The 44,300-nt window shown below is 62.0% G+C and carries 33 protein-coding genes and 1 pseudogene; 28 read left to right on the plus strand and 6 right to left on the minus strand.

The features are described from left to right. From BTE28158_RS30250 to BTE28158_RS30275, 6 genes are all read left to right on the plus strand, one after another. Positions 1–105 (plus strand): 4Fe-4S dicluster domain-containing protein (locus tag BTE28158_RS30250; RefSeq protein WP_141667388.1); only part of this gene is annotated, 105 nt, incomplete at its 5' end. Positions 106–154: 49 nt separating this feature from the next. After that, positions 155–1,348 carry a beta-ketothiolase BktB gene (bktB, locus tag BTE28158_RS30255; RefSeq protein WP_124629830.1) on the plus strand — a complete coding sequence of 398 codons (1,194 nt, stop codon included), beginning with the start codon at positions 155–157 and terminating at the stop codon, positions 1,346–1,348. Between the two features lie 38 nt (positions 1,349–1,386). Further along, positions 1,387–2,241 carry a 3-hydroxybutyryl-CoA dehydrogenase gene (locus BTE28158_RS30260; protein WP_124613136.1) on the plus strand — a complete coding sequence of 285 codons (855 nt, stop codon included), beginning with the start codon at positions 1,387–1,389 and terminating at the stop codon, positions 2,239–2,241. Positions 2,242–2,569: 328 nt separating this feature from the next. Beyond that, positions 2,570–3,586, plus strand: coding sequence for a GlxA family transcriptional regulator (locus BTE28158_RS30265; RefSeq protein ID WP_151048638.1), 1,017 nt, complete (start codon positions 2,570–2,572; stop codon positions 3,584–3,586). A gap of 227 nt (positions 3,587–3,813) precedes the next feature. Then, complete coding sequence (locus BTE28158_RS30270; RefSeq protein WP_151048639.1) at positions 3,814–5,025, plus strand: M24 family metallopeptidase; 1,212 nt, start codon at positions 3,814–3,816, stop codon at positions 5,023–5,025. Between the two features lie 691 nt (positions 5,026–5,716). Next, positions 5,717–7,099, plus strand: coding sequence for an MFS transporter (locus BTE28158_RS30275; RefSeq protein ID WP_082728985.1), 1,383 nt, complete (start codon positions 5,717–5,719; stop codon positions 7,097–7,099). 482 nt (positions 7,100–7,581) lie between these two features. Here BTE28158_RS30275 and BTE28158_RS30280 read toward each other — a convergent pair whose 3' ends face one another. The 6 genes from BTE28158_RS30280 to tssH form a co-directional block, all read right to left on the minus strand. Continuing rightward, on the minus strand, positions 7,582–8,100 hold the full coding sequence (locus tag BTE28158_RS30280; RefSeq protein ID WP_059604068.1) for an Hcp family type VI secretion system effector: 519 nt from the start codon (positions 8,098–8,100) through the stop codon (positions 7,582–7,584). Between the two features lie 432 nt (positions 8,101–8,532). Then, positions 8,533–12,162: a type VI secretion system membrane subunit TssM gene (tssM, locus tag BTE28158_RS30285; RefSeq protein ID WP_151048640.1), complete on the minus strand. Its 3,630-nt coding sequence runs from the start codon at positions 12,160–12,162 to the stop codon at positions 8,533–8,535. Further along, positions 12,159–13,613 (minus strand): type VI secretion system protein TssA, encoded by a 1,455-nt coding sequence (gene tssA, locus BTE28158_RS30290; protein WP_203249537.1) that lies wholly within the window; start codon positions 13,611–13,613, stop codon positions 12,159–12,161. The genes tssM and tssA overlap by 4 nt, the downstream gene beginning before the upstream one ends. 5 nt (positions 13,614–13,618) lie before the next feature. After that, positions 13,619–14,242, minus strand: a complete 624-nt coding sequence (gene vasI, locus BTE28158_RS30295; protein WP_151048642.1) for a type VI secretion system-associated protein VasI — start codon at positions 14,240–14,242, stop codon at positions 13,619–13,621. Between the two features lie 101 nt (positions 14,243–14,343). Continuing rightward, complete coding sequence (locus BTE28158_RS30300) at positions 14,344–15,930, minus strand: sigma 54-interacting transcriptional regulator (protein WP_151048643.1); 1,587 nt, start codon at positions 15,928–15,930, stop codon at positions 14,344–14,346. Next, positions 15,927–18,509 carry a type VI secretion system ATPase TssH gene (tssH, locus tag BTE28158_RS30305; RefSeq protein WP_151048644.1) on the minus strand — a complete coding sequence of 861 codons (2,583 nt, stop codon included), beginning with the start codon at positions 18,507–18,509 and terminating at the stop codon, positions 15,927–15,929. The genes BTE28158_RS30300 and tssH overlap by 4 nt, the downstream gene beginning before the upstream one ends. Before the next feature lie 456 nt (positions 18,510–18,965). Between tssH and tssB the strand changes: the two genes are divergently transcribed. From tssB to BTE28158_RS30415, 22 genes and pseudogenes are all read left to right on the plus strand, one after another. After that, on the plus strand, positions 18,966–19,472 hold the full coding sequence (gene tssB / locus BTE28158_RS30310) for a type VI secretion system contractile sheath small subunit (RefSeq protein WP_059604056.1): 507 nt from the start codon (positions 18,966–18,968) through the stop codon (positions 19,470–19,472). 58 nt (positions 19,473–19,530) lie between these two features. Then, positions 19,531–21,006 (plus strand): type VI secretion system contractile sheath large subunit, encoded by a 1,476-nt coding sequence (tssC, locus tag BTE28158_RS30315; protein ID WP_124906174.1) that lies wholly within the window; start codon positions 19,531–19,533, stop codon positions 21,004–21,006. Positions 21,007–21,020: 14 nt separating this feature from the next. Continuing rightward, positions 21,021–21,449 (plus strand): type VI secretion system baseplate subunit TssE, encoded by a 429-nt coding sequence (gene tssE / locus BTE28158_RS30320; protein WP_059604050.1) that lies wholly within the window; start codon positions 21,021–21,023, stop codon positions 21,447–21,449. 34 nt (positions 21,450–21,483) lie between these two features. Beyond that, positions 21,484–23,250 carry a type VI secretion system baseplate subunit TssF gene (tssF, locus tag BTE28158_RS30325; protein ID WP_151048645.1) on the plus strand — a complete coding sequence of 589 codons (1,767 nt, stop codon included), beginning with the start codon at positions 21,484–21,486 and terminating at the stop codon, positions 23,248–23,250. Next, positions 23,214–24,236, plus strand: a complete 1,023-nt coding sequence (gene tssG, locus BTE28158_RS30330; RefSeq protein WP_151048646.1) for a type VI secretion system baseplate subunit TssG — start codon at positions 23,214–23,216, stop codon at positions 24,234–24,236. Before tssF ends, tssG begins: the two co-directional genes overlap by 37 nt. Then, complete coding sequence (tagH, locus tag BTE28158_RS30335) at positions 24,233–25,579, plus strand: type VI secretion system-associated FHA domain protein TagH (RefSeq protein ID WP_151048647.1); 1,347 nt, start codon at positions 24,233–24,235, stop codon at positions 25,577–25,579. Before tssG ends, tagH begins: the two co-directional genes overlap by 4 nt. Next, a complete protein-coding gene (gene tssJ / locus BTE28158_RS30340) occupies positions 25,576–26,640 on the plus strand; it encodes a type VI secretion system lipoprotein TssJ (protein WP_151048648.1) in 1,065 nt (354 codons plus the stop codon). Before tagH ends, tssJ begins: the two co-directional genes overlap by 4 nt. After that, positions 26,637–27,980: a type VI secretion system baseplate subunit TssK gene (gene tssK, locus BTE28158_RS30345; RefSeq protein ID WP_059682933.1), complete on the plus strand. Its 1,344-nt coding sequence runs from the start codon at positions 26,637–26,639 to the stop codon at positions 27,978–27,980. The genes tssJ and tssK overlap by 4 nt, the downstream gene beginning before the upstream one ends. Before the next feature lies 1 nt (position 27,981). After that, on the plus strand, positions 27,982–28,818 hold the full coding sequence (gene icmH / locus BTE28158_RS30350; RefSeq protein WP_151048649.1) for a type IVB secretion system protein IcmH/DotU: 837 nt from the start codon (positions 27,982–27,984) through the stop codon (positions 28,816–28,818). Between the two features lie 26 nt (positions 28,819–28,844). Further along, positions 28,845–29,069: a hypothetical protein gene (locus BTE28158_RS30355; RefSeq protein ID WP_151048650.1), complete on the plus strand. Its 225-nt coding sequence runs from the start codon at positions 28,845–28,847 to the stop codon at positions 29,067–29,069. An 11-nt stretch (positions 29,070–29,080) separates the two neighbouring features. Next, positions 29,081–32,032 (plus strand): type VI secretion system Vgr family protein, encoded by a 2,952-nt coding sequence (locus tag BTE28158_RS30360; protein WP_170296410.1) that lies wholly within the window; start codon positions 29,081–29,083, stop codon positions 32,030–32,032. Positions 32,033–32,049: 17 nt separating this feature from the next. After that, positions 32,050–32,466: a hypothetical protein gene (locus tag BTE28158_RS30365; RefSeq protein ID WP_151048651.1), complete on the plus strand. Its 417-nt coding sequence runs from the start codon at positions 32,050–32,052 to the stop codon at positions 32,464–32,466. 95 nt (positions 32,467–32,561) lie between these two features. Then, positions 32,562–37,328, plus strand: a complete 4,767-nt coding sequence (locus BTE28158_RS30370; RefSeq protein ID WP_170296411.1) for an RHS repeat-associated core domain-containing protein — start codon at positions 32,562–32,564, stop codon at positions 37,326–37,328. A 71-nt stretch (positions 37,329–37,399) separates the two neighbouring features. Beyond that, positions 37,400–37,918: a hypothetical protein gene (locus BTE28158_RS30375; protein ID WP_151048653.1), complete on the plus strand. Its 519-nt coding sequence runs from the start codon at positions 37,400–37,402 to the stop codon at positions 37,916–37,918. A gap of 60 nt (positions 37,919–37,978) precedes the next feature. Then, on the plus strand, positions 37,979–38,824 hold the full coding sequence (locus tag BTE28158_RS30380) for an OB-fold protein (protein WP_151048654.1): 846 nt from the start codon (positions 37,979–37,981) through the stop codon (positions 38,822–38,824). Between the two features lie 144 nt (positions 38,825–38,968). Continuing rightward, the gene (locus BTE28158_RS30385) at positions 38,969–40,189 is read left to right on the plus strand and encodes an RHS repeat protein (RefSeq protein WP_151048655.1); all 1,221 of its coding nucleotides are present in this window, start codon (positions 38,969–38,971) and stop codon (positions 40,187–40,189) included. Between the two features lie 9 nt (positions 40,190–40,198). After that, positions 40,199–40,498 (plus strand): hypothetical protein, encoded by a 300-nt coding sequence (locus BTE28158_RS30390; protein WP_151048656.1) that lies wholly within the window; start codon positions 40,199–40,201, stop codon positions 40,496–40,498. Then, the gene (locus BTE28158_RS30395) at positions 40,491–40,859 is read left to right on the plus strand and encodes a hypothetical protein (protein ID WP_151048657.1); all 369 of its coding nucleotides are present in this window, start codon (positions 40,491–40,493) and stop codon (positions 40,857–40,859) included. The genes BTE28158_RS30390 and BTE28158_RS30395 overlap by 8 nt, the downstream gene beginning before the upstream one ends. 92 nt (positions 40,860–40,951) lie before the next feature. Continuing rightward, on the plus strand, positions 40,952–41,281 hold the full coding sequence (locus BTE28158_RS30400; RefSeq protein ID WP_151048658.1) for a hypothetical protein: 330 nt from the start codon (positions 40,952–40,954) through the stop codon (positions 41,279–41,281). A gap of 413 nt (positions 41,282–41,694) precedes the next feature. Next, positions 41,695–41,826: pseudogene (locus BTE28158_RS30405) on the plus strand (IS5/IS1182 family transposase); the annotation flags it as partial. Between the two features lie 429 nt (positions 41,827–42,255). Then, positions 42,256–43,137 carry an OB-fold protein gene (locus BTE28158_RS30410; protein ID WP_151048659.1) on the plus strand — a complete coding sequence of 294 codons (882 nt, stop codon included), beginning with the start codon at positions 42,256–42,258 and terminating at the stop codon, positions 43,135–43,137. A 62-nt stretch (positions 43,138–43,199) separates the two neighbouring features. Beyond that, entirely contained in the window at positions 43,200–44,051 is an 852-nt protein-coding gene (locus BTE28158_RS30415) for an OB-fold protein (RefSeq protein ID WP_174920255.1), read from the plus strand. The last annotated feature ends 249 nt before the right edge of the window (positions 44,052–44,300 follow it).

Here is a 44,300-nt window from a genome sequence, read left to right on the forward strand (position 1 = left end):
CAGAACTGCGTGCACTGCAAGACGTGCGACATCAAGGACCCGACGCAGAACATCGTGTGGGTCACGCCGGAAGGCGGTGGCGGGCCGAATTACCCGAACATGTAACGCAAACGCATCCCCGCGCCCGCGGGCGCGAACGAACCGGAGTGAGACGATGAGCAATGCAGCGAAGGAAGTCGTGGTGGTGAGCGGTGTCCGTACCGCGATCGGCGCTTTCGGCGGGAGCCTGAAGGATTTCTCGCCGACCGATCTCGGCGCGAAGGTCGTGAGTGAAGTGCTGTCGCGCGCGAACGTTTCGGGTGACGCGGTCGGGCATGTCGTGTTCGGCCACGTCGTGAACACCGAGCCGAAGGACATGTATCTCGCGCGCGTCGCGGCGATCAACGGTGGCGTCGCGCAGCACACGCCGGCGCTGACTGTAAACCGCCTGTGCGGCTCGGGCCTGCAGGCGATCGTGTCGGCCGCACAGACGATCATGCTCGGCGACGCCGACATCGCCATCGGCGGCGGCTCGGAGAACATGAGCCGCGCGCCGTACAGCGTGCCGTCCGCGCGCTTCGGCCAGCGCATGGGCGATGCGAAGCTCGTCGACATGATGCTCGGCGCGCTGCACGACCCGTTCCAGACGATCCACATGGGCGTGACGGCCGAGAACGTCGCACGCAAGTACGGCATTTCGCGTGACGCACAGGATGCGCTCGCGCTCGAATCGCATCGCCGTGCGGCGCGCGCGATCGCGGAAGGCCGCTTCAAGGACCAGATCCTGCCGATCTCGATCCGCACGAAGAAGGGCGAGGTCGCGTTCGACACCGACGAGCACGTGCGTCACGACGCCGGCCCGGACGATTTCACGAAGCTGAAGCCGGTGTTCGTGAAGGAAGACGGCACGGTGACGGCCGGTAACGCGTCGGGGATCAACGATGCCGCTGCCGCGGTGCTGATGATGAGCGCGGATGCCGCACGTGCGCAGGGCGTGAAGCCGCTCGCGCGTCTGGTCGCGTATGCGCATGCGGGCGTCGATCCGGCGTACATGGGCATCGGCCCCGTGCCGGCCACGCAGAAGGCGCTCGAGCGCGCCGGCCTGAAGATCACCGATCTCGACGTGATCGAGGCGAACGAAGCGTTCGCGGCACAGGCATGCGCGGTCACGCAGGAGCTCGGCCTCGATCCGGCCAAGGTCAACCCGAACGGCTCTGGCATTTCGCTCGGTCACCCGATCGGTGCGACGGGCGCATTGATCACGGTCAAGGCGCTGTACGAGCTGAAGCGCATCGGCGGGCGTTACGCGCTCGTGACGATGTGTATCGGCGGCGGCCAGGGGATTGCGGCGATCTTCGAGAACATCTGATAATCGACCGTTCAGCACCCGAATACACAGGAATCGTCATGGCCATCGAAACCGTCGGCGTCGTGGGCGCCGGAACCATGGGCAACGGCATTGCGCAGACCGCCGCCGTTGCAGGACTCAACGTCGTGATGATCGACGTCAGCGATGCGGCACTCGACAAGGGTGTCGCCGCACTGAAGGGCAGCCTCGAGCGGCTCGTGTCGAAGGACAAGCTCGACGCCGCCGCACGCGACGCCGCGCTCGCACGCATCACGACGTCGACCGACTACGCGAAGCTCGCCGCGGTCGACATCGTGATCGAAGCCGCAACCGAAAATGTCGAGCTGAAGAGCCGCATCCTGAAGCAGATCGAGTCGGTCGCGCGGCCCGACGCAATCATCGCGACCAACACGTCGTCGATCTCGATCACGTCGCTCGCGGCGCTGCTCGCCGATCCGTCGCGCTTCGTCGGCATGCACTTCTTCAACCCGGTGCCGCTGATGCCGCTCGTCGAGATCATCCGCGGGCTGCAGACGAGCGACGCGACCGCATCGGCGGTGCGCGCGCTGACCGAGCGATTCGACAAGTCGCCGATCGGCGTGCGCAATGCGCCGGGCTTCGTCGTGAACCGGATCCTCGTGCCGATGATCAACGAAGCGTTCTTCGTGCTGGCCGAAGGCATTGCGTCGGCCGAGGAGATCGACGCGGGGATGAAACTCGGCGCGAACCATCCGATCGGGCCGCTTGCACTGGCCGATCTCGTCGGGCTCGACGTGTGCCTCGCGGTGATGGACGTGTTCCTGAAGGACTTCGGCGACACGAAGTATCGTGCGTGCCCGCTGCTGCGCGAGATGGTGTCGGCAGGGCGGCTGGGGCGCAAGACGGGGCGCGGGGTGTACGACTACAGCAAGTAAGCGGTGCGTCGATGCCTCTTCGCGCGGCCGCCTTCGGGCGGCCGTTTGCTTTGGGCGGCATGCGTACGCGTCGAGCATCGCCAGGTTCCGCGGCAACGTGATCGCATGGCGCACGGCCGCCGCGACCTGGATCATCATCAGCGCCGCGAACGCGTTCCGCAGCGCGCCGGATGTCGCGCATCGGCGGCGCGTCGGGGAGTGCGCTGCCCTGCCGCGACGGCAGCGATTCAGCGGATGAATATCGGGTATCCCGCCGGAGCAGGCCAATTGCAGCCACCGGATGCCCGGCGCTATGATGCCGCATCCGTCCGATGGCAGTGACCCCTCGATGTCGAAAACCCCGCCCGTGCCGCCGCTGCCGTCCCGATCGCGCGAAGGCATTCATGACCTTCGCATCGTCCGGTACGGCTTTTTGCTGGTCGACGACTTCTCGCTGATCGCGTTGAGTGCCGCGATCGATCCATTGCGGATCGCGAACATGGTCGTCGGGCGGCGCGTCTACGACTATCGACTGATCGGGCCAGTCGACGCGGTCGTCCGGTCGAGCGACGGCATCCGTGTCGTGCCGGACGTGTCGCTGTCGGACAGCGGCACATTCGACGTGGTGTTCGTCGTCGGCCCCAATCCCATCCCGCGCCGACGGACCGGCGCGATCGTCGACTGGTTGCGTCGGCAGGCACGCAACGGGACCGCGCTCGGCGGCCTCGATACCGGCAGCTATTTCCTCGCGCGCGCCGGGTTGTTGAACGGCTATCGCTGCACGATCCATTGGGAGGACCAGGACGTGCTGATGGAGCAGTTTCCGAAACTGACGGTGTCTACCCGCCTCTACGAAATCGATCGCGATCGCTATACCTGCAGCGGCGGCGTCGCGCCGCTCGACCTGATGGTGCATCTGCTGGCGGCCGCGCCCGGCAGCCCGGCCCTGGCCGCGCGCGTGCTCGAATTGCTGGTCGCTGAGCCGCGCAGCCGCGAATATCGGCAGCAGACGTCGCTGCGCCAGTACATTGGCGCGGAGCACGAGAAACTGGACGAGGCCTTGCAACTGATGGAAAGCAACGTCGAGGAAACGCTTTCCGTGCCCGAGATTGCCGTCCATTTGCAGGTGTCGCAGCGACAGCTGCAGCGGTGGTTCCAGGATCGCCTCGGCAAGTCGCCCGCGCAGGCGTATCTGGAGATTCGCCTGCTGCGTGCGCGGCAACTGCTTTACCGCACCGCAACCTCGCTCGAGGAGGTGTGTGCGCGCACCGGATTCACGTCGACGACCCATTTCGCGACGCGCTACAAGGAACAGTTCCAGATCTCCCCGATCGCCGATCGGCGCCGCTACCAGAACGCGCTGTAGTCCGGCGGCGATCGCTTGCCGGGTTCGACCGGCATTCATTCCCGTACCGAAGATCGTCCTGCCGATGGACAGGCCCGCGCTCGCGCGCACGGCCGGCGGTGCTGGATTGGTGGTTAACCCGGAATGGCCAAATCGTGGACTGTGATGTCCATTCCAGAAATCTTCGAATTTGTCGAACTTCTACCATTTGCTCACACCCACCACGCTTTTTACCGAGGAGCGAGCTCATGAAGATGGAGAACCTGATTCGAATCGAGAATGGCGAGAAGGTGAAGCACACCTTCTCCGATGCCGAATATGCGAGCCGTCAGCGCAGGCTGCGCGAACTGATGGCGCGCGAGAACATCGACGCGGCGCTGTTTACGTCATATCACAACATCAACTACTACTCGGACTTCCTGTATTGTTCGTTCGGCCGGAAGTACGGACTCGTCGTCACGCCGAACAAGGTCGTGTCGATCTCGGCGAACATCGATGGCGGCCAGCCGTGGCGGCGCACGGTCGGCGACTACAACGTCGTCTATACCGACTGGCAGCGCGACAATTTCTTCCGCGCGCTGCAGGTCGAGATCGACAATCGGGGCCGCGTCGGCATCGAGTTCGACCATGTGCCGCTCGAGATGCTGTCGAAGCTGAAGGCGGCGCTGCCGTCGGTCGAGTTCGTCGACATCGGCGCACAGACGATGCGCATGCGCATGATCAAGTCCGACGAGGAGATCGCGCTGATCAAGCATGGCGCGAACGTCTGCGATGTCGGCGGCGCGGCGCTGGCTGCCGCCGTGCACGAAGGCGTGCCCGAACACGAGGTCGCGCTGGCGTCCACGCAGGCGATGGTTCGCGAGATCGCGCGACGCTTTCCCGAGTCGGAGCTGATGGATACGTGGACGTGGTTCCAGTCCGGCATCAACACGGACGGCGCGCACAATCCCGTCACCACGCGCAAGGTGCAGAAGGGCGACATCCTGAGTCTGAACTGCTTCTCGATGATTGCCGGCTACTACACCGCACTGGAGCGCACGATGTTCTTCGACCATTGTCCGGATGAACATTTGCGGTTGTGGAAGATCAACGTTGAAGTGCACGAAGCGGGGTTGAAGCTGATCAAGCCGGGTGTCCGCTGCAGCGACATCGCGCTCGAGCTCAACAAGATCTATGCGGAATACGGGCTGCTGCAATACCGCACGTTCGGGTACGGCCACTCGTTCGGCGTGTTGTCGCACTATTACGGACGCGAGGCGGGGCTCGAACTGCGCGAGGACATCGATACCGTGCTGGAGCCGAACATGGTCGTGTCGATGGAACCGATGATCATGCTGCCGCAGGGCCATCCGGGCGCGGGCGGCTATCGCGAGCACGATATCCTCGTCGTCGGCGAGCGCGGCGCAACCAACATCACTGGCTTCCCGTACGGCCCGGAACGCAACATCATCAAGTCGTGAACGACATGTCGATGCGCGACGTCCGCCGTTGCGGCGGCGGACGTCGCATTGCCGGATGACGGTATACGCGGCATCGAAGGAACCATGCAGCCGACGGAGGGTGATCCGCCAGGATCGTCCACGTCGGCTGTTTCGTTGCACGAAGCATGTCGAGCCGATCGCGGAACCCGTCCCGATCGATGCGCGAATCGGCAGGCATGCGCTCATCTGTCTTTGCGAGCTACGGCGATCCGCCGTTCCGTTTGCTCGATCCTGCATCACCCTTCCCGTTCCGGGATTTCCCGGCTTCGCATCACCGACGGCCAGGCAGCCGGTCGACGCGCGTTCCCTGTCTCATTTCATCGACGGCCCTCGACGGGCATCCTGTCCTGCCCGGCAATCACGTGCTTCCGCGTTCATGCACCGCGATGCGTCGCCGTTTGTGCGATGCCGGCTTCCGGCATAACTTCGGATTTTCGACGCACGATCGCTGTCGACGCGGGCGCGCTGCCCGACGGCCGGCGGTGTTAACCCTCGATGTCGAATTCAGAGAGTCTATTGTCGAAAAGGAAAATCTTCCTGGGGCTCCAACTCCTACCATGCGCTTGAATGGTCGCGATTCGGCACTGCGCAGTGCACTCACCGCACGATCGATCGAATCACGGATGGCGGCCATGACACCGCAACGTACTATTCAGTTTGGAGACTGAGCATGGGTACCAGAAAGGTAATGTCGGGTCGGTCGGCGGAGGCCGGCACATGGTTGCCGAGCCAAGGTGGCGCCGTCCGTTCGAGTGACGGCGCGTCCGCGCGCGGGGAGGCCGATACGCGGCTGCTCAGGCGGGCCGCATGTGCGAGCTTCATCGGCAACTTCGTCGAATGGTTCGATTACGCATCGTACGGGTATCTCGCGACCGTCATCGCGGTCGTGTTCTTCCCGAAGAGCGACGCGATGACGGGGCTGCTGGCCGCGTATGGCGTGTTCGCGATCTCGTTTGTGATCCGGCCGCTGGGCGGCGTGGTGTGGGGGCACTTCGGCGACAGGGTCGGACGCCGGACCGCACTGTCGCTGTCGATCCTGATCATGTCGTGTTCGACTTTCCTCATCGCATTCCTGCCGACTTATGCGCAGGTCGGCATGGTCGCTCCGGTGTTGCTGCTGCTGGTGCGGGTCGTGCAGGGCTTTTCGGCGTCGGGCGAGTATGCGGGGGCGTCGGCGTTCCTTGCCGAGTATGCGCCGGAAGGCAAGCGCGGGTTCTACACCAGCATCGTGCCGGCCAGCACCGCGGCCGGCCTGTTGTTCGGGTCGGTGTTCGTCGCGGTGATGCACGCAGCGCTGACGTCGCAGCAGTTGCACGACTTCGGCTGGCGTCTGCCGTTCCTGCTGGCTGCGCCGTTCGGCGTAGTCGGACGCTATATCCGTATTCGTCTCGAGGACACGCCGAAGTTCAAGGCGCTCGAAGGCGCGCACCATGTCGCGCAGGCGCCGGCCACCGAGCTGCTGACGCGGCATCGCGGCAGGATGCTGATCGCGTTCGGCGTGACGTGTCTGAACGCCGTCGCGTTCTATCTCGTGCTGAGCTACATGCCGACCTACCTGTCTACCGAGATGGGTGTCGGCGAGACCGAGTCGTTCATCGCGGCGACGGTTTCGCTGGCGGCGTATATCGGGCTGATCTTCCTGATGGGTGCGCTTTCGGATCGGGTCGGGCGCAAGACGATGCTGATCGGCGCGTCGGTGTTGTTCGCGGTGCTGACGGTGCCGCTGTTCAAGGGGCTGGCCGGCGCGAGCTTCGTGACGATCGTGATGATCCAGATCGCGTTCGGCGCGCTGCTGACGATGAACGACGGGACTTTGCCTTGCTTCCTGTCGGAAATTTTCCCGACACGCGTGCGTTACACCGGCTTTGCGTTCTGCTTCAATACGGCGAATGCACTGTTCGGCGGGACGGCGCCGTTGGTCGCGACGTGGCTGATCGGGGCGACTGGAAACAAGCTCGCGCCGGCATGGTATCTGGTTGGGGCGGCGGGTATCGCGCTGATCGCGATGCTCGCGAGCAGTGAGACGTCGAAGCGGCCGCTTGCGGACGATTGACGATGCGATGAATCGTTTGGCCGGTTTTCGCTCCGCTTGAACCGAAGCGCCGTGTGGCAGTGTCGAATGTCTGTCGCGCGGCCTTCGCGTTCTCGGCGTTCGTGATGACGTCGCTCGCGCGGAGCGCGCCACGGGCCTGCGTGACCGCGATGAATTGCGGTGAGGTAACGATCGCCATTGAGCGCCGATCCTGCATAACCGAACCGGTTCGACGACCGTTTTCTCCGTAGTTTCCCTTGAGTCCCTTCGTCGGGATTTTCCGCCAGGGAAACGCTGATTTATCCATCTCGATGGTCATCGCTGACGCAGCCGAGAACGTTGTAGAGGATAGCTCGCGGAACGAGCCCATCACGATGGAACGGCAAATGAGCTTTGCGGAAGCAGAAGGCGCGGGCAAGAAGCGAGTGACCGTTCTTCGGGTGGGCAGCCGGTCTGTGCGTCAAACAAGGCTGGCAATGCGCCAGCCTTGCGATTAGACAGATTTAGCCTTCTTGCGGTTTGCGCCAGTCGTCGGAGGCTTCCGTGCCGGCGATGGCGTGGGTCCAGGTGATCTTGCGGTACGCCATCGCGACCTTGATCAACTGGGTGTACTCGGCCTTGCTCGGGTCCTGCGCGTGCGGCAGCGCGGCATTGATGTTGACGATGGTGGCGTCTTCGAGCTTGGTGGTGAAGAAGTGCTCCTGCTTGCCTTCGGTCGAGGTGCGGTACCACTTCACTTCCACTTCGGGGAGCATCTCGCCGGAGGCCAGCGCTTGGTACAGCAGCGGCGTGGCTTTGTTCAGCGGCGCGGTGAAGGTGAACGGCTTATGCACGCGCTGGCCGGACGGCTGGCCGCTCTGCGGATCGGTCGGCGTCGCGATCAGGTGTTCGATTTCCTGGACCAGGATCTGGTCTTCGTGGCCTTCCTGGTAGACGTTGCCGACGGAATCGGCGGTGAAGGCGCCTTTGGTGATGTTGCCTTGGGTCTTGCCCTGGATGCTGATATAGGCGGGTGTAGGCATAGCTTTTATTACTCCGTTTTGTGATGAAAGGCCCGTGGCCCGATGCGCCATCAGTGATAGCAACAACCACAACGCAATCGCTGTGCCAGGTTGCCGTATTTCACAAAATAAGTATGTAAATCAATGGTTTATGTTTCGATTCGGCTTGCGCGGGCGCGCATCGGGTCGACTAAGCCAGCCAGCGGCGCCTTGCGGACGGGTCAAAGTTGACTCGTTAGGCGTCAAGCTATTGAAATCAAAGAGAAACCCCCCGGGTCATTGTTGACCTGGCCGGGTCAGCAATGACCCGGCCGCTGGAGAGCGTCCGGTCCGTCAACGGAACTCCCTCGGTGATCCGCCTGCCAGCACGACGTCGCATTGGAGGCAGAGGGATACCTGCACACACGGGATAGGCGCGATACGCGCGCCACCGGACAACTGTTGGTACGGTCATCACTGCAGCAACGTACCTGGCAGTGCGAAACCATGAAACAAGCGCTGGGTGAACGGATTGTTGCTCTTGTCGGCAGTGATTCGGTAACGCATGCCGCCATCGCTCGCCGTAAAGCTGAGGTCGACGGTGGTAGCCGTTGCGCCATTGAGTCGTGCCTGACTCAGCAGGCGGAATAGCGACCATGAGCCCTTGTAGACCAGGCTGCTGCTGTTGCCATCACCATTGACCAGCGTCATGCGGCTTTCTGGGCTGCCGCCGAGCGTGTTGGGCCAGATGACACCGACGGTCTCGCTGGGCCCATGGTTATAGGTGATAAGTTGTCCTTGAAGATTCAATGTGCTGCTCCGCCGAGTGGGTGCCAGGCCAAGCGGCTCGAGCGTGAAATGCACGGCCATCGCACCGCGGCTGTTGAAGAACGCATCGCGGATCCGGTCGGCTGCCTCCAACTGCTTGGGCACATCGGTGCGCATCAGGTAGCCCCCGCGACGCTCCGAATAGAGCGCTTCCAGGTTGTCATCCAGGAACAGCTTCAGATACTTGTCCTTGAAGTCCTGCAACTTGCCTTGCGGCCCGAAGAAGGCTGTGAAATCCTCGACGGAGGCATCGGTGCGACTGTTCGGGTTGAACGGGTAGTAGTTCGCCAGGCGCTGGCTGTAGAAGCTGAAGACCTCGGCATTCCAGCGCTTTTCGAGTTCGCGCAGCGCCTCGATCAGCAGCACGTCGGAGGATTCGTCAGCCAGCTTCTTCACCTGGCGATTGAGGGGCTCAGGCAGGCCCGTAGCCACCCGATGCAGATTGCCGAACGGATCGGTGCCCCGCAGCGCAAAGCGGTCCAGCATCACCGCCAGCGCCGCCTTTCCCCGGTCCGGACTGTCCTGTACCTTCACCAACACATCCTGGACGCTGCCGATAGCCTGCATCGTTTCGTCCAGATAGGAAGGCTTCTCGCCCTTGGCTTCAAGCAACGCCGTCAGCGGCGTGAATGCCTGAGCAATCTTGGCGATATCCTGGGCCTCGCTGTCGGGACCACTCTTTGCCGCGGTGGCAGTGCCTTCGGTCCGCGTCGCGTCAGACGTCGCTTTAGACGTCAGATTGGTGTTGTCGCGCACGGTTTCCAGAAGCCTGCGCAGGGGGGCCGCCGGGCTGTTGACTGCACCGAGTACGTTGGCTGCGGTGCCGATATCGTCGAAATTGGCGACCTCAAGTTGGTTGAGTCCGCGGCGCCAGTTCTCGATGAAGTCACGGCTGTACAGCGCACGAACACGCGCGACAAGCGCCTGCTTGTCGGCTTCCGAATAGTCGACATTCCGCCGTTCTCCCAGCACCCATTGGTCAATGACGGCCAGCGCGGCGACATCCTGATTGCGCGGCTCGAAGTAGTTCCGATAGCCCTTGGCGGTCAGCAGCGCGTCGATGCGCGTGCCCGGGTTTTCGCCACCCTCGGCTGCCGCGGTTGTGGATTGGTAGACGATGTCATAAGCCGGACCGATCTCATTGCGTAGATCCAGCGGTGTCCGCAGGACGTCGCCTGCCTGGCTGCGCATCGCCATGTAGATGCGCTGCGGCAAAGGAATCTGCCGCAATTGCTGCTGCACATCGGAAATCCGGGCGGCGTACTGCGGGAGCGACACATCGGCATACTTCAGCGCGTAATCGAGATGGCTCGACAAGGCGCGTTGCACCGGCGCCTCGCCAGGAAATGCTGCCTGCCACGCCTTTCTCATCCAGTCTTCCACGAAGGGGGCGCGGCGGTTGGCCCGATCCTCGATCATGCGATACACCCGAAGGGCGCTGAGTTGGGTATCCGAACCGTCCGCTACGGCGTTCAGTTGCGTCATGACCCCGCCGGCCAATTGCGGCAGGAAGCGTGTCGATAGCAAGCGCAGATAGGCTTCGTCCACCTTCGGGCCGATTTTGCGTCCTTGGTACAAACCCATGCCGGACACCAGCGGCCACGCTTCCCGGTAGTCGCCGTAGACGGCCACCGCATCGCGAAGCTGGTCCAGCGGCAGCAGCAGATTTCGTCCGGTCGGGTCCTGACCGCAGTCGATCGCATTGCTGGCGAACGTTCGGCTCTTCTCCAGCACACTCGCCACCTTTGCGCGGTTCACGTTGTAGTAGTGAGTCCAGCCGCCGATCACGACCGCGCTACCCAGCGCCGCGACGCCGAAGCCCACGGCCAGATTCCGTTTCTTGTCGGCCAGCACCTTCAGGTTGTCGCCGGCCAGGCCGGCTTCCGGGTAGATGACCCGCTGGAATACCTGCTGGGCAAAGTACACCATGGAGCGTCCCGCCGGCTGTGCCATGGGTACCAGCGTTCGCACACCGTAGGTCTGCGAGGCATTGTCGACGAAAGCGTTGTGCAGCAACCCCTGTTGGTGAACCGAAGAGAAATACACGCCTCGCGGCAAGGCGGGGGTGCCGTAGCGATCGCTGCCCAGTACGTCGTCGAGGAAATTGAAAAGCACGGTGCGCATGCCGGCTATCTGTCCCACAAAGGAGAACAGCGCTTCGCGTATCGGCAGCGACTTCGCATCGTTCAACACATCGAAGACCTGATTGTTCAGGCCATCGATGAAGTCGCAGTAGCGCTGGCTGAGTTCTGTCTGCCAGGCGTCGTACTGCCGCGCGGAATCCAGCGTGAAGGTGAACCCGAAGATGTCCTCCCGCTCCGCCTTCGGCAGTCTGGCGAAGAATTGCTCGAAACCCTCCAGCAAGTCGAATTTACTGAGGACAACATACAGTGGAGGACGCGTTCCGAGATGTCGGCTCAGTTCCGCCAGACGCGTACGCAACAGGACGGCCAGTGCCTTGCGCTCGCTGGCGCTCTGGCTCAACAGCGAGGGCAGATCGACGATCAACACCACACCGTTGAGTGGCCGCCGCGAGCGGTTCTTGCCCAGCCAGTCGATCAGATGCTGCCAGAGGCGGGCCCGAGTCTCGGGCGGCTCCCCGAGCTGCTCGGGCACCGGCGCTTCTTCAGCGTCGGTCGTCGATGCTGTCGCGGGAGCACTGTCCGAGTGTTCCCCTGCAGGAAACTGGCTGATCAACTCTCCGGGCGGGTCAATCAATACGGCCTGGTCGCCCATCCACCAATCGGTCCGGTAGATCAGGTCGGGGTCGACGAACGTGCCATGACCTCCAGCCTTGATCTCGCCCGAGAGCGAGAAGTTCTGGCCGCTACGGTTGATGAAGCTGGTCTTGCCGGCGTCCTCCTGCCCGAGCACGAGATACCACGGCAACTGATACAGGCCCTGGCGGCCTCGCAGGTGGGCGCGCAGCACCGCCAGGTTGGCGTCCAGGGACTTCTCCTGGGCGCGGATATGGACAAGTACCGGGTCTTCCTTCACGGCGCGGGCTTGCTGGCGCTCGGCCTCCAGCCGGCGGTTCCTGGCACGCAGTACCAGGGCCCAGGTCACCACGGGAACCATCAGCAGGGCAAGGGTCAGCCCGACCCGGGCGCCCAGGCTTGCCAGGGGATGCCGATCGCGCCAGGCCCACTGCGGCCCCAGCCACCAGATGGCTATCAACAGGAATATCAGCCCCAGTACCAGCAGCAGTGGCATGCCGCCCTTGACCCAACGGAGTAGGGGGACGGCATATCGTTTGAGCAACGACCAGTATTTCATTTTTTCTCTCCTTGCGACTGGCTTCGTCTAGGTTCGTTTTCCTGATGCGCCGGGACATGTTTGGCGAGGTGTTGGAACAGTTCAGGCTCCCATTGATCCACCGTGACGCCCTTCATCAACCGGCTGGCATTGGCATAGAGTTCTTCAGCCAGCCAATCCAAACCTCGCGACTTCAGCAGGTCAGCCGCAATCACGGTTGCGTGGCAACGATGACGCGGGCCGTTAGACGAGGCCTGGTGCGCCTGCAACCGGCGGAGCACCGGCTCAACACCCTCGGTGTCCAACCGGCTGGCCAGCTCCTCGCGTAAATCCACGAACTCTTGCGGTGCACCGGCATCGGCAGACCGTGCTTCGGCGCTGCCGATCCAACCCAAGGTGTCGCTGTCGACGAAGGGCCGGCCATCGGCGAAGTGCAGGTCGCTCAAGCCCGGAATGCGCAGCAGGAAGCGTTCGGCTGCGTGACGGATGGCCTCCGCCACGGCCGGCATTTCCAGACGGGCCGCCATGGCCGCCGCAAAGAAGCTGCCTCGCAGCCAATAGGGCGAGCTGGTCACGCTCTTTTCCACGCGCCGCAACAACACCGGGCTGACCGAATTGGTCGAGATCGCCTCGCGATAGCCCTCTTCGGTATCGACCGGCACGCACATCAGTTCCGTGAGCTGGTCGCGCTTCGCGGGCGGTGCCGCCCGCAGGTGCGCCCATAGCGCGAAGCGCCGCAATTGATAGCTGGTCGGGTCGTATATGTCCTGCTCGTTGATGAAATCCGCCATTGCCAACAGCGTTCGGCGCCCCTCGCGCTCATCGCTGGACTTCGGCATTTCGCTCGGCTGGAAGAAGGCGTCGCTCAGCGCGTGCCCACCTTGCTGACCGTCACTCGGCTTGAGAACCACTGGCTCCGGGAACAAGGTGCTCTCGACATGCCGGTGCATCTGCGCTTCCAGCCCGGACAGCATCGATACATCCAACTGCGCCGCCACCGCTTTGGCCTGCAATCGGTCGAATGCCTGTTGTGCCTGATCCTGCAGCCCGGGGGTGTAGGTCTTCTGATCCAGCGTTTCCAGTGCCTGGCTCAGTCGCTCCGCCAGCAAGGTGACCAGCTTGCGTTTGGCCAGCAGGCCACGCGGCCCGGGCTTCGGCTGGCCGCTTTCCCAGTAGCGCTCGACCATGCCGGCCAGCACCGACGTTGCTTCGGTCCAGTGGGGCCAGGTGCGGGGGCGAAGGCGGGCCGTGACCAGATGCCCCGCCACGCGGAAGTGCTTGCACCGGGTGCTCAGGTATTGACGCGAGGCTTCATCGACATAGGACCAGTCGATACTGGCTTCCTGCAGACTGCCGAGCTTGATCATTTCATGCTCGATGCCTTGATACGTTTCGTCTTCCTCATCGAATACACCGGCCGGCTGTTTGGCATCCAGCGGGCCTAGCAATGCGTCCAGATCCAGGTGAGGCAAGTTGATCACCAGTGACAGGCCTCACGCTGTTGTTTCATCAAGCTATGCAGGTTGGTTGCATCGAATAGCAGCCCGGAGAACGGCGCATAGTCGCTCTCGACCTGCAAGCGGCCGCCGGCCTTGACCAGGTATCGCAGTTGTTCGATGGCGACCAGGCCACGCCCGGCGTCCACGACCGTGCCGTCTTCCAGTACCTGCCACGGCACCGAGGCCGAGATGGGTTGCCCGTCCAACAGCAGTCGGATGTTCATCCGGTTGGGCGTGATCGGCTGGCTCTCCAGCAACTGCAGACGCGAGATGTTCGACAGGCAACTGATCGCCAGGATCGGCGGCGCGGTAGCGCCGCCCAACGCCGGGGCGGACATCACCACGCTCCACCGTCCCGGTACAGCCTCCTCTGTGCGCGACAGCCGGAATCCCGTCTCGCCCGCGGCACGTTTCGCCTCGTTGAGGCGGACCAGTTCGACGATCGTTGGCGGTTTCGCGGGTTTCTGGCTGTCGGCCGCTGCTGGAGCCTCGTTCTGTTGCGTGGCCGGAGTCGCTGCGACCGGTGCTGGCGGCGTTCCCGCAAGCGCATCGAAGCAGGCCAGCCGCTCTATCGCGGACACAATGGAGGTACAGGTTTTCATGACTGCTGGGGTCGCTGAGGACGGACCGGCGGCGGTCCCCTGTTTGCCGGCGTCACATCCGGCCACGAGCGCTGCACAAACCAGTGCGATGCTCAGTGATCTCATGGTGCAGAGTCCTCCTGAAAAATGTTCCAGCGCTGGCATCTACGCGCCAGCGTTCGTTTGGGAATGCCCAAACTCTGTGCGGCGAGCGCGCGCGAACCGTTTGCTTGTCGCAGGCGTTCGCTTATCAGGTGGCATTCGAAAGCCGCCAGCGCGCCGGGCAGGTCGTTGGTGTCCCAGAGATCGTGCAGCGGCATCGTCGATGTGGCGGGGAGCGGGGGAGTTCGTGGGGCAGGGGGGCGCAGCTCGCGCAATGCCTGTGGCGCGATGGCCTTGCCGCGTTCGGTGCGCTCGGCTGCCACCAGTACGAGGTTGCGCAGTTCTCGGACATTGCCTGGCAGCGGGTGCATCTGCAGCATGCGCAACGCCTCGGGGCTGATGCCGGGGATGTGCCTCTGTCTCTCGCGGTTGTACTGCAGCAGCACGTGCTCGGCGAGAACGGGAATATCCTCCGGACGCTCGCGCAGCGCAGGCACGTGCAGGCATTGCTGGCGGATGCGAAAGTACAGGTCCTCCCGAAAGCTCCCTTCGGCGATGCGTTGAAGCAATGGCTGGTGGGTCGCGCATATCAAGCGGAAATCGGAATAGCGCTCCTGTGTCGCGCCCACAGGGCGGTACCTCTTCTCGTTCAGCACGCGCAGCAGCCGGCCCTGCAGTTCCAGGGGCATGTCGCCAATCTCATCGAGGAACAGTGTGCCGCCGTCGGCCTCCGCCACGAGCCCTGCGCGCGCCTGGCTGGCGCCGGTGAAGGCGCCTCGCTCGCTGCCGAACAGCTCCGCCTCGATCAGATCCTTGGGGATGGCCGCGCAGTTCACCGGCACGAACTTGCCTTGGCGGCTTCCTGCCTGGTGGATGAGCCATGCCGCATGATCTTTGCCTGCGCCAGTTTCGCCGGTGACCAGAATGGCCAGGTTCGAATCCGTCATTCCCAGCATGTCGCTGCGCAGTTCGCGGACCGCCGGGCTCACGCCGACGAACTCCGCCGCCAATAGCCTGGCTGCTCGCTCGCGTGTGCGGGTATGCGCCTGCGCAAGCACTGCGTCGGCTGAGCGGGCCCGCACCGCATCCCCCTGGTTCTGCTGAAGTCCGGAGAACAGGCGCTCATGGATTTGCAGCAGTGCCTGCCAAAGCGCTGACTGGCGCAATGCGTGCAGTGTCAAGGGAGCGCCGAGCAGCGCCAAGACCGCGAAGGCATGCTGATTGGTGTCGCGCAACGGCAGGATCCAGGCGCCGTCTCCAGGCATGAAGTGCTCGCGCAACCGCTCGAAAGCGCTGCCCATGCCGACCATATCGGTGATGCGCTCGACCTCGCAGGGGTGGCCACTTACCAGGCTATAGACCAGGGGGTTGTCTAACTCGTCCATATCCAGCTCCGGCAGAGCAGACGCGTTTTCCGGCACGCAGGTCAGTGGCCGCAAGCAGTCACTCGTCTGATCCAGGCGATAGCACATCCCCAGGCGCAACAAGCCGCTATCCACAGCCGCTTGCAGGATCACTGTTGCCAGCTCGTCGGGGTGTGCCGCCCAAGTCATGTCGCGCGCGATGCCCGCGACCTCGAGCGGATTCAGTTGCCGCGGTGGCGTCATTCCACGACGGCCTCGAAGGCGCTGCCGCTCCACGACAGCTGGGCACGCCGGAAGGCTGCGCCCTCGGCGAGGCGCTGCAGGACGGACAAGGACAGTGGCGGCAACAACTCGCCGTCGATGCTCGCATCCAGCATGCGTGCACCGTTCTGGTGGCGGGTGCAGCGCTTGCGCAGTTCCTCGCTGGCGCTCGCGGAAACCGACAAGGTGGCGTTATAGCGCTGGACGAACTGCGTCATCAGCCGTTGCAAGCGGCTTTCCACGATGTCCCCGAGCACGCGATCGTCCAGATAGCGATAGGGCACGACCTGCATTCTCGCCAGCAGTGCCGGCTTGAAGAATTGCAAGAGGCGCTCCCGAAGAGCGGCCTCGTCCTGGTCGGTCAGTTCGTCTTCCGGTTGATCGAATCCCAGGTTCGAGGTCAGGAAGAACAGCACATTCTTGCAGTCGATCAATCGCCCCTCGCCGTCGGCCAGCTCACCTTTGTCGAAGGCCTGATAGAAGATGTTCAGCACGTCCGGGTGAGCCTTTTCGACCTCATCGAGCAGGACCACGGAATACGGCTGTTTGCGGATCGCCTCGGTCAGCACGCCACCCTCGCCATAGCCGACGTATCCCGGCGGCGCGCCGAGCAGGCGTGACACGGTGTGCTTCTCCTGAAACTCGGACATGTTGATCGTCGTCAGGAACTGCTTGCCGCCGAACAGCGCATCGGCCAGGGCCAGTGCGGTTTCCGTCTTGCCTACGCCGCTGGGGCCTACCAGCAAGAAGGCGCCGAGCGGCGTGCCAGGCCGCCGGAGGTCTGCCATCGCGGTCAGCAGATGCCGGTGAATGTGCTCGATGGCGGCGTCCTGCCCCTTGACCCGTTCCCGTAGCGTCTCCGGCAAGCCTCGGAGGCGCGTCATCTGATCGCTGCTGATGGTTGTCGCCGGAATGCCGGTCCAGTCAGCGATGACCTGCGCGACCTGCTCACGGCCTACCTCCGCGTGCAGCAGCGCGCCTGGGCGTTGCAGTGCCGCCAGCTCCATCACCTTGGCGGATAGTTGTTCGGAGCGCTCATCATTGTCCGGGGCGTCGTCGGCCGCCAGAGACGACCGCAGCGTCCGGATTTCGTCCACCAACGGCTTCTGGCATGACCATGCGGTTTGCAACGCATCCATCTTGCGCTGAACCTCACGGCGCGCGTTGTCCAGTACCTCGAGCCGTTGCGCGTCAGTGTGCAGGCCGGCACGCTGATCCCGTTGCAGCAGCGTCGACTCCGTGTCGATCTGCAAGAGCTCATGCTCCAGCACCCGCAATTGCCTGGGCGACTCGGCAAGTGCGGTTGCCACCCGCGCGCACGCCGTGTCAAGCACGTCGACGGCCTTGTCGGGCAACTGCCGTCCCGACAAGTAGCGCGCCGAAAGCCCGGCAGCGGCCTGCAACGCGTCGTCGGAGATGTAGACCCCGTGAGCGCACTCGTAGGTGTTCCGTAGCCCCCGCAGGATGTGGACGGCTGTCTCGGGGCTCGGCTCGTCGAGCTTGACCAGCTGGAAGCGTCGGCTAAGTGCCGCATCCTTCTCGAAGAATTTCTTGTATTCCGACCAGGTGGTGGCCGCGATCGTGCGGAGTTCTCCCCGGGCCAGCGCCGGCTTGAGCAGGTTGGCGCCGTCGCTGCCGCCAGCCGCATTGCCCGCACCGATCAGCGTGTGTGCTTCGTCGATGAACAGGATGATCGGCGTGGCGGCGGTCTTCACTTCGTCGATAACCGCTTTCAGCCGTTTCTCGAACTCGCCCTTGACCGACGCGCCGGCCTGTAGTGCGCCCAGGTCCAATCCCCACAGCGTGACGGAGCGCAGCGGCTCAGGCACGTGCCCCTGGACGATGCGCAGTGCCAGGCCTTCGATGACCGCGCTTTTGCCAACGCCGGCATCGCCCACGACGATGGGGTTGTTCTTGCGGCGGCGCGACAGGATGTCGATCATCAGATCGATTTCTCCATCGCGGCACAGCACCGGGTCCAGGCGTCCCTCACGCGCCTGGGCGGTGAAATCATGGCCGTACCTGGCCAGCGCCGAATCGGTCGCCGCGACGATGGGTGACTGGACACGTTCCGACGCCTGGGGTGTTTCCGCCGAATTCGCGACCAACGACAGGAATTCCTTGCGCCAGGCTTCCCGGTTGACGCAGTCGAACAGACGCACGGCGGACAGCGGCAGATAGCGACCCGGGTTGAGCAATGCGGCCAGGAAGAGGCTGCCGCTACGGATTGCGTCCTGGTTCCATTCCAGCGAACCCAACAGCCATGCCTCCTGCAACAGTTCGACCAGCAACGGCGAGAACGCGGGGTATTGCCCTCCCGTGGATGCCTGGTTCGGGAAGTTGGCTGATAGCGCCTGACGCACGGCGCCCAGATCCAGCCCTGCCTCGCGCAATAGCGATCGGACATCCCCCAACGGCAGGTCCACCAGCTTGAGCAGCACATGCGGCACCGTGACTTCGGCGCCTTGCTGGCTGATGCAGAGGCTCGCGGCCTCTTCCAGGGCTTGTCGAGCGGGGGGATTCAAGCGGTCGAAGACTGCCGAGAGTTCAATTCGGATCATGAAGCACAGCCCATCAAGGATGGTTGGAAACGAGGCGTGCAACGTCAGGACCGAAGTTGCACGCAGATATATCAGCGGTGCGGGGAATGGTTGGCCCATTAAGGAAACACAATATTGCCAATTAGTAAATGAGAAATTTATTTTCTTGTGTGCGGGGAATTATTAATAAATGTCACATTTTTTCTGTCTCGTTATTTGGGGTTAATTTCGTGATTGATCTGATGGAAATTTCGGACAAATCTTATTGACGGTGCAATGGGGCAGGCTTAATTATTCAGGCGGGCCGCGTATGTCTGAATATGTCTGGTAAGCGCTTCTGGGAGCCATGTTTTCTGAGGGGCATGGAATATCTTGGGGCGATTCCCCAAGCAGATCTCGAACCAGGTTGGACATGCTGCGGTTTACGGCTGAGAGCGAATTTCCAGCATCCTCAAGAGAAAAGGATAAGGAGTATTTATGGCGAAGAGCACGGCATCGGTAGCCCCGAAGGAACGAATCAATATCAAATATGTTCCGGCAACAGGTAATCAGCAGGCGGAGATCGAACTGCCTTTGAATATGCTGGTGATTGGTGATTTCAAGGGGCGCGAAGAAGAGACTGCTATTGAAGACAGGCCGGTGGTGCGTGTGGACAAGGACAACTTCAACGATGTGCTCAGCGAGGCGGGCGTGGCGTTGAAAACTGCCGTTCCCTTGCGCCTCGGAAATGCCAACGCTGACGACACGCTGACCGTCGACCTTCAGTTCAAGCACATCAGGGATTTCAATCCTGATTCAGTCGCCCAGCAGGTGCCCGAGTTGCGCAAGCTCCTGGAACTGCGCGAGGCGCTGGTAGCCCTCAAGGGGCCCATGGGTAACGTGCCCGCGTTCCGCAAGCAGTTGCAGGCCCTGCTCGGGGATGAGGCGGCGCGGAACAAGCTCGCGCAAGAGCTGAGCCAGGCGCTCAAGGGCTCGTCCGACTGATGCGCCTCCTGCGGCACATCACACCTTCCCATATCTCCGCGGCTTCAAGGAAACGAACATGAAAACCGAACGCGCTGTTGCCCAGGCTGAAGCGGCCCAATCCCAGGGGCTGCTCGAACAGATCATGGCGCAGACGCGCATCGAGCCCAATCACGAGGGCTATGCCGTCGCCGAACGCGGCGTTGCTGCGTTTATTGCCGAAATGCTCAAGACGGATGATCGCGAGCAGCCCATCAGCAAGCTGCTGGTGGACGGCATGATTGCCCGGATCGACGAGCAACTCACCGTCCAGATGGACGAGATTCTCCACGATCCGTCGTTCCAGAACCTGGAGTCCCACTGGCGCCAACTCAAGCTTCTGGTCGACAACACCGATACACGCGAGAACATCAGGATCGGCTTCATGCATGTCGGCAAGGCCGAGTTGCTGGATGACTTCGAGGGAGCCGGCGATATCACCCGCAGCGGCCTCTACAAGCATGCCTACACGGCGGGTTATGGCCAGTTCGGCGGTGAGCCGGTGGGCTGCATGGTCAGCAGTTACACCTTTGGCCCGTCGGCGCCGGACATCAAGCTGCTTAGCTACGTGGCAGCGGTCGGCGCCATGGCCCACGCGCCGTTTCTGGGTGCTGCCGGTCCCGAGTTCCTGAATGTGGAGAACTTCCAGGAGCTGCCCAACCTGAAGGAAATCAGCGACATTTTCGAAGGCCCTCGTTTCGCCAAATGGCGTAGCCTGCGCGAATCCGAGGATGCGCGCTACCTGGGCCTGACCTTGCCGCGCTTCCTGCTGCGCCAGCCGTACGACCCGTTGGACAACCCGACGCGTACCTTTGTCTACCGCGAAGGCGTCGATGGTAGCCACGCCAATTACCTGTGGGGCAACACGTCGTTCCTGCTCGCCAACCGCATCACCGACAGCTTTGCCAAATACCGCTGGTGTCCGAACATCATCGGCCCGCTGTCCGGCGGGGCGGTGGATGATCTGCCAGTCCATCTATATGAATCCCTCGGCCAGTGGCAGGCCAAGATTCCCACTGAAGTCCTGGTGTCGGACCGCCGCGAATTCGAACTCGCCGAAGCCGGTTTTATCCCTCTGACCATGCGCAAGGACAGCGATAACGCTGCATTCTTCTCCGCTAACTCGGTGCAAAAGCCCAAGCTTTTCCCGAAGACCGAGGAGGGCCAGGCCGCGCAGACGAACTACAAGCTCGGCACGCAACTGCCGTACATGTTTATCGTCAACCGGCTGGCGCACTATCTGAAGGTGCTTCAGCGCGAGCAAATCGGTAGCTGGAAGGAGCGCCAGGACCTTGAGCGCGAGCTGAACAACTGGCTCAAGCAATACATCGCTGACCAGGAAAGCCCCTCGGCTGACGTGCGCAGCCGCCGCCCGCTGCGGGCGGCCCGCGTGATCGTGCAGGATGTCGCTGGCGATCCGGGCTGGTATCAGGTGTCGCTCGCGGTGCGTCCGCACTTCAAGTACATGGGTGCCAGCTTCGAACTGTCCCTTGTCGGCAGGCTCGACAAGGAATAACGAGAGCCTAGGCCATGCCGAGAACGCTCGGACAGGGAAGTTTGTTCGAGCGGCTCGATCCCGATCTCGCGCCGCGACGTCTGCGGACGAGCCAGGATCTGGCCGCCGAACGCATCCAGGCTATCAAGCGGCATCTCGAGTGGGTACTCAATGCCCGGCAAGGTTGTTCGTCAAGCAGTCCTGAATTGGGGCTGCCCGATTTCAACGATGTCGCGGTCGGCAGCGCCGATCTGCGGCACCGTTTGGGCGAGCACATCCATGCCGTGGTCAGCGAGTTCGAGCCACGGGTCAAGGTGACCCGCGTTCAGCCACTCACGGATGCCATGCGCCCGATGGATTTGCACTTCCGGCTGCACTGCCTGGTGCCGGTTCGCAACGCACACGAAAGCATCGAGCTCGACCTGGTACTTCAGCATCACAACAGGATCGCGCGGTTCACCTGACCCGCCGCGCGATCCGCAATGGAAAGTCGTTGCCATGACATTACGCCGCAAGTTCCGAGAAGAGCTCGACTACTTACGTCGCTTCGGCCGCGAGTTTTCCCGTGACAATCCGCAACTCTCCCGTTTCCTTGGAGGGGAAGGCGCCGACCCCGATGTCGAGCGCCTGCTCGAAGGATTCAGCTTCCTGACCGCCAAGCTGCGGCTAAAAATCGAAGACGATCTGCCTGAGCTGACTCACTCGATGCTGCAACTGCTGTGGCCGAACTACCTTCGGCCGCTGCCGAGCTCGACCATCGTCTGCTTCGAGCCGGTCGAAACCGCGATCACGCAGCGGCAAACCGTGCCCAAGGGAACCGTTGTGTTGTCCCGCGCGGTGGATGGCGTCCAGTGCCGCTTTCGCACCTGTGCGGATGTTCACCTGTTGCCGCTCAAGATGACCCGCGTGAGCGATGCCCACTCGCGAGAAAAGTCGATCCTGACGGTCGAGTTGTCGTTCCTGACCGATAACCCGCCCAGCCTCATGGACTGCGATCAACTGGATTTCCAGCTCAGCGGCGATGACACCACGGCGCAGACCCTCTATCTCTGGTTGGCCCAGTACCTCGACAAGGTCAGGGTAGACCTTGACGGCAAGGCATTCTCCCTGCCCAATCGACAGGTCGAGTTTCCTGGGTTCGCCCAGGATGAAGCCCTGCTGCCGTATCCGAAAAATGCCTTCGACGGCTACCGGATATTGCAGGAGTACTTCGTTTTTCCCCAGCGCTTTCATTGTTTCCGGTTGAGCGGCTTGGCGCCGTTCTGGCCGTCCACCAGCCAGGAGACCGTCCGGATCGAGTTCCACTTCAGTCGGCCGATGCCACCGGGCATTCGCCTGCGCGATGGCGACCTTGCCCTGTATTGCACCCCCGCGGTCAACCTGTTCGCCCATGACGCCGAGCCGATCAGGATAGACGGCAAGGTCGCGCAACAGCCGGTTTATCCAGCGGGGCAGCGGCCGCTAGCCTACGAGATTTTCAGTATCGACGAAGTCCGGGGCCTGCGCCGCGACGCTGATGGGCGGCGAGGCGATCGGCTGCGTATCTTCCGGCCATTCGAGTCGATGGCGCACGAAGTCGAGCATGCCGAAGGTCGTACCGCGATCTACTACCGAACCCACATAGGCAACGCGCTTGACGGCAGTGGTCTCGACCACGCCGTTTCCTTCGTGCGCGCCGACGAAAGCGAGTATGTGGACCAGACCGAAACGGTTTCGCTGTCGATTACCTGCACCAACCGCGACCTTCCGCTTGCACTGGACGTGGGCGATATCTGCGAAGGATCGGAAAGGGCGCCATCCTACAGTCGTTGTCGCAACATCACGCGTCCGACGCCGTCCTATCGCCCGGTGCTGGACGGCGATCCCCAGTGGAGCCTGATCTCCAACCTGTCGCTGAATTATCTGTCACTGCTCTCGGCCGAACCGCTCAAGGCAGTCCTGCGAGCCTACGACTTCGCCGCGCTGCATGACATCCAGCATGCGCGGGCCAGCAGCAAGCGCCTGGCGGGCATCGGCGAGGCCGAGACCAAGCCGATGGACTGGCTCATGAAGGGTCTGCCCATCCGTGGCTTGAAGACGGTGCTGCACCTGGATCAAGACGCCTTCCTGTGCGAGGGGGACCTCTATCTGTTCGGCAGCGTGCTGAGCCACTTCCTGGCGCTCTACGCCAGCATCAACTCCTTCCATGTGCTGGAAGTCATCAACACCAGCAACAACGAGCACTACCAATGGCCATTGCAGATCGGCAAGCAACCCCTGATCTAGCCGTCGCCGATGCCGTGCTCGCCAGCGCGAAGGCCTACGACTTCTTCCGCTTGCTGGAGCAGTTGCATGCACTGCACGGTGACGACCTGGAAGCGAGCGATCCGCTCGGGGATGCCCATTGGCGCATCCGCCTGAGCAGTTCGGCGGGACTGGCATTTCCGGCGTCGGACATCAGCTTCGCCGCGCGTATGCCCGACGGCTCGGCCAGCGACTACCAGATACAGGCCAACTTCTTCGGGCTGCACGGCTCTGACTCGCCGCTGCCGGGCTACTACCTGGACCGTCTGGCCTATGAGCATGGGCAGGGTATCGGCATTCGTCCGGCCTTTCTCGACTTCTTTCACCACCGTCTGCTCATGCTGCTGCACCGGGCATGGCGCAAGTACCGCTATCACATCCGCTTCCGCAGCGAAGCCAGCGATGGCTTCTCCCGCTATGTATTTGCCCTCGTCGGCCTGGGCAACGACGACTTGCGCGGCGCGACACCGTTGCCCTGGAGCCGTCTGCTCAGTTTCGCCGGCTCCATCATCAACCGCAGCCGCTCCGCGTCGATGGTCGCGGGCATCGTGGCCGATTGCTTCGCGCTGAAATCCGTGCAGGTGCGCGAGTTCGAGATTCGTTACGTCGACATCCCGTCAGGTCAGCGCTTGTCGCTGGGCAAGCGCAACGGCGAGGTCGGCGGCAGCTTCGTGATCGGCAAGCGGGTGCGCGCCTGCCACAACAAATTCACCGTCGTCATCTCCGATCTCGACCAGGAGCGCTTCCGCCACTTCCTGCCCAGCGGGGAGGACTTCGCACGCCTGCGCAAGCTCATGGAATTCCTGCTGCGTGACCCGATGGCCTTCGACCTGGAACTGCGACTTCGCCCGGCGGAAGTCGAGTCCTTCAATCTGAGCAAGGAGCGCGGCTCGCAGCTTGGCTGGACCACTTTCGTCAACGGTGATGACGCCACTCGAACCCCCGTGCGTATCAAGGTGCGACTATGAACACGCCTACTCCTCCAACAAGCCAGACGTCGGCAGACACGCAGCGCCTCGAACTCATCGTTGCCAATACCCATGCCCTGCGCGCCGGCAGCACTGCACGGCATCGCTTCGGTCACGCGGGCGGCACCATCGGCAGCCGCGGCGCCGACTGGCTGCTCGATGACGGTCAAGGCCAGGTGCAGGCGATTCACTGCGAGATCGCCTGGATCGACAACAGTTACTGCGTGCGCGACCAGAGTGGCGCCACCCGCGTCAACGACGCCGAGACACCGTTGCGGCGCGGCATGGCCGCGCGTCTGCGCGACGGCGACATGCTGCATATCGGCGCCTACCAGGTCACCGTCCATCTTCAGACGTCCGAGCCGCATCTGCTCAACAGCCAGCCGCTGCAGCAGCGTTCGGTGGGTGAGTTGCTCAACGAGCCAAGCGCTGGCCTTCACCCGGTGGGCGACGCCGACAGGCTGCTGGACGCGGGGGTGCGCAAGCCCGATTTCAGCGCCTTCGATGACCTCGCGAGGGAGCATCGTCCCGCGGACGAACGCGATCCGCTGGCCGCCCTGGATGCCGAGCAACTGCGGCGTGAGCCGGGATTCGGCGTTGCCCCGCTGGACCCTACGAACTACGGACTCAGTCCGAGCCAGACGCAGGCCAACCACGCCCGTACTCGATTCGAAGCCGTGTCCGGCTCACCCAAGACCTTATCTGGAGAATCCACGATGCCGCAGTCCTACTCGCGAGCCGTCTCGACCGGCGACGCCAATGCCTTGATCCAACCCTTGGTGGAAGGGCTTGGGGCCTCGGTCGGCGTGGTCGATCCTCAGATGGGGCATGCGCTGTTGCAGGAGATCGGCAGGACGTTGAGCGCAGTCATTCACGGTATCACTGCCTTGCAGCATGCCCAGGACGGTAAACGGCGCAATCTGGCACCGCTTGCCCGCACGCTCCAGCCCATCGAGGACAACCCCTTGCGCCTGGGGCTGGGCTACCCGGAGACCGTACGCGCATTGTTCTCCAGTGAGCGCAGCGTCGTGCACCTGTCGCCGTCCGCCGCCGTGGAGGAAAGCCTCGCCCAGGTTCAGCAGCACCAGGCCGCGCTGATCGAGGCCATTGAGGCCAGCCTCCAGGCCCTGTTGCGTGCCTTCTCGCCGGAGCAACTGCAGCAGCGTTTCCAGCGCTATCGGCCGGCCCAGGTCCAGCCATCCGAGGGAGCGGACTGGAGCTGGCAGATGTACACCCACTACTACAACGAGCTGACATCCTCTCGCCAGCAAGGTTTCGAGAAACTGTTCTGGGAAGTCTTTGAACAGGCCTACGACCGAGCGCTGCGCCAGGAGCCGCGATGAAGCGGCTCGTCTGCGCGCTGATGCCACTGCTGATGCTCACGGGATGCAGCACCGTCGGCAATGTTTTCAAGAAAACGGGGCAGGTGCTGATGGACCCATCCATCCAGGTGGGCGTCGATGATGACCAGCCGACCCAGATCGGCCTCAGCCTGTACGCCGACCACGACGTCAATCCCAATGGGCAGCATCAGGTGCCCGGGTTCGATGCGACCGATGAGCAGGATGCGGAAGACGGCCCCTACGCGGTGCGTTTCGTCAGCGCCAACAAGCCCGAGCTCCTCGAAAACCTGCAACTGTTGCTCGAGCAGTTGCGCACCGGCGCCGATGCTTCCGCCTTTGTCGCGAGGCCCGCGGCCGGTGTCGGTGCGCCGTCCGCGCATCCGCGAGCCGGGCAGTCGAGCGAGCAGGTGATCGTGCCTCCGTTACCGAATACGGGGATCGTCGGTCCGCAGGGCCTCGAACTGGGGCAGTACGACGCCAATGGTCGCCGTCACAGCTTTGCGCCGTCGACCGCCCGGTCGAGGTTGGCCAAGCCCCCCGGAACCCCCATCGCCTTCAAGGTCGTGCAACTCAGGGACGACTCCGTGCTGCTCAATGCAGACCCTGATCAACTGCGCAAAGACCTGAAGAAGACCCTGGGCAGCACCTACCTGGCCGCCGACGACTACCTGTTGTTGCCTGGACAGTTCAAATTCGTGCCCTTCGGCGAGGTCCGCGACGGCACGCGCTTCATCGCCGCAATTGCGGACTTCCACGATGGGAACGCGGTGGCCTGGAAGCAGGTCATGGCGATCGAGCCCAAGGGCCGCAAATATTCCTTGCTGGTCAAGTTGAGCGAAACGCGCGTGAGCCTGACGCGCGAGGGGCGACCCGCGCTACCCGCCACCCCCGTACCGGCTGCCTGCCCCGTGCCTGCCGCACCCATCGAGAAAACCGTCAGGCGGCGGCCTTCGAAGTTGCCGGCAGCGGCGGCTGTCCCGCCGCTGCCGGCGGAGCCGTTGCCTGCGCCTCCGGCGCTGCAGGCCGCTTCCAACCCATCCCGAATCCAGGTAACGCCATGACCTCACGCAACGCCGTTCTCTGGGGAGAAGGACTATTCGTCCAACCCCAGCACTTCCAGCAGCAGGCGCGAGCCGCCGAGTACCACGCCAACCAGCGCCTGAACAGCGTCAGCGACCATCTATACGGCTTCAGCGAGCTGGAACTCAACCATGAGTACCTCGCCTTCGGCAAGGTGGCCATCGTGCGGGCGCGTGGCGTGATGCCCGACGGTACCGTCATCGACATTCCCGGCGAGCAGCCGGCGCCAGAGCCCCTGGCGATCACCGACGCCAGCGTGGCCAATCAGACGGTCTACCTTACGTTGCCGCTCAAGCAGGACAGCGGCCTCGAAGTTCGCTGGCCCGATACGTATGCCAACACGCGCTACGTGGCCCGCACGGAGGCGGTGCGCGACACGCACAGCCTCGAAGGCGACCACCAGCCGGTGGACCTCGTTGTCCCAAACCTTCAGTTCGCACTGGAGCAGCAGGACCGCAGCGCCTTCACCGGCATCGCCATGTGCCGCATTCTCGACCGCCGCCCGGACGGTAGCCTGGTGCTGGACGACAACGGGTTCTATCCCACCAGCCTGTCCGTGAACGCCATCGCGCCGCTGCATCGCTTCGTCGGCGAGGTGGCCGGTCTGATGCGCGAGCGCGCCAAGAACATCGCGGAACGCATCGGCTCCGCAGGGCAGTCGGGCGTGGCCGACATCACGGACTTCAACCTGCTGCAAGTCATCAACCGCCTGCAGCCCTGGTTCAGCTACCTGTCGCGCAAGCGGCATGTCCATCCCGAGGATCTCTACGTGGCCTTCATCCAGGCCTGCGGTGAACTGGTCACCTTCACCGACGAGGGCCGTCTGCCACAGGAGTACCCGACCTATCAGCACGATGATCCGCGCGCGTCTTTCCGCATCCTCATGGATACCCTGCGGCGGACGCTGAGCACCGTGCTCCAGCCCCGCGCGGTGTCGCTGCCGATTATCGAGCAGCGCTACGGCTCGCTGACTGCGGAGGTGCGCGATCGCACGCTGATCGAAGGTGCGGAATTCGTGCTCGCCGTGCGTGCGCGGATGTCCGCGGACGACCTGCGTCAGTTGTTCGTCCAGCAAGCCAAGGTCACCTCCATGGAGCGCCTCGGCGAACTGGTCAGTCTGCAACTGCCTGGCATCCCGCTCAAGCAGTTGCACGTGGCGCCTCGCTATCTGCCGTATCACGCCGGTTTCATCTATTTCGAACTCGATCGTACGCATCCGGCGTGGCAGGTCATGACGCAACAGACATCCGGCTTCGGCTTCCACGTCGCCGGCGACTTCCCTGAACTGGAAATGCAGTTCTGGGCCATCCGGAGCCAATGACATGACCACGACCGTTCCCCTCGACGACCCGCGCACGCTGCGTTCGCGCCCGGCTCCCGGCCATGCCGCCGCGGACGAGCTCAGCAAGACTGTCGGCTACCAGCGAATCGAACAGCTCAACGGCGACCCGGACCTGAGTTTCCAGTTGCGCGGCCATGGCTGGAATCCTCTGGTGGACGGCGCGCAGCCGCTGCTGGGCCTGGTGATTCGCCTGCGCCGGCTGGAACGCTGCGACGACATCGGCAAGCTCTATCAAACCGTGCGTGACCAGATCAGCGCGCTGGACGAGGAAATCCGCCAGCACAGCTATGACAGCGCCACTCAACTGGCTTTCCGTTATGCGTTGTGCGCCTTCATCGACGAGGCCGTCATGGCTACCCCTTGGGGCGGCTCCGATTCGGTATGGGCCAAGCGCTCGCTGCTCAGCCACTTCCATAACGAAACCTGGGGCGGCGAGAAATTCTTCACCGTGCTCACCCGCATGCTCGTGGAGCCTGCGAAGTACCGCGACGTGCTCGAGTTCAAGTACCTCTGCCTGTGTCTGGGCTTTACCGGAAAGTACGGTATGCGTAACAACCGCGATGAGTCGCTCAACAACATCATCGACCGACTGCACCACGTGTTGCGCGGTTTGCGTGGCGACGTCCCGGAAAAGCTCACCGATGGCGGCCGGAATATCGCCACACGCCGCTACCGGCTCGGTGGGCAACTGCCGTGGTGGACACCCTGGGCCTGCGCGCTGGTGCTGCTGTCCGGCGCGTATGCCTACTTCAGCGTTCAGTTGGACAGCAGCACCGGGCAGGTGCTACGCGCGCTGGACGCCACTCTCAAGCGCTAGTTCCAGGCACCCCAAGGAGGATCGCCATGGTCAGGAAGTGGAACCGTTACGGCGGTATCAGGACGGATGACGTCGATATCGAAACGCACCTCGCGGCTGGCGTCATGGCGGCCCACGGGTTCTGGATGGCGCGCTACGCCGAGCGCGAGCAATGGCTGCGCGTGCAGGTCCGCCACTGTCTGACTGATTTTCTACCGGGAGATCGAACGCGGCTCGCTGCGGTCCATTCCGGTGACTTTTCTACCGATTGAGGAGCACACCCATGCCTCGACAATCCGATATGCGCTTCACCTTCAAGGCGGGGGGCCTCGAGTTCGATGTGGTTTCGTTCGAGCTGGAGGAAGGACTGAGCCAGCCGTTTACGCTGTCGGCCGACCTGACCAGCACCGATCCGTCGATCGACTTCTCGGCCGTCCTCGATCAACCCGCGCAGCTCACCATCTGGCGCGCCGACCAGCCCGTGCGCTACGTCCACGGCCTGGTCAGTGATTTCGAACAAGGGGAAACCGGCTTTCGCCGCACCCGCTACCGTGCCGTGGTTGAGCCCAAACTTGCGCGCGCCGGCCTGTGCGCGGACTGGCGCATCTTCCAACGGCAGAGCGTGCCGGACATTCTGTCTGCAGTGCTAAAGGAACACGAGATCACCGACTACGAACAGTTGGTGACCGAGACGCATCTGCCGCGTGAATACTGCGTACAGGCAGGTGACAGCGACTTGCATTTCCTTGCCAGGCTGGCAGCGGAAGAGGGCTTTTATTACGCCTTTTCCTTTGCCGATGCCAGCCACCACCTGGTGCATGGAGACAATCTCTACATCTTCGGCTCCATCGACGGCGGTCCGGTCGAATACAACGCCACGCCAGGCGGCGATCAGCTCACGCCGGCGCTGCGCCGCTTCCGCTACGGCGAGCGCGTGCGCACTGCGCGGCAAACCCAGCGCGACTACACGTTCAAGCACCCGGCCTATAACCAGGAGCATCAACACGACGGTGCGCAGCTCGACCATCAGGGCAAGGACTACGAGGTCTACCATTTCCCCGGCCGCTACAAGGAAGACGCGGCGGGGCAGCCCTTCACCCGGACCCGCCTGCTCGGGCTGCGCGGCGACGCCCGTACCGCAGAAGTGGAAGGCGACGACGCGCGCCTGGTGCCCGGCCTGGCCTTCGACCTCACAGGTCATCCGCGCGCCGACCACAACCGCGGCTGGCGGCCCCTGCGCATCAAGCATCGCGGTGTGCAGCACACCAGCCAGGCCGAGGAAAGCGCAGACGCGGAACTGGGCACTCACTACAGCTATACCGCCGAGCTGATTCCCGATGATGTGGAATGGCGTCCTCAGCCGATAGCCAAACCGCGCATCGACGGCCCGCAGGTCGCCATCGTCGTCGGCCCGCCGGGCGAGGAAATCCACTGCGACGAGTGGGGCCGGGTCAAGGTCCAGTTCACCTGGGACCGGCAGGGCAAGTCCGATGAGCACAGTTCCTGCTGGATCCGCGTTTCGCAGAACTGGGCCGGTGCCACCTGGGGACACATGGCCATCCCGCGTATCGGCCAGGAAGTGCTGGTGGGCAATATCGACGGCGATTGCGACCAGCCTTTGATTATCGGCAGGACCTACATGGCCCTGCAGTTGCCGCCGTACGAGCTGCCGCGGCACAACATCCTCAGCACGATCAAAAGCAAGGAGCACAAGGCCGGACGCAACAATGAACTGCTGTTCGACGACACGAATGGCGAGATCAGCGCCACACTGCGCAGCGACCAGGGGGCCAGCGCCCTCAACCTGGGCTACCTGGTCCATCCGCGTCCGGGCGGCGGCAAAGCGCGCGGCAAGGGCTTCGAGCTGCGCACCGACGAGCACGGCGCCGTGCGCGCCGGCGCCGGCCTGCTGTTGACCACCGAGCCGCGCCCGCACGCCAGCGAGCACCACAAGGACCTCAAGGAGACCGCCGCCCGTCTGGACGTGGCTGGCGAGCAGCAGGAGGGCTTCGGCACCCAGGCACGCGAAGTACAGGCGCAGGAAACGGGCGACCAGGATGCGGTCGCCAACGCCCTGCAAAAGCAGCACCAGGGCATCCTCGGCAGTGGTCCCGGCGACCCGGCCAGCAACAACTTTCCCGAGTTCGCGCAGCCGTACGTCGTCGTCGCCAGCCCGGTGGGTATTGCGACCAGCACGCCTGGCTCGACCCATATCGCCAGCGGCGAACACATTGCGCTCAGCAGTACGGAACATATCAGCCTGACCAGCGGCAAGCGGCTGCTCGCCAGCGCCAGCCGTGGCATGCGCTTGTTTGTACAGAGCCTGGGCTATCGCCTGGTGGCCGCGGCGGGGGACATCGATATCCGCGCGCTGAAAGACAGCATCAACCTGCTGGCCAAGCTCAACATCACCCACACCGCTGACCGCATCACGCTGAACGCCAAGACGGAGCTGGTCATCAACGGCGGTGGCAGCGCAACCGTCTACAACGCGGGTGGGATTACTCACCAGACCAACGGCCGTTATACCGGCCACGCGGCCCAGTTCAGCTACACGGGCCCGAAAAATCGCGCGGCCAGTTTCCCGGCGCCGCCCAAGCCCAGCGAGGGCAATCTGGAACTGTTCAATCGATACATCAGCCGTTTTGCCAATGGTGTCGGCATCAGCGAGGGGACCTACGAAGTGGAGGACGCCACGGGCAAGGTTTTCAAGGGATCTCTCGACAAGGCCGGGCGCAACGTGGTCGCAGGTGCAGCGCCTGGACCCGCTCGCGTGCGGTTTGGCGCGGATCCCGCCAACACCATGTCGGTGGCCAACTATTTCGGTACGGCAGCCTGGCCTGAAGCCGAGGCTGCGGGAAGTTCGCAACGGTCGATTGCCTTGGCAGGAGGGAGGATTGCAGCCAAGGACGCCGCAGAGCCGATCTCTGCCACTGGCCTCATGGGCAGCGTGGGCACGGCGGTGGCCAGCCTTATGGTTGCTGGCGGGAAACTCGCAGGCACGCTGACGTCCGCGCCTGGCCTGGGTCAAATTGCGCCTGTTCTGGGCCAGCTCGCAGGGGCCAGGAACATGTTGTTGAGCGCCGCCGGCAGCAAGATCCAGGACTGGGTGCCGCCGCTTGCTGAAGCGGATGGCTGGCTGACTGGTGCGGGTGCCACCCCAGCCTACGTCAAAACCACGACGAAGGCGAGCGACCCGATGGCGATGATGCGCACGCCGGGAATCCGCGCATGAAGCGGCCGAGTCTTTTCATGTTCTGGGCCGCGATGGATCTGCTCTACCTTGCGCGCTACCTCTGGCTGAACGTAGTGGAAGGGAAGATTCCGTTCGTTGCGGACATCCTTCGTCTCCAGAACCTGGAGCAGCCCACATGGTATGCCCCTCTGACAACTAGCTTGTCACTGGGGCTGACCTGCTTCATCGCGGTGACGGCTTATCTGTTTCTCACCAACAGCTGGGCAGCACGGCCGATGGCTTATGTCCAGATTCCGTTTCGTCTGCTGCTGGCCGTGCCGTCGCTGTCATTCATTCCCTGGCTGCTGAACCTGTTCGGGTCACACAGCCTGGTGCTGAACATCGCACTCCTGATCGCCTCAGAAAGCGTGAAGGTGTTGACCCTCTATCGCAGCGGCCGCCTCGGCGGCCGTGCGAATCAACTGCCATCTTGAGAGAGCCCCATGCCGCGCCACCTCACTGTCTTCCTATGCCACGTGGCACTGCTACCGCGGCGCCGCGTCACGTTCAACCCCGTGAGTACACGTTGATGGATACGACCAGCAACACCGCATCCCCCTCGCGCGAAAGGCAGATTGCCGTCGTTCCGGTGAATCAGATCCAGCCGGCAGACGTCGCGCTCAGTATCAAGGCCTTCGATGACTGGCTGGTCAGTATCAGCGGCGGCGCCGTCACGTTGGAGCGTCTGCGCAGTGCCGCCGGGAACGTGCCAGTGCTCGGCAATATCCTGTCCTTGGTCGATGGCCTCGGCGACCTCGTCACCTTGCTGCAAGCGCAGACACGCACCACCTTCGACTGGGCAACGCTGGGCATCAACCTCATTGGCCTGACTCCAGCGGCCGGCACCGCGCCGGCTCGCATGAGCCTGCGGCCGGCGTTGTTCCTTGTGCGCCAGGAACTGCGGCAGAGCGGTGGCCTCGGCGAGTCGGCTTTCAACACCCTGGCCACCCACCTCAATGCCAGCATCAAGGGCGAACTGGACGACTTCGTGCAACGGACCCAGGCCGCGTTGCCCGGGTTCATCGAGGAGGCCGCGACCCTGGGGCAGGGGCTGGTGCTGGACCTTGCCGCCGGCCTCGACGCGCTCGCCGTTGGCGTGCCGGTGGGAAGTAACGTGACAGTGCCCGCGTCGTTTACCACCGAAGGCGATGCTTGGCGCGATCCCACCCGTGTGTTCGCGAATGGCTACGATGCGGCGCTCCTCTTTCACAAGAGCGAAGCGAAGGCCCGCCTTGGCACGGCTGGCGGCCCGTTGTCGGCGCATGCGCGCGGCGTGCTGCAGTCCCACATCGCGGCGCTGCGCCGCTTTGCCCCGGAACTCGCCGCGCAGATCCGGCGGTTGGCCGATCCGGCCTTGGAGCAAAGCATCGGCTGGATCATTGCGCAATGGCAGCGCGCGCTCGCTGCAAGAGGTCCTCGCCTGGGGCAGAGCGCCAATATCAAGCTCGATACCACCAGCATCAGCAACCAGGCGAGACCCGGGCAACCCCTCGAGGCACGAGGTGCCGAATGCAAGGCGGAGCAGGACCCGAGCGATTGCAAGAGCGGCACCTGCACTGGCACCGGCAGCAATATCAGCTTTGCCACGGGCAGCGAGTCTCTCACACATACCGACTTCATCCTGCCTGGCCCGTTCCCCATCGCTTGGACTCGCAGCTACCGCTCCAGCCAGGCCGCCTATGACAGTGGAGAACTCGGTGCGCGCTGGACGACTGTGTACACCAAGCGCTTCGACGTGGCAGGGGAGCGCCTGCGCTATCACGGCGCTGACGGGCGCAGCCACGACTACCCGTTGCCGACGGTAGGGCAACACCATGAGGACCGCATCGAAGACATCACCCTGGTGCGTGTTGATGATCGCACGCTCGTGTTGTGTCGCGGCTATGAGCGCCGCGAGACCTATCGACGCGATGCTGACAGCTTTCTGCTGGTGCAGATCGAGTTGCGCGGAGGCGCTGGCATGCTGCTGGCTTACGAGCACCGTGTGGGTAGTCGCGCGGTGCTATCGGACCTGATCACCTACCAGGACGCCCCCAGTCAGCCGCATACCCACCTGGGCACTCTGGTGGATGAGGCTGGCCGCATCACCGGCCTGTGGCTGATGGGCGAGCACGAACCGCAGCGTCGCCTGAGCCTGTACCGATACGACGAAGCGGGCGACCTCATCCTGGCCCAGGACGAGAACGCTGCCGCATGGACCTACCAGTACCAGCATCACCTGATCACCCGCTACACGGACCGCACCGGCCGCGGCATGAATCTGGTGTGGCAGGGAGAGGGCGCGGATGCCAAAGCGGTGCGCGAGTGGGCCGATGACGGCAGTTTCGACACCCGCCTGGAGTGGGACGAGAACATTCGCCTTACCTACGTGATCGATGCCCACGGCCAGGAGACCCGACACTACTACGACAGCCTCGGTTACACCTACCGCATTGTTCACCCGGACCAGCGCTCGGAATGGTTCTTCCGTGACAGTGCCAAGAACGTTGTCCAACACATCGACAGCGCAGGCCATGTCAATCGCTTTGAGCATGATGAGAACGGCAACCTGCTCGAACACATCCGTGCGGACGGCACCACCGTGCATTACGCGTGGGATAGCAAAGACCAGCTCATCAAGATCAGCGACGCCGAGGGCGGCCTCTGGCTGCGCGACTACGACACCCGTGGCCGCCTGACGGAGGCCATCGACCCGCTGGGCAACAAGAGCGAGTATGCGTACAACTTGATGGGGTTGCCGATCGGCATCACCGATGCCAGCGGCAAGACCAAGCAGCTCGAGTACAACAGCAGCGGCCAGATCACTCGCTACGTGGACTGCTCGGCCAAGGCCAGCGAATGGGCCTACGACGCGCGCGGCCAGCTTGTGCAGTTCACCGACGCGGCCGGCCACGTCACCCGCTACCGCCACGAGCACGGCCAACTCGCCGCGATCCGCTACCCGGACGATACCGAAGAGCACTTCGAGCGCGACGCAGAGGGTCGGCTGCTAACCCACATCGATGCGCTGGGCCGGCGCACCGAATGGGACTATACCGAGGCCGGGCTGCTGGCCAAACGCGTGGACGCCGCCGGCCAGTCCCTGCGCTACCAGTGGGACAAGCTCGGCCAGCTCACCGCGCTGCGCAACGAGAACGGGCGCGATGCCGAGTTCCACTACGACCCGGTGGGCCGTCTGCTGGCGGAAATCGGTTTCGACGGCGCCATCACGCGCTACGAGTACGAGGAGGAGACCGGCAAGCTGGCGCGTGTCATCGACGGGCAGCGCATCACCGCCTACGCCTTCGACCCGATGGGCCGCCTCACCGAGCGGCGCGCTGCGCTGCAAACCGGCGACGCGAGCCCGCGCGAACAGGACTGGCAGGTCGAGACCTTCGCGTACGACCTCAACGGCAACCTCGCACTGGCCAGCAACGCCGACAGTCGCCTGCAATGGTTCCACGACCCAGCCGGCAACCTGGTGCGCGAACACCAGCACTACAGCCGATTGGGCAAGCCCCTAGTGGGTGTGTGGCTGCACGAATACGATGCGCTGAACCAGCGTATTGCCACCGTGCGCCCGGACGGCCACCGTGTCAGCTGGCTCACCTATGGCAGCGGCCACCTGCTCGCTCTCCAGTTGGATGAACGAGAACTGGTGAGCTACGAGCGTGACGACCTGCACCGCGAGGTCGCCAGAACACAAGGCAACCGCCTGCTGCAAACGCAGCAGTGGGACGCCATGGGGCGGCTCAGCGAGCAGGTGCTGGCGCGCGACACACCCGCCCCCACGCACACCGCAGGCGGCAACCGCCTGCTGGTGCGGCGTTACCGCTACGACGCCAGCGGCCAGCTCACCGACATCAACGACACGCGGCGCGGGCAGCTTGCCTACCGCTACGACCCGGTGGGCCGCTTGCTCGAAGCGCAAAGCCGGCTCGGCCACGAGACCTTCGACTTCGACCCGGCGAGCAACCTGATTGACCCGGAAACCATGCGCGAAGCCGAGCGCCAGCGCTTGCCACGCATCAAGGCGCTGGATAACCTGCTCAAGCAATACGCCGGCACCCATTACCAGTACGACGCGCGCGGCAACCTCACGCAACGCTGGCGCAACGGCAAGGAAGGCCGCTTCACCTGGGACCTGTTCGACCGCCTCACGCACTACGAAGACGAGCGCCTGAAGGTCGACTACACCTACGACGCACTCGGCCGGCGCCTGTCCAAGCACAGCCAGGCGCACTACGAGGAAAGAAGGGAAGCGGGGCCACACTGGAACCGCGCCGAGCGCGTGAAGCGCAACCGCGCGCTGCAATGCGGCTTCACGCTATACGGCTGGGACGGCGATACGCTGGCGTGGGAGAGCAAGATCGCCGACGAGGATGGCTTTGGCGCGCGCACCACGCACTATGTGTACGATCCGGGCAGTTTTGTGCCGGTGGCGCAGGCGGTGCGGCACGAGGCGATTGCGCTACTGGATCAACCTAAGTACGGCGATTTTTATCGGCGTGACAAGGATCCGCTCTGGCTACCGCCGCCGCCCGCACCGGCTGTCGACACGCTGGCCTGGTACCAGTGTGACCATCTTGGCACGCCGCAGGAACTGACCGGCGAGCGGAGCGAGATCGCGTGGAGCGTGGAGTACCGTGCGTGGGGTGTTGCGCAGGAGGCGATTCGCAAGGCCTCGGGGAAGGTGCCGATCGCCAATCCCATCCGCTTCCAGGGGCAGTACCATGACCATGAGTCGGGACTGCACTACAACCGGCATCGGTACTATGACCCGGAAGTGGGGAGGTTCATTAGCAAGGATCCGATTGGATATGCGGGGGGGATAAACGTCCATCAATATGCCCCCAACCCGACCGAATGGGTCGATCCATTGGGGCTGTCGGGGAATGCACATCAACGGAGGACAAAGGCCAGGGCGGATGCTCGTCAGGCCAATGTGAATGAAAAGACGATTAATCTGATTGAGAGGCCGGATTATCCTCTGGATAAAGTTTATGACGTGGTAAATCCAAACCGGAAGATATGGGATGCTTTAAGTCCTTACGACTATACGCCATATTGCAGAAGGTGGAGTAAGCCAAAGTCATCATGTGAACGTTGGGATCGCGAGGCTGGGCGGGATGTTAAGGAGCCGAAGGACTATATTCCCTCTAAGCGTTGGCCTGTTTCCAGCATCCCTGAAGGATATCGGTGTGATGTTGTTTACTTGTTCCCTGATCTTCTGGAGCGTTCAACTGCTCCAACGGCAGATTACGATGATGCGGCCGAACTATTTAGACGTGTTTTTAGAAATGCGAGGGGGCGGTGATGAGGGTGGTTGTGTTTTTCACATTATATTTATTTTCGATTTTTAGTTATGGTGGAGGAAAGGTTGACTGCTTGGCTATTGAAACGCCGAGCACTGTGATGGCTCTTTTCCCAGTCGTTAAAGAGCGGTCAGTATGGGACTGGTATCGAATACAGATAACGCCAGAGCGAACGGAGTATGCCTGGATTGCAGAGCCAGGTGTGTTTGTGATGGAGGAGGGGGCTCGAGGTTTTCGAGGGAATGGCATGGCATTCGCCATTTCTCTGGGTTCTGCGAATCTCAAAACTGTCACGCCAGGCAGAGGAAGCTTGGCGGATCTCGTGAAGCTGACGCAGAAAAATGCCTATTACACGAAAAAACCGGAAACTGAGGCGGAAAGCGATAGGCTTTTGAATTTTATTCACTACAGTCAGGTGGGCGGGAAAATCGTGGATGATGATTCCATTGTTGTGGGAACGCTTGATAGGGCCACAACCGATGTCGCAAAGGCCGGCAATCCAACACATTTAAAAATGCAGGCGATCCTGCCATACCCAGGGGAGTCGTATGAGTGCTTTGCGAAAATCGAGAAAATATCTCGGTCTTGGTAGGCGTGCTCGCTTTCGTAATTGCTGGAGCCCTAGCTAGCCTCGTCATTGGCAGAAATAGAAATGGATAAATACGGAGGGGAAATGTTCATGAGCTTTCAGGGCGATCGGAGCCAGCGTTCGGCGCGACTGGTTGGCGCGCGTTTGCGACTCTGCGCCCTACTTGTCGCGGTGCTTGTTCCAGGGTCGGGTATCGCTGGCAGCTATGTTCCTGGTGAGGTTGAAACTGCTCTCCTAACGATCGGCCGACAGGATGACGTGCGCGCATTCGCGGCGGGACAACAGAGCTATGCCGCACAGGTCTTGAACATCGACGTTGCGACAGCACAGGACATCGCGCGCGTTTTCCAAAGCAAAGATGATGAGAAGGCCAATCACCGGTTCCTGAGCAGACGCGTACTTGTGTCCGGCATTGTTGAGGCGGTATGGCCAGACGACCCTGATCGTACGGTGCTCGTGTATGCCGACACGGGTGCGACCCAAGTACGGGCGATAGCCCATGGTAACCAGGCGTCGCGGGTGGCTACCTGGTATGCAGGAAGCAAGGTTTCCCTCGTCTGCACCGGTGCGGGCGGAACTTCCCGTGCCGTTAGCTTTGACGATTGTGAGAATGCGGGCGACGTTGGCCGGCGCGAATGGGAGCGCCTGGATGCTTGGTTTGCCGATTTCTATCAAGGCAAATATGTCCCGAACATCATGATCGCCATATTGGCAATCAATATCGCGGCGCGGGCCAGCAGGATGCCTGCTGATCACCGTTGTGCTGAAAGCCTCGAGAAATGTCGGGAAGCTGCGATAGCGATCGGTTCCTTGACCAGCGATGACGGCCTTTTAAGAGAAGTCGTGCAGCGATTCGAGGCGAGTGGACTCGATCTCAGCGTGCTGGCCCCCGTACAACTGACGCCTTAGCCGGCGTCAAGAGGCACAGGGCGCGACAGAGGGGCGCCCTTGCCCCCTAAACAAGGCTTGGTCCCGGACACAGCGCTCCCATCCCAAGAAGCCGCATCGAATCGCGGCTCATCGATTCCAATTCCACATTTCGAGTAACCAGCGATGGATAGCACGAACAGCAACGCCGCAGTACCTCGAGCAAAGCAAGTAGCCGTCGTCCCGGTGAACCTGATCCAACCCGCCGACGTGGGGCAGAGCATCAGTGCCGTCGACGACTGGCCGATCGGCATCACCGATGCCAGCGGCAAGACCAAGCAGCTCGAGTACAACAGCAGCGGCCAGCTCACCCGCTACGTGGACTGCTCGGCCAAGGCCAGCACCTGGGCCTACGACGCGCGCGGCCAGCTTGTGCAGTTCACCGACGCCGCTGGGCAGGTCACCCGCTACCGCCACGAGGCCGGCCAGCTCGCCGCCATCCGCTACCCGGACGATACCGAAGAGCACTTCGAGCGCGACGCAGAGGGTCGGCTGCTAACCCACATCGATGCGCTGGGCCGGCGCACCGAATGGGACTACACCGAGGCCGGCCTGCTGGCCAAACGCGTGGACGCCGCCGGCCAGTCCCTGCGCTACCAGTGGGACAAGCTTTGCCAGCTCACCGCGCTGCGCAACGAGAACGGCCGCGATGCCGAGTTCCACTACGACCCGGTGGGCCGTCTGCTTACTGAGACCGGCTTCGACGGCGCCATCACGCGCTACGAGTACGAGGAGGCGACCGGCAAACTGGCGCGCGCCATCGACGGGCAGCGCATCACCGCCTACACCTTCGATGACCCGATCGGACTGCTCGGTGTTTATAACTTGTATGCCTATGTTCGGAATGCGCCGACGATGCGCAGCGATCCATTGGGTCTGCAGGAACTAGGCGCATTCTTTAATTCGCCGGGAATCCAGGAACGCGTTTCCCTTGGAACGTGGATGCATCAGCAAGATAAGAGTCTGGAGGAAATCTCCATGGCCATGAACCCGCAGCCGGCGCCGCCGATCATGACAGGCGAGTGCAGAGTGTCGGGGACTCTGGCAATGGGTACAGGTGTGTCGATCGGTGCTGCAGCAAACGAAGTCTCCGGCGTAAGCGGAACCCTGACTGTCCCGATGATGGCGGTTGGCGCTCGTGCAACCGCAACGTGCGGATTCAAATTTGGGGACCCGAAGGCCAAGACACTGCCTGCTGCGGCAGGTGTCGGCTTCGGCTTGGGAGTCGTGACGATCGACATTACGCAAACCTCGACATGGCCGGAAGTGTATATCGGCGTCGGGCCGGGCATCGGGCCGGAAGCGAAAATGCCAGCGACCCCCGGTCTCGTAGTTCCATTGTTTTAGGATCAGCTCATGTGCGACGACATTCAATTGATCCGGATTCTCCTATTTGCTATCTGTGCAGTGATGGTGTTCGGGGGAATCTATGCGATACACCGGTTCTGCAAGCGAAAGGGGATCGATATGAACACGTTCCCTGGCATGTTCGAGATGTACCGCCGCGTCTTTGCGTTCGAGGAAAGAGCGTTCTCTCTCCTAGTCTTGGTCTGCATGTACGGCTCGGCCGTGCTCGGGCTGATGGCCATCGCGCTAACCCTCTGGGGCGCGGGGCAGGGATGTGAATTCCCCATTGGCAGAAATACACATGAATGAATATGGGGGAGAAATGCCCGCGCGCTTTCAATGCAATCAGGCGCAGCGTTCGGTGCGACGTGTCGGTGTGCGTTTGCGGTTCTACGCCCGCTTGGTTGCCGCGCTGATTCCTGGGCTGGGTGTTGCCGGCGGCTACGTTTCGAGTGAGATCGAAACTGGCATGCCGCAGGCGATTATTCACGATGACCTTCTGGCCATAGGCGAAGGCCGGGAGAACTACGCCGCCACGGTATTGAAGATCCCCATGGTCACGGCATCCGAGGTTGCACTTGCTTATGCTGAAAATAAAAGGACTGCTGATGGCGGTGGGTGGCCGATCGGAATTGCACAACTCGATTTGATTTCAGGGGCATTACCATGACCGTGAAACCGGTCCGCACTATAACCGACATCGGTATTGCGCTCCATAAAGCGGCAGATTCATTAGCAAGGATCCCGTTGGGTTGATGGGGAGTGAACGGCTATCAGTACGTTCCTGCTCCAACCGGATGGATTGATCCGTTGGGACTTCAAAGAGGGCCGGTGCTTCTCGGTTTAGGGCACCTTTACCGATCGAACGAGTCGCCACCATTGCCAACTGCACCTCGCAATGTCGCAATAGACGAAGTATTGAATATTATATCAAATTATCCGTTTGAAAATGAGCGGTTGCCGGGCGAATGGGTTGGCGTAAATGTTCCGTGGTCAATGCCGGAGCTGAGTGTGTATTGTGCGGATGGCTATTATGGGGACGATTCTCATTTTGTTGATAATTCTGGGAAAACGCGTAAGCCAAAAAAATAGATTTTCTGATGCTGCATTTGTTGTAAAGGGAAAGGATCCGAGGAAATTTGTGTGTACAAAAAAGGTCATGTATGAAATCAAGCGCTAGGCTTCATATTTTTTAACTTTTATGATCGTTGTTGTGATCGGTATGGTTTCTGCGTACTTGTTTGGCGGAAGTCAGTCGTATCCCGATATGTTGGATAAATGTATTCAGAATTGCGAGAATCGGAATATGTTCGGGAAATTGGTTCGACCCGACAAGCCATACTCTCCAAGGCAGACAATTTCAGATTACGAATGCAAATGCTATTGAAGCGATTTATTTGGTCATTTCCGCTACAAAGGAAACGCTGATTTATCAGGGTCTTCGGTCGTCGCAGACATAACCGAGGACGTTGCAAAAGAAAGCTCACGGAACGGGACCCATAGTGATGAAGCGGCAGATCAGCTCTGCAGAAGCGGAAAGTGCGGGCAAGAAGCGAGTGACCAAACGCCAGCGTTTCCTTGACGAGATCGAGAAGTTGGTGCCGTGGTCGCGATTGCTATCGGCAATTGAGCCGTACGCAGTTCCGCATTAGTGCCGCCGACGACCTCGCGCGATCGCCTATTTATCAGCGTTTCCCTAGTGTGTCTGTACCACTATTGTGAGGGATATTTGTGTGTGAATTAATTGGAATTGTTCGGGTTGTAGTGTTTTTTATATGTGCGTCCATAATTGTTGGTGGCGTCTTGTCGTCTTATATATTTTGCGGGAGACGCGGGATTGATATGAACAAATTTTCGGGTATGTTTGAGATGTATCGCCGTGTTTTTTATTTGAAAATAAGTCATTTTCAATCTTTATGTTTTTGTGCATGTATGGATCTGCTGCATTGATATTGGGTATCTTTTTTTTGACGCAATGGGGGGGTGGGGCAAGGCTGTAATTTTCCTCTTGTTAAAAGCAAGACGTGGTGAGGCATCCGGCCTCGAAGGATTAGGAGGGTATATCGATGACACTTAGCTTATCGCTTAGCTTGTGCGGCCTACTAGCGATCGTTCGCTGCAATGACTTGAGGAGATGGAGCCAGATCAAGCTGATTGCGATTCTTCTTGCAGGATTTGTCCCAGGTCTGTCGGTCGCGGCAGGATACGTTCCAAGTCAATCGGAAGTCATCGTGCTCAAGTCGATCATGGACGATGACATCGACAACTTCTTGCAAGGTCGACAGACCTATGCGGGAAATGTACTGAATGTGGCTGTGATTACGGTCACGGCGGACGAGATTGCTCGGGCCTACCGAAAAGGGCGATCTATTGGAAATCGCCAATTTTCAAGGAAATATGTGTTGCTTTCTGGTGTCGTTGCATCGCGTCGTGAAGACGAAAGTGGTTCGCTGATGGTGATGTTCGACGCGGCAAATGGGTTTCAAATTCATGCCCAATTGGAGCCGATCGCCGCCGCCCGTGCTCGCCTCTTAGAGGACGGGGGCAAAGTCACCTTGGGGTGCTTACTTTCGAAAGCAGTGAAGGGCGATGTCCACTTCGTGAACTGCACGTTCGGGGGCGACCTGGGAAAGATGGTTTGGACAAAGTTGCGGACTTACCTGTCCGATTTCTATGCGGGCGAGCGCGCTGCGAACATCACCATTCCTACGCTGGCAATCAACATTGCGCTGTACGCGCAGGTTTTGCCGCTTGATAGTGGCTGCCCAGATGACAAAGAAAAATGCGACGCTGCTTTCGCAGCGGTTCGATCGTTTGATGAAGATCCACAACTTCTGGCGGGCGTGATCAGGCGGTTCCAGGATGCTGGTCTCGACCTCCGGGATTTCGAGAAACTACACAAGCGCGAACTGGCCAAGGTCAAGCCCCTCGAGGAGTCCGTGCGATGACGCGCTGGAGGATGCAAAGGACACGGTTCTCGCCTGTATGGAGGCGGGGAGCACTGGAAGTCGTGAACGTGGACGATTACCGGGGCGAGGTGATTAATGCTTCTCGAAGCGATCAAGTCCATCGTTCGGCGCGACGTGTCGGTGCGCGTTTGCGACTCTGCACCCTACTTGTCGCGGTGCTTGTTCCAGGGTCTGGTATCGCTGGCAGCTATGTTCCTGTTGAGGTTGAAACGGCTCTCCTAACGATCGGCCGACAGGATGACGTGCGCGCATTCGCGGCGGGACAACAGAGCTATGTCGCACAGGTCCTGAATATCGACGTTGCGACAGCACAGGACATCGCGCGCGTTTACCAAAGCAAAGATGATGAGAAGGCCGATCACCGGTTCCTGAGCAGACGCGTACTTGTGTCCGGCATTGTTGAGGCGGTATGGCCAGACGACCCTGATCGTACGGTGCTCGTGTATGCCGACACGGGTGCGACCCAAGTACGGGCGATAGCCCATGGTAACCAGGCGTCGCGGGTGGCTACCTGGTATGCAGGAAGCAAGGTTTCCCTCGTCTGCACCGGTGCGGGCGGAACTTCCCGTGCCGTTAGCTTTGACGATTGTGAGAATGCGGGCGACGTTGGCCGGCGCGAATGGGAGCGCCTGGATGCTTGGTTTGCCGATTTCTATCAAGGCAAATATGTCCCGAACATCATGATCGCCATATTGGCAATCAATATCGCGGCGCGGGCCAGCAGGATGCCTGCTGATCACCGTTGTGCTGAAAGCCTCGAGAAATGTCGGGAAGCTGCGATGGCGATCGGTTCCCTGACCAGCGATGACGGCCTTTTAAGAGAAGTCATGCAGCGATTCGAGGCGAGTGGACTCGATCTTAGCGTGCTGGCCCCCGTACAACTGACGCCTTAGCCGGCGTCAAGAGGCACAGGGCGCGACAGAGGGGCGCCCTTGCCCCCTAAACAAGGCTTGGTCCCGGACACAGCGCTCTCATCCCAAGAAGCCGCATTGGATCGCGGCTCATCGATTCCAATTTCACATTCCGATTAACCCGCGATGGATAGCACGAACAGCAACGCCGCAGTACCTCGAGCAAAGCAAGTAGCCGTCGTCCCGGTGAACCTGATCCAACCCGCCGACGTGGGGCAGAGCATCAGTGCC

Source organism: Burkholderia diffusa (assembly GCF_902499115.1).
Classification (GTDB): domain Bacteria; phylum Pseudomonadota; class Gammaproteobacteria; order Burkholderiales; family Burkholderiaceae; genus Burkholderia; species Burkholderia diffusa.

Excerpts from the sequence above, each read along its gene's own strand:
- bktB (WP_124629830.1), top strand. The coding sequence starts at position 155 with ATGAGCAATGCAGCGAAGGAAGTCGTGGTGGTGAGCGGTGTCCGTACC.
- BTE28158_RS30260 (WP_124613136.1), top strand. The coding sequence starts at position 1,387 with ATGGCCATCGAAACCGTCGGCGTCGTGGGCGCCGGAACCATGGGCAAC.
- BTE28158_RS30265 (WP_151048638.1), top strand. The coding sequence starts at position 2,570 with ATGTCGAAAACCCCGCCCGTGCCGCCGCTGCCGTCCCGATCGCGCGAA.
- BTE28158_RS30270 (WP_151048639.1), top strand. The coding sequence starts at position 3,814 with ATGAAGATGGAGAACCTGATTCGAATCGAGAATGGCGAGAAGGTGAAG.
- BTE28158_RS30275 (WP_082728985.1), top strand. The coding sequence starts at position 5,717 with ATGGGTACCAGAAAGGTAATGTCGGGTCGGTCGGCGGAGGCCGGCACA.
- BTE28158_RS30280 (WP_059604068.1), bottom strand. The coding sequence starts at position 8,100 with ATGCCTACACCCGCCTATATCAGCATCCAGGGCAAGACCCAAGGCAAC.
- tssM (WP_151048640.1), bottom strand. The coding sequence starts at position 12,162 with ATGAAATACTGGTCGTTGCTCAAACGATATGCCGTCCCCCTACTCCGT.
- vasI (WP_151048642.1), bottom strand. The coding sequence starts at position 14,242 with ATGAAAACCTGTACCTCCATTGTGTCCGCGATAGAGCGGCTGGCCTGC.
- BTE28158_RS30300 (WP_151048643.1), bottom strand. The coding sequence starts at position 15,930 with ATGACGCCACCGCGGCAACTGAATCCGCTCGAGGTCGCGGGCATCGCG.
- tssH (WP_151048644.1), bottom strand. The coding sequence starts at position 18,509 with ATGATCCGAATTGAACTCTCGGCAGTCTTCGACCGCTTGAATCCCCCC.
- tssB (WP_059604056.1), top strand. The coding sequence starts at position 18,966 with ATGGCGAAGAGCACGGCATCGGTAGCCCCGAAGGAACGAATCAATATC.
- tssC (WP_124906174.1), top strand. The coding sequence starts at position 19,531 with ATGAAAACCGAACGCGCTGTTGCCCAGGCTGAAGCGGCCCAATCCCAG.
- tssE (WP_059604050.1), top strand. The coding sequence starts at position 21,021 with ATGCCGAGAACGCTCGGACAGGGAAGTTTGTTCGAGCGGCTCGATCCC.
- tssF (WP_151048645.1), top strand. The coding sequence starts at position 21,484 with ATGACATTACGCCGCAAGTTCCGAGAAGAGCTCGACTACTTACGTCGC.
- tssG (WP_151048646.1), top strand. The coding sequence starts at position 23,214 with ATGGCCATTGCAGATCGGCAAGCAACCCCTGATCTAGCCGTCGCCGAT.
- tagH (WP_151048647.1), top strand. The coding sequence starts at position 24,233 with ATGAACACGCCTACTCCTCCAACAAGCCAGACGTCGGCAGACACGCAG.
- tssJ (WP_151048648.1), top strand. The coding sequence starts at position 25,576 with ATGAAGCGGCTCGTCTGCGCGCTGATGCCACTGCTGATGCTCACGGGA.
- tssK (WP_059682933.1), top strand. The coding sequence starts at position 26,637 with ATGACCTCACGCAACGCCGTTCTCTGGGGAGAAGGACTATTCGTCCAA.
- icmH (WP_151048649.1), top strand. The coding sequence starts at position 27,982 with ATGACCACGACCGTTCCCCTCGACGACCCGCGCACGCTGCGTTCGCGC.
- BTE28158_RS30355 (WP_151048650.1), top strand. The coding sequence starts at position 28,845 with ATGGTCAGGAAGTGGAACCGTTACGGCGGTATCAGGACGGATGACGTC.
- BTE28158_RS30360 (WP_170296410.1), top strand. The coding sequence starts at position 29,081 with ATGCCTCGACAATCCGATATGCGCTTCACCTTCAAGGCGGGGGGCCTC.
- BTE28158_RS30365 (WP_151048651.1), top strand. The coding sequence starts at position 32,050 with ATGTTCTGGGCCGCGATGGATCTGCTCTACCTTGCGCGCTACCTCTGG.
- BTE28158_RS30370 (WP_170296411.1), top strand. The coding sequence starts at position 32,562 with ATGGATACGACCAGCAACACCGCATCCCCCTCGCGCGAAAGGCAGATT.
- BTE28158_RS30380 (WP_151048654.1), top strand. The coding sequence starts at position 37,979 with ATGGATAAATACGGAGGGGAAATGTTCATGAGCTTTCAGGGCGATCGG.
- BTE28158_RS30385 (WP_151048655.1), top strand. The coding sequence starts at position 38,969 with ATGGATAGCACGAACAGCAACGCCGCAGTACCTCGAGCAAAGCAAGTA.
- BTE28158_RS30390 (WP_151048656.1), top strand. The coding sequence starts at position 40,199 with ATGTGCGACGACATTCAATTGATCCGGATTCTCCTATTTGCTATCTGT.
- BTE28158_RS30395 (WP_151048657.1), top strand. The coding sequence starts at position 40,491 with ATGAATGAATATGGGGGAGAAATGCCCGCGCGCTTTCAATGCAATCAG.
- BTE28158_RS30410 (WP_151048659.1), top strand. The coding sequence starts at position 42,256 with ATGACACTTAGCTTATCGCTTAGCTTGTGCGGCCTACTAGCGATCGTT.